This is a genomic window from Synechococcus sp. CS-1332, from assembly GCF_025127995.1.
Taxonomy (GTDB): domain Bacteria; phylum Cyanobacteriota; class Cyanobacteriia; order PCC-6307; family Cyanobiaceae; genus Cyanobium.
Genome location: NZ_JAHLYP010000040.1, coordinates 1 through 54,694 on the forward strand (window position 1 = coordinate 1; position 54,694 = coordinate 54,694).

Below are 54,694 nucleotides of genomic sequence, written 5' to 3' on the forward strand. Positions count from 1 at the left end.
CTGCTGGCCATCGGTGCCCGCCGCCTAGGCGACGCCGTGGCGGCCGCGCCGGGCGCCCTGCATCACGCCCGCCTGCTGCCCCATGGCGACGCCCTGGCCCTGGCCCTGGCCGCCGGACTGGCGCCGGGGCGACTGGCCCCGCTGCGGCCCACCAGCGACGGCCGCATCGAGCGGGCCCTGTGCCGCCACTGGGGCATCGAAGCGGTGCTCTGCCGCCGCTCCGGCGGCGCCAACGAAGCCCAGTGGCATGGGATCTGCGCCGAACTGGGTCTGCGCCTGCTGCTGCTGGAGCGCCCCCCGGAACCCGACCAGGCAGAAGCCCTGCCGCTGCAGGAGCTGCTGTTACGCCTGGGCCAGAGTGGCCCCCATGGCTGATTCCGACCCCGTCCCCCTGAGCCTGGTGCTCACCACCGAAGCCGACCGGGAGCGGGCCGAGGCCCTGGCGCTGGCGCTGCTGGAGCGGGGTCTGGTGGCCTGCGCCAGCCTGCATCCGCTGGTGTCGCTCTACCGCTGGCAGGGGCGGCTGGAGCGGAGCGAGGAGGTGCAGTTGCTGCTCAAGACGAGCCCTGAGCGGCTGGAGGCGCTGCGCCGCACCCTGGGGGAGCTGCACAGCTACGACACGCCCGAGTGGATCCACTGGCGGGCCAGCAGTGAGGGCCCCTATGGCCGGTGGTTGCTGGAGCAGCTGCCGCTCAGCCCAGGTGGCGAGCCACCAGCTCCGGCAGGGAAGCCTGGGGACGGGGACCCAGCTGGGTGACCACCTGGCCGGCGCAGAGGGAGCCGAGGCGGCCGCAGCGCTCCAGGCTTTCGCCCCTGGTGTGGCCGTAGAGGAAGCCGGAGGCATAGAGGTCGCCGGCGCCGGTGGTGTCCACCAGGGGACCGAGCTGGAACGGCTCAATCGCCACGGTGGTGTCACCGCTCAGCAGCAGGGAACCCCGCTCGCTGCGGGTGAGGGCCGCCAGCTTGCAACGGCCCCGCACCTGATCGGCGGCCGCCTCGAAGCTGTCCGTCTCGTAGAGGGAGGTGATCTCGGTCTCATTGGCGAACAGCACATCGACGTGCCCGTCGACCAGCTCCTGGAAGCTCTGGCGGTGACGCTCGACGCAGAAGGCGTCGGAGAGGGACAGGGCCACCTCGCCGCCACTGGCGCGCATCACCTCGGCGGCGGCGATGAAGGCGCGCTTGGCCTCCTCGCTGTCCCACAGGTAGCCCTCCAGATACAGCACCTTCGCCTGGCGGACCATCTCCAGGTCGAGGTCGGCGGGATCCAGGCCCACCGACGCCCCCAGGTAGGTGCACATGGTGCGCTGGGCATCGGGGGTGACCAGGATCAGGCAGCGGGCGGTGGAGGGTCCGCTGCTGGCCGGTGGCGTCTCGAAACAGGCCCCCACGGCCCGGATGTCGTGGGCGAAGATCGCCCCGAGCTGGTCGTCCCTGACCCGGCCGATGAAACCGGCCTGGCCGCCCAGCTGGGCGATGCCGGCCAGGGTGTTGGCCGCCGAACCGCCGGAGGTCTCGAGCCCGGCACCGACGCTGGCGTAGAGCGTCTCGGCCTGGGATTCATCCACCAGGGCCATGGTGCCCTTGGTGAGGCCGTGGGCCTCAAGAAAGGAGTCATCGGCCTGGATGAGCACATCGACGATGGCATTGCCGATGCCGACGACGTCGAAGCGCTTAGCGGGACTGGTCAAAGGGATCAGTGACGGAAGGAAGGGGAGGCGGAGGCTTGGGCTCAGACGCTGAGCAGGGCCCGCTTCGGGCCATGGATCGGATCCTCGACCACGATCGTCTGATCCCGCTTGGCACCGAGGGAGACGATGGCGATCGGAACCTCCATCAGCTCAGCCAGGAAGCGCAGGTAGGCCATGGCCGTGGGGGGCAGATCCTCCAGGGCACGGCACTCGGCCGTGGAGCACTGCCAGCCAGGCAGGCTCTTGAACACGGGACGGCAGCGGGCGAATTCGTCGGAGCTGCTGGGGAAGTAGTCGATGCGGCGGCCGTCGAGTTCGTAGGCGACACACACCTGGATCTCGTCCAGCTCATCGAGCACGTCGAGCTTGGTGATCGCCAGACAATCGAGGCCGTTCACCTGGACCGCATAGCGGCCGATGACCCCATCAAACCAGCCGCAACGCCGGCGACGGCCGGTGGTGGTGCCGAACTCCCCGCCCCGGTCGCAGAGGTGGTCGTTGAGGCTGCCCTCCAGCTCGGTGGGGAAGGGGCCTTCGCCGACCCGGGTGGTGTAGGCCTTGGCCACGCCGATCACCCGGTCGATCAGGGTGGGGCCCACGCCGGCGCCGATGCAGGCTCCCCCCGACACGGGGTTGGAGGAGGTGACGTAGGGGTAGGTGCCGTGGTCGAGGTCCAGCAGGGTGCCCTGGGCGCCCTCGAAAAGAATGTTCTTGCGCGCCCGGGCCGCCTCGTGGATGGTGCGGGTGCAATCCACCACGTGGGGGGCCAGCCGGCGGCCGTAGGCGGCGTATTCCTCGATCACCGCGTCCGCATCCAGGGCAGGGATGCCATAGACCTTTTCAAGCAGGTCGTTCTTCTCCGCCAGGGGGCCGAGCAGGCGATCGCGCAGACAGTCCGGATCGAGCAGGTCGATCACCCGGATGCCGTTGCGCTGGGATTTGTCGGCATAGGTGGGGCCGATGCCCCGACCGGTTGTGCCGATGCGACGGTCGCCCCGGCGCTGCTCCATCGCCAGATCCAGCAGCCGGTGGTACGGCATCGTCACGTGGGCCGTGGAGGCGAGCTTCAGGCCTGAGACATCGATCTCCAGCTCCAGCAGGGTGTCGATCTCACCCAGCATCACCTTGGGATCGACCACCGTGCCCGAACCGATCAAACAGATCGTGTCCGGATAGAGGATCCCAGAAGGGATCAGGTGCAGCTTGAGGACCCGGTCCTCGACAACGATGGTGTGCCCGGCGTTGACCCCGCCCTGATAGCGGACCACGACATCGGCGGAGCGACTCAGCAGATCGGTGATCTTGCCTTTCCCCTCGTCACCCCATTGCGCACCGATGACGACAACATTGGCCAAGGACACAGCGGCCCGTAGCCGCTTCAAAGCACAAGGGGAGAGCTTCTCAGATCGGGGTCCCCTTCGTCAAAGGTTCAGGCCCCACGCACCGCGGAGGCTTCGGCTTTCTTGAGCTCCTTCTCCAGCCGGCTGCGCAGCGCATCGGGCAATGGACGGTTGGCGTAGCCGGCGTAATGGGCCGCCAGGGAGTTCACCGCGGTCTGCATGGTGGTGAAGGAGGCCAGGCCGTGGATGTCCTGGCGGGGGCGGTAAAGGGCGGTGTAACCGATGATCAGCTGACGGGCCTGCAGCTCCGCCTCCTGGTGGGCGGGGTCGTCCTGGGGCAGGGCGATGGTGGTCAGCAGGGTCTGGGCGACGCTGACGGTGTCATCGACGTAGTTCCCGCTGAGACCGGCGCTGGCCTGGCTGCAACCGCTCAGTCCGAGACAGAGACACAGGCCGATGGCCAGCAGGGGACGGAGCAGGCTGCTGCGCAGAAAGGCGACCAAGGGAGGAACGGCGTCTGCCGAAATCCTACGGGGATGCACCCGGGAGCCCGAGCAGCTGCTCGACGGCGGCGTCGGCCGCCAGCTCCCGCTTGCCCGTGTCGCCGCTGCGGTCCACCAGCTCCACTTTCCGCTCCCCGGCGGCGCGGCCCACCACCAGCCGCCAGGGGATGCCGATCAGATCGGCGTCCTTGAACTTCACCCCGGCACGCTCGGGGCGGTCATCGAGCAGCACGTCGCACCCCCCCACCCGCAACCGTTCGTAGAGCTCCTCAGCCAGGGCCACCTGCACCGGATCCTGGCTGCTGGCGATCACGACGATCACCGTGTAGGGCGCGATCGCCACGGGCCAGCGGATGCCATCGGCGTCATGGTGCTGCTCCACGGCCGCCTGGGCCAGGCGGGACACACCGATGCCGTAGCAGCCCATCCAGAGGGGCTCCTCGCCGCCGGCCTCATTGGTGAAGCGGGCCTCCAGGGCCTCGGAGTACTTCCGGCCCAACTGGAAGATGTGGCCCACCTCGATGCCCCGGGCCGCCTCCAGTCGCTGGGACGGATCGTGCAGGCAGCGGTCTCCCGGCTGGGCCGCCCGCAGGTCCACCACCTCGGGCCGTGGGCAGAGCTCACCCCAGCGCGCCCCCACCAGGTGCTCATCGCTGCGGTTGGCCCCGCAGACGAAGGCCTCCAGATCGGCGGCGGAGGGATCCGCCAGGCGCAGCATCGGCGCCGCAGCAACGCGGGCCTCGCCCTGGCGCAGGGCCGGATCCTCCAGATGGGGGCCCAGGAAGCCGAAGGGCACGGGGTCGCAGAGGTGGTCGGCCAGCAACGGCACGATCTCCAGCAGGGCACCGGCGTCGGGACAGCGGGCGGTCACGGCGTTGGCCAGCTTGACGTCGTTGAGCTGCTGGTCGCCCCGCAGGCACACCAGCACCCCGCGGGGGGGCGCCGCGGCGAACCGGGCCAGCAGCAGCAGCACCTTGAGCGTCTGGGTGGGGTCGAAGCCATGGGCGGTGCAGAGCTCCTCGATGCTCTTCTGGGCGGGCGTGGCCAGGGGCTGGCAGGCGCTGACCTCCAGGGGAACCGGCGGGGCCGGCAAGGAGACGGCCCGCTCCTGGTTGGCGGCGTAGCGGCCGTCGGGACTGGCCAGGATCAGGTCCTCGCCGGCCTCGGCGGTGACCATGAACTCCTGGCTGGCGGAGCCGCCGATGGCGCCGCTGTCCGCCTCGACGGCCACGGCCCGCAGCCCGCAGCGCTCGAAGATGCGCCGGTAGGCCCCATCCATGGCCGCATAGGTGCGCCGCAGACAGGCCTCGTCGGCGTGGAAGGAATAGGCGTCTTTCATGATGAATTCGCGCCCCCGCATCAGGCCGAAACGGGGCCGGATCTCATCGCGGAACTTGGTCTGGATCTGATAGAGGCAGACCGGCAGCTGGCGGTAGGAACGCAGCAGGTCGGAGGCCAGCTCGGTGACCACCTCTTCATGGGTGGGACCGAGACCCAGGGAACGCTCCTGGCGATCGACCAGGTGGAACATGATTCCCTCCCCGGCGGTGTAGCCATCCCAGCGGCCGCTGCGGCGCCAGAGATCGGCGGGCTGCAGCTGGGGCAACAGGGTTTCGAGGGCGTCGACGGCGGCCATCTCTTCCCGAACGATGGCGGAGACCTTCTGGAGCACGCGCCAGAGCAGGGGCAGATAGGCGAAGATTCCCGGCGCCAGCCGCCGCATGTAGCCCGCCCGCAACAGCAGCTTGTGGGAGGTGATTTCGGCTTCGGCCGGGTCGTCCCGAAGCGTCACCAGCATGAGGCGGGAGACGCGCATGGAGAAAGTCCGGATCGGGGCTGGACGCTATCACCGCAGGCCCTTCGGGCTTGCGGTGGAGGGGCCGAGGAGTGAGTCGCCGCAACGGCCTTACCCCTGAGGCAGGGCCAGCCAGCGGAGAAAAACTCTGCTATGGTCAGCCGCTAATCCAGTGTGTCCAACGCCAGTCTCAATGCTTGTTCACCCTGCCCAGGCCGGCTCTCCAGTGGGCGGCCCCACGGCTTCAGCGGCTCTGACGGCTTCGGTGGCTCTGCCTGAGGCTCCCTCGCAGGCCTTGCCGCTGGCTCTGCAGGCTGAAGCCGGCGCCGAAACCTTGATCAGCATCGATGAGGTGCAGCGGACGCTGAACCGATCCCGCGCCTCGGTGTACCGCTACACCAACACCGATCCACGCAATCTCAATCCCCCCTTCAATCCCCGCAAACTCAACCCCGAGTACCGCAGCGACCAGAAGGAGCCCCTTGTGTTCCACCCCCACGAAGTGGCCCGCTTCGCCCGCGATGTGCTGCGGATCAAAGAGGTGACGGTGGAGGTGCTCAACTCCCCTTCCACCGCCACCCAGCAGTTGCTGGCTTCGATCCTGGAGGAGTTGCGGGCCATCCGTACCCAGCTCGACGGGGCCGAGGCCCCCCCCGCCGATCTGCACCTGCACCGCCAGCAGCACTCCCAGGCGCGCCCGGCGGCCTGAGTTCGCCAACCCTGTCCGACCCCTCCGGCAGGCAGCCGTTCGGGCCAATCGGTGTCAGAATCCCCCAAACCACTTCTTTTCTCCGTCCAGTGCACCGGGTTCCTCCGTTGCACGACCGCATGGATCACGTCCAACACGCCCGGCCTTTTCCCCGCTCCGCTTCCCAGCACGGAACGAGCCCAGCCCACGCCGTCCCTGGCGCCCTCAGCAGTACCGGTTCATCAGGGAGCGACGTCAACGGCTTTTCACTGGTCCCCGACACGGGCGACACCGAAGCCAGCGGAGAGCCAGACAGTCCGGGGCCCAGATCTCCGGCTTCTGGCCCTGTCCCGGCTGCCACGGCCGACTTCTTCTTCGACCAACCCTTGGGAGCCCTCGGCGGCTTTCTGCTCGGCGTGATGACGCTCCTGGTGCCTTTGGCCGGTGTCGTCATGGACCGACAGCTGCTGAGCGGCCCCGAGGAGTCCAGTGAGAGCAGCTTCAGGCCCGTCGCTGTAGCAGGAACCCCTGGAAATCGAGGGCCTGGAAGAACGGCGCCGGATCGCTGAGGCCCGCGGCCTCCACCAGGGCCGTCAGGCGGGCGATACCGATGGGATGGAAGCCCTGGATCTGGGCCGTGGGATCCACGGCTTCGCCGTCCACGCCACTGGCCCGCTGGAAGCAGCGCCAGGCCTCGGCCACCTGGGGCGACAGGGCTGAGCGCTCCGGACGCATCAGATCGACGAGCACCAGCTGCCCCTGGGGCTTGAGGCTGCGGGCCAGGGCGGACAGGAAGGCCAGCTTGGTGCCGTCGTCCGGAAGCGATTGCAACACCAGCACCGACAGGGCGCCATCGAAACGAGCCTCGGCTCCCAGCTGCTCCACCGTGGCGTGATGCCAGTCGATCCGGGCCCGGTTCTGCAGCCGCTGCCGCGCCACCGCCAGCATCTCCGCCGACGGATCGATGGCGGTGAGCTGCCAATCCGGCCGCTGGGCGTCGGCCTCGAGTAATTCGGCCCCCGTGCCACAGCCCGCCACCAGCACCGCCGACTCCTGCTGCGACGCCAGAGGAGAAGAGGCCAGCAGCGCCACCGACAGGCGAGCGAGGCTGGCGTAGCCGGGGATCAGCTGCTGCACTACCAGGTCGTAGGCGCCCTGCCGGGCCTGGGAGGGGTCGGAGGAGAGCAAGGGCTGCTGGCAACCGTCCCATCGTAGGGAGCCCCTCCCGGCGCTCTGAATCCTTTCCCAAGGCAACGAACGTGGGATCGCTGGGACGCGGTGTGACCTAAGTTGGGCGGCGCCCCTCGCCCCCGATCGACCGTGCCCACCATCCGTTTCGAAAAGGAAGGCCAGCAGGTTGGTTGCATCGAAGGGGCCAATCTGCGCAAGGCAGCCCTGGATGCCGGGGTGAATCCCTACACGGGTCTCAACAACCTCAACAACTGCGGTGGCCTCGGCCAGTGCGGCACCTGTGTGGTGGAAGTGGTGGAAGGGGCCCGCAACCTCTCCCCCCGCAGCGACGTCGAGGAGGTCTACCTGGCGGATCGGCCCTCCAGCTACCGCCTGAGCTGTCGCACCACCGTCAACGGGGATGTCACCATCCGCACCAAGCCTGACGCCGGGGTGGGCAAGGGCTCCAACAGCCTGGTCGGCGCCCTCAAGGCTCTGGTCGGCCGCAAGTGAGCCTCCATGGCTGATCAGGCGGTCCATCGCCTCTTTCATTACGCCGGCTGCAGCACCTGTCGCAAGGCGCTGGCCTGGATGCGGGAGCGGCAGATTCCCTTCGAAGCCATCGACATCACCAGCAGCCCGCCGTCCCTGGAGCTGCTCAGCGAGGCCCACGGACAGCTGGGTGGCGTCGGCCGGCTGTTCAACACCAGTGGCCAGAGCTACCGCGCCCTGGGCGCCGCCACGGTGAAGGCGATGGACGCGGCTACCGCCCTGGCGGCCCTTGCCGCCGACGGACGCCTGATCAAGCGTCCCTTCCTTGCGGCGGCCTCGGGACGGATCGTCACCGGGTTCCGACCCGAGGAATGGCAGGAGCTGCTCGGTGACTAGGTCGGGTCGTTGCCTTCGCCCGGCCCCTGGGCTCCCTTCACCATCAGCTGGTCGAGCTCCTCGATCAGCCCTTCGATGCCGGCCCGGCTGATCTGGCTCAGGTAAGTGCCCTTGAACTCCTCGAGGAAGGTGCAGAGCAGCTGCTGGGAGCGTTCCAGGGCCGGTCCGCTCTCCAGGGCATCGGCCAGCTCCTCCCAGAAGCGGTCGATGAAGCGCTGCAGCAGCTCCAATTGCTGGTCGTCGCGCCGGCTGAGGCGCTCACCGGTGCTGCGGGTGAGGTCGAGCAGGCTGTCCACCATGCCTCCGGCCAGCTGGCGGCTGAGCCCCTTCTCCATCTGCAGCAGGGGCTGGAGCTGGCGCAGGCCCGGCGGCACGATGGCGTTCTGGAGACTCTGCTGCAGGGCATGGCCGAGCACCCCCTGCAGTTCGGGGGCCAGGCGCGGTGCCACCCGCACCAGCAGCAGGGGGCCCCAGATCCGCACCAGTTCCACCAGTTCCCGCTCGTCGTTGCTCACCACCGTCTGATGGCTGCGCAGGGCCCGGATCCGCATCGGCCAGCGGCGCGAGCGGATCAGCTGCTGCAGGCCATCGATCAGCTGCAACGCCAGCACCTCAAACAGCTCGACCGCCAGCAGGGCCACCACCCCCCGGCTGATGACGGCCCGGATCGGCTCGATGGTGATCAGCCCGCTGGTGTGCAGCCGCTCCAGCACCGGCACCACCCGTAGCAGGCGCCAGAAGGGCAGCAGCAGGGGCAGATCGATCCAGCGCCGCAGCAGGGCCCGGTTCCAGCTCAGGCCCGGCAGGCGGCGGCGCAGGCGGTAGGCCCTTAGCAGGATGTCCAGGGCGAAGACGCTCTGGAACAGGATCAGGTCGTAGCGCCAGAAATGGTCGGTGGGCCGGCCGTTCTCATCGATCGATCGCCAGTACGTGGTCGCCACAAGGGGCAGCACCTGCTGACGCCAGAACAGCCGCTCCTGCTCCCAGGGATGGGAGCTGAGCCAGGCGGGGCTCAGCAGCACGGCCGCCGCCTGCTTGGCCGAGTCCTTGTCGGCACGCTGGCGCAGGCGATTCTTGATCTTCTCCAGGGTGCCGGAGGTGCCCGAGGCCAGCATCGGGTTGGAGTCGATCATCTCGGCGGTGAGCCGCACCTGGTCCGCCAGGAGCTTGTCCTGGGCAGGGCTGAGCTGTCCCGGGGGTCCCTGACGCAGGGCCGCATCCAGGCGATCGAACTGGGCCCGGTAGGCCTGGGTCTCGCGGTGGGGTTCGATCCCCTTGATCGGATCCACCCAGGGGGTGATGTCGGGGATGAAGGTGAGCGGCAGCACCAGGGGCACCGACGGCAGCGGATAGAGGTTGCGCTGCAGCCAGAAGGTACGCAGGGGGATGTAGGTGACGTCGAAGGCCACCCACACCAGATTCAGGGCGGCCCAGAGCGCCACGAAGCGATCCCAGCGGCGGCCCAGCCCGCTCGAGGGGAGGGGCAGGGTCTGGTGCCAGCGTGGGCGTGCCATCGGGGACGCGGCGGGCGGATGCGTGCCTAATCTGCCTCCCGACCACGGAACCTGCCGCACGAACCCCTTGAGCCCATCGGATCCACAGGCCGACGACGGCGCCCGCAACGAGCCGGGGTCTTCCCAGGAGATGCGGGAGGAGAGCCCATGGGCCTTCTGGCGCAGCGTCCTGATCACCCTGGCGGTGGCCCTGGGCATTCGCCAGTTCCTGCTGGAGGCCCGCTATATCCCCTCCGGCTCCATGCTCCCGGGCCTGCAGCTGCAGGACCGATTGCTGGTGGAGAAGCTCACCTTCCGCCAACGACCCCCCAAACGGGGCGAGGTGGTGGTGTTCCGCTCCCCCTACCACTTCGATCCGATCCTCACCGGACCGACCAAGCCGGGTGGGTTGCGCTGCCTGCTGGTCAACCTTCCCCTGATCGGTTCCTTGCCAGGCCTGCAGCAGCCGGCCTGCGACGCCTACATCAAACGGGTGATCGCGCTGCCCGGGGAACGGGTGGTGGCCGATCCCCGCGGCCGGGTCTCGATCAACGGCCGTCCCCTTGATGAGCCCTACGTCCGCAATTACTGCCCCGTCGACCGCCAGGGCGTCGGCCCCTGCCGCACCATTGATGTGGTGGTGCCCCCTGGCCATCTGGTGGTGATGGGCGACAACCGGGCCAACAGCTGGGATGCCCGCTTCTGGCCCGGCGGGCCGCTGCTGCCCGAAACCGAGCTGATCGGCCGGGCCTTCTGGCGTTTCTTCCCCTTCAACACGGCGGGCCCGCTGCCAGAACCCAGCCAGCCGGATCGGTAAGCCCGGTGGCGATCACCCGCCCCTGCAGCTGACGCTCCCGGCAGGGCCTGTTGGCCGCCAGGGAACCCGAAGCGGCATCGGCCCAGCTCCAGGCGTGGCCGGGATCGAACAACAGCCACTGGCGCGTGCCAGGGGCCAGCTTCGGCTGCGGCAATCCCAGGAACCGGGCGGGACCCCAGCAGAGCGCCTGCCAGAGCTGCTCCGCCCGCCAACCCTGGCGCACCACCAGCTCCTGCCAGAGCAGGGGCAGCACCAGGCCATGGCCCGCCACACCGGGGCGTCGCTGATCCAGGGGCAGCAGCTCCTCTTCGGCATCGAGGGCCATGTGGTGGACCGCAACGGCACCGATGACCCCATCGGCCAGGGCCTCGATCAGGGCCCGCCGGTCGGCCGGTCCCCCCAGGGCAGGCTCGAGCAGCCAGCCATCGTCGGCGGGATCCAGGACACCACTGTCCGCGACCAGGTGCCACCAGCTCACCGAGGCCATCGGCGGCAGCGTCTGGCGCCGCAGCCGCGCCACCGCTTCAGCGGTGGAGATGTTCATCAATCGCAGGTTGAGGGCGGGCAAGTCGCCGGCGAGGGCAAGGAGCGCCTCGAGGGGGAAGGTTTCGCTGCCGGGGGGATCGAGGGGCCATCCGGCCCGCAGGGCCTCCACCCGCTCCCGCACGAACCCACGCTGGGCCAGGGATCCATCCCGTGGCGGCAGCAGCACAGGCCGATCCCCCATCTCGGCGAGCCTCAGGCCCCGCTCCAGCAGATCGATCGGCGGCAGAGTCCTTCCGGCCGCCAGACCGCAGGCGCCGGCGGCCAGCTGCTCGGCATGGGGCGCCAGCTCCCGGTCGAGGCCATCGAGGCTGAAGCTGCCCCAGACCAGCAGCTGCTGGGGGGCGGGCCAGCTCCATCCCAAGCGCTCAGGCCGGTCCCGCCAGGTGGGGGACCAGGGCAGCAGGGCCACGGTTCCATAGCCACCGGCGGCGGCGACCTCCCCGAGGCTGGCCAGGGTTTCCGCCCTCCCCTGCAGGGGCTCCTCCAGCACACTGTGGGGATCCACCAGGGCAGGGCCGAGCCAGTACCCCCCGCCGTCGGCCGTAGCGCAGGGCAGGCCCGACACGGCGGCCGGATCGGGGTCGATCGCCGCCAGCACGCCCTCCTCCAGCAGCACGTCCGCCCGACGCGGCGGCTGGCCTGGGGCTTCCAGCAGAGTCACCCCGCGGATCAGCAGCTGACGGACCATGGCAGGGGCCTCGGGGGGGTGGGCCGGCTAGAGGGCGCCGGCGGCGGTGCGATCGATCACTCCCCCCAGATGGGCGGTGAAGTTAAGGGCGGTCACCACCGGCGTTGCCGCCGCCCCCCTGGGGTAGTCGATCACGGTGACACCGCCGTTCCCCTGCTTCACGGTCCAGATGTCGGCGGGGGAGAGACCGAGCAAGGCACAGAGGATGGTCTTGTTGACCGCATCATGGGCGACCACCAGGGCGGTCTCCTGCGGCCCCAGGCCCGCGGCGATGCGGTTCCAGGCGGCCAGCGACCGGTCCCAGACCTCGCCGATGGTCTCGCCCTCGGGCATCTGCACCGTTTCGGGGCTGCGTTTCCAGGCGGCCAGGAGATCGGGCCAGCCGGCGGCGATCTCGCTCTCCAGCCGGCCCTCCCAGAGACCATGGCCGATCTCCCGCAACCCCCGATGGGTGGTGAGGGGCACGCCGGGATGGGAGCTGAGGATCACCTCGGCGGTGCGCAGGGGGCGGGCCATGTCGCTGCTGTAGGCCCGCTGCAACGGGATCGGGGCCAGGAAGGCTCGCGCCGCCTCGGCCTGGGCCAGGCCATGGGGATTGAGCGGAATGTCGATCTGGCCCTGGAAGCGTCCCTCGCGGTTCCAGTCGGTCTCGCCATGGCGCACCAGCAGCAGCCGGCAGCCCGCACCGGAGGGCGGCAGCGGGGACCCCAGGTGGGAGGTGCCATTGAGGGACTCCAGCTGCACCGACGGGGGGGCCTCCGGTCCGCGGACCACGTTCAACACCGAGATGGAGGCGTTGTCGAGTCTCAGGCGCAGGAAACCACTGGCCGGCAGCCCGAGCAGATGCAGCACCAGACAGCGCAGGATGGCGTTGTGGGCCACCACGAGCACGGTGTCGTCGTCGCCGTGGTGCGCCAGCAGCCGATCGGCGAAGCGGCCCGCCTGCTCCAGCAGTTCGGGTACCGGCAGAAAACGGCTGCCGTCGGCGCGCTGCAGCTCCATGGTCTCGGGGGCTTGGCGCCAGCGGCGCTCCTGCTCCGGGTCCAGGGCGCGCACCTCGCTGCGCAGCAGGCCGCTCCAGGGGGCCAGGTCGATCTCCAGCAGATCGGTGTCGTAGAGGGGACTCAGCGGGGCGCCATGGCTGGCCAGCAGGGCCGCCGCCGTGGCGCTGGCCCGCTGCAGCGGCGAGCTGTAGACCGCCTGGAACGCCAGATCCGCCAGGGCCTCTCCCGTGCGCCGGGCCTGGAGCTGCCCCTCCTCGGTGAGGTTGGACAGGTCGTCACGGCCCTGGATGCGGTGCTCCAGGTTGAAGCTGCTCAGCCCATGGCGGACCAGCACGATGCGGAGCGGCACGGTGCTTGTGGCGCGGGCCCAGCCATCGTATGGGAGCGTCCAGACGCCAAGGGCAGGGGGCCAGGGGCAGGGGAGAATCAGCTGCCCTTGCCGCCGAGGTGGTCCGGTTGAACGGAACCCCTTCCCGATCCGGACCCCCCGCTGCTCCGCAGGGCTGGAAGAGCCTGCTCGCCCTGCTCAGCCTGGCCCTCTGCGCCCTGCTGTGGGTGGGGGGGCTGATCGACAGCCTGGAGCGGCCGTCGGTGGTGGATTCCCTCAGCCTGCGGCAGCTCGAACTGGGGGCCCTGGCGGCCGAGGCCGTTCCCCAGGACCTCCGGCCGCTCCTGACCGGGGAGGCCCCACGCCAGGACCTGAGGCAGGAACTGAGGCGGCAGATGGAGGCCTCCGAGGAGCCCCCCCTGGCCCTGCGGCGCCTTGAACTGGCCCTGCTGGAGCGCTCCGAGGCGGCTCCTGCAGCGTTGATCGATGACACGGAATTGGAGCAACTGGCGACCCAGGTGGACGCCGTGCGGCGACCCCTGATCCAAGCGCTTCTCGAGGGACGGCCCGTGGACGCCCAGCGGCGGCAGCAGTTGCTCGCCCCCTGGTCGGCGCCGCTGATGGTGCAGCAACTGGTCTGCGAACAGCTGCCGCCGGGCCAGGATGCCTGTCCGGCGGAGGAGCGGTCGTTGCGGCTGCTGCTGATGCTTCTGGCGGTGACCACGCTGCCGGCGCTCTTTCTGCTGGCGGGGGTCGGCCTGCTGCTGCGGCAGGGCTGGATGGCCTGGCGGCAACGGCTCCCCGCCGCACCACCGCTGCTGGGCCCGCCCCTCAGCCCGGTCGATGTGACCCTGCTGATCGCCGGCGGTTTCGTGGTGCTCGGCGAAGTCGTCGTCCCGATCGTGGTGCAGCCACCGCTCCAGATCGCCCTGCAACGCCTCTCCGCATCAAGGGCCCTCAGCCAGGGTCTTGAGGTGCTGGTGCTCTACGCGGCCCTGATGGCCGTGCCTCTGCTGCTGCTGGCCCTGATGCTGCCGCGCCGGACCCCGAGACCAGCGGGGGGCTGGCTGCAGTGGAAGTGGCGGCCGGCCCGTTCCGCTTTCAGCGGCGCCCTCGTCAGCCTGTTGATGGTGCTGCCGGTGGTGACCGCCTCCAGCTGGGTGATCGACCGGTTCTGGAGCGACCCCGGGGGAAGCAATCCACTGCTGGAGCTCGTGCTGACCAGCGCCGATCCCCTGGCGCTGGCCTGTTTTGCCGGCACCGCCCTGGTGGTGGCCCCCCTGTTCGAGGAGGTCCTCTTCCGGGGTGTGCTGCTGCCGGTGGCGGGCCAGAGGCTCGGTGGCGCCGGTGCGGTGATCCTGAGTGCGGCCGTGTTCGCGATCGCCCACCTGAGCCTGGCGGAGCTGGCGCCGTTGTTCGTGCTTGGCCTCGGCCTCGGCTGGCTGCGCTGGCGCAGCGGCCGCCTGGGCTCCGCCGTGCTGATGCATGCCCTCTGGAACGGGCTGACCTTCATGAATCTCCTCTTTCTCGCCGACTGACACCGCTTGCTGCCACCCCCCAGGGGTGGTTCACTTGCGCAGTGCCCCACAGGTCCATTGGCCGCCTCCCCCGCCCCACGCAGCCAGAATCCGCTGCCAAGACTGAGGCCCCTCCACCTGATCGAGGGGTCGCTTTCGGCGCGGAAGATCGAACGTCAGGCGCCCTGGCTGGCCGGCCTGCATCGGATCAGCAGCGGCGCCCTGGTGGGACTGGGCGTGACCATGCTTGGTCTGAGTGCCCTCACCCTCCACTGGCAGAACCAGTGGGCCCACAGCTTCGCCCAACTGCAGGCCTCCAAGACCCTGGAGCACCGGATGCAGGAGTCCTCCGCCCTGCTTGAGCAGCATCACCTCAGCCTGGTGCGGCGGCCTGGGCTGCTGGAGCCCACCAGCAGCGAAAAACTCATCCACCTGCCGGAGCCCCACAGCAACCGGCCCCGCGCCGCCCTGCCCCTGCTGGCCGGCTTCCAGTTGCGCGCCATTCCGGCTGGCTATTGATGCCTTCCCCGTTCCGTTCGAGGTCCGGCGACTCCGGCGGCCAGGCCCCCTCCGGCAACAGGAACGGACGCCGGGGCAAGGGGGCGGCGACACGAAGGGTGGTGGAGATCCAGCCGATCCCCACCGGTCGGATGCTGGCGGTCTACCTCCTGCTCTGCGCGGCCCTGGTCGGACTGGCGGGACGCCTGGCCTGGCTACAGGTGGTGCAGGCGCCGGCGCTCCAGGCCAGGGCCAGGGCCATCCAGACCCAGGCGATCACCCCCATCGGCAAAAGGCGCACCATCGTCGACCGGATGGGCCGACTGGTGGCCCTCGACGAGGAGCGCTTCACCCTCTGGGCCCATCCGCGTTACTTCAACCTGCCTGGCGACGAACCCCAGCAGATCCGCCCACCCGCTGACGTCGTCAGGGAGCTGTCGAAGGTGCTGGCCCGCCCACCTGGTGAGCTGCTGCAGACCCTCGGCAGCCGCCGCAGCGGCGTCAAGCTCGCCACAGGACTGGATCCGGAAACGGCCCATCGGGTGCGGGAGCTGGGCATCAGCGGCATCGATCTGGAGGCCTACCCGCAACGGGTTTACCCCCAGGGTCAGCTGTTCGCCAACGTCGTGGGCTTCCTCAACCTGGAGCGGGTCGCCCAGGCAGGTCTGGAGCAGAGCCGCGACCGGGATCTGCGTCGCCAGGAGGTGACGATGAGCATGCGCCGCGGCGCCGATGGCACCCCCCTGCCGGATGGTCTCCAGGCCGGATCCCTCTACGGCGACGACCTGCGGCTGCAACTCACCCTCGATGCCCGGCTGCAGCAGGTGGCCCAGCAGGCACTGGGCAAGCAGGTGAAGCAATGGAAGGCCAAGCAGGGCGCGGCCCTTGTGATGAATGCCCGCAATGGCGAAATCCTGGCCCTCGCCTCCACCCCCAGCTACGACCCCAACAAGTTCTGGAACTACAACCCCGGCCTGTTCCGTGAATGGTCGGTGCAGGATCTCTACGAGCCCGGCTCCACCTTCAAGCCGATCAATCTCGCCCTGGCCCTGCAGGAAAAGGCGATCCACCCCGGCGACAAGGTGAACGATGTGGGGCAGCTCAGCATCGGCGGCTGGCCGATTTTCAACCATGACCGTCGCGCCAACGGCCTGATCGATTTCCCCACCGTGCTGCAGGTCTCCAGCAACGTGGCCATGGTGAAGGCCATGTCCCACGTGAAGCGGGAGCGCTTCTGGCACTGGCTGCGGGCCTTCGGTATCGACGAAATGCCGGACACCGACCTGCCCGGGGCCGTGGCCGGCCAGCTCAAGAGCCGCAGCGAATTCACCTCGGCTCCGATCGAGCCAGCGGTCGCCGCTTTCGGCCAGGGTTTCTCCCTGACTCCCCTCAAGTTGCTGCAGCTGCACGGGATGCTCGCCAATGGCGGCCGCCTGGTGAGCCCCCACATCACCCGCGGTCTGCGTTCCGGTGATGCCCTGGCCAGTGCCACCGCTCCGACGGGCGTGCAGATGCTGGATCCGGCCGTCACCCGCACCGTCGTCAACTGGATGGAAACGGTGGTGGAGAACGGCAAAGGCATGAAGATCCCCGGCTATCGGATCGCCGGCAAGACAGGGACCGCCCAGAAAGCCCGCAACGGGGTGTACATCCCCGGGGCCAGGATCTGCAGCTTCGTGGCGATCCTGCCCGGGGATGATCCCAGCTATGTGGTGCTGGTCGTGGTCGACGAGCCCCAGGGCGGCAATGCCTACGGCTCCACGGTGGCCCTGCCGGTGGCCCGCCAGATTGCCGAAGCCCTGCTCGTGATCGAGAAGATTCCCCCCAGCCGGCCGGTCGTGAGAGGACCCAGGACAGCCACACCGTCCTGAGCGCCGGCCCTCATCCATCCCATGGGGGGCCTGTCCTCATTCCCACAACCCTGGTGCCTTCCCCAGGGGGGCCGTGGCTAGCGTCGGTTCCAGAAGACATCGCGCCCGACGCCGTTCCACGATGGCCAACCTTCTCGAACAACTGGCCGCCATGACCGTGGTCGTGGCCGACACCGGCGACATTGAGGCGATTCGCCAGTTCACCCCGCGGGATGCCACCACCAACCCGTCCCTGATCCTGGCGGCGGCCCAGATTCCGGCCTACCAGGAGCTGATCGACCGCTCCCTGCGCGAATCCCGTGAGGTGATCGGCGCGGCGGCCCCCGCCGAGGACGTGGTGCGCGAGGCCCTCGACGAGATCAGTGTCACCTTCGGCAAGGAGATTCTCAAGATCGTCCCGGGCCGGGTCTCCACGGAGGTGGATGCGCGCCTGAGCTACGACACCGAGGCCACGATCACCAAGGCCCACAAGCTGATCGGCCTCTATGCCCAGGCCGGCATCGGCACCGACCGCGTGTTGATCAAGATCGCCTCCACCTGGGAGGGCATCAAGGCGGCGGAAGCGCTTGAGCGCGAAGGGATCCACTGCAACCTCACCCTGCTGTTCGGCTTCTCCCAGGCCGTGGCCTGCGCCGAGGCGGGCATCACCCTGATCTCCCCCTTCGTGGGGCGCATCCTCGACTGGTACAAGAAGTCCACCGGTCGCGAGAGCTACCCCGGGGCGGAGGATCCCGGCGTGCTCTCGGTCACGCGGATCTTCAACTACTTCAAGACCCACGGCTACGGCACCGAGGTGATGGGGGCCAGCTTCCGCAATCTCGACGAGATCATCGAACTGGCGGGCTGCGACCTGCTGACGATTTCGCCGGCCCTGATGGACCAGCTGCGTCAGAGCGAGGACCATCTCGAACGGCGGCTCGATGCCGACCAACCCGGCGCGACCGAAGCCAAGATCCACGTCGACGAGGCCACCTTCCGGACGATGATGGCGTCCGATCCGATGGCCAGCGAGAAGCTGGACGAAGGCATCCGCGGCTTCTCCAAGGCCATCGAAACCCTGGAAGGCCAGCTGGCCCACAGGCTGGCGGTGCTCGAGGGCGGGGCCGCCTTCACCCACGCCGTGCATGAGATCTTCCTGCTCAACGACCTCGACGGTGACGGCTGCATCACCCGCGAGGAATGGCTCGGCAGCGATGCCGTCTTCGATGCCCTCGATACCGACAACGACGGCCGCCTGGCGCCGGAGGACGTGCGCGGCGGCCTGGGAGCTCCACTGGCGATCAGCCGCTGAACGTCCGCTCTGCGCCCCATTCCTTGATCGGATGTTCACCTTGATGGGCAAAGATGGGGCCCCTTCCCGCTGACGAATGGCCCACACCGTCCATGCCCTCGACACGATGCGCGCCCTTGCCGCCAAAGGTGAGGTGAGGGATGTCGAGGCCGGATTCATCATCTTCCAGGCCGGTGAAGCCGGCGACTCCATGTTCGGTCTGCTGGAGGGAACGGTGCGCCTGAGCTGGAACGCCGATGCGGGCCACGAGGACATTCAGGCCGGCGACGTCTTCGGAGCCGGGGCCCTTGTCACAGCGGAACACCGCCGCTACGGCCAAGCCACGGCGCTCACCGCCTGCAAGCTGCTGGTGATGAACCGTGAGAAATTTCTGTTCGCCGTCCAGGAGGCGCCGATGTTCGCCATTGAGCTGCTGGGCTCGATCGACCAGCGCCTGCGGGACCTCAAGGGTGTGACCCGCAACTGAGGCTTGGGCCGCCTGGGGGCTTGCCTCAGCCCCGCTGGAACAACAGCCGCCGGATCACCCGCTGGGCGATCTCCCCGTAGCCCATCTCGCCGGAGAGGATCTGGGCGATGCGCTGGGGGGCGGTGGGCCGCTTGATGCCCAGCTGGTAGCCCACCCGGGGCACCCGGTAGAACACCTGGGCGATGCGCTTGCCCCAGGCCATTGAGTCGCCCCAGGCCTCGCGCATGCGCAGGCTGTAGTGCTCCAGGGCCTGGCCATCGCCATCCAGCCAACGGTCGAGGGCCGCGGCCGCTTCGCAGCCACTCAGCAGGGACGGGCGCAGGCCCTCGGCCAGGAAGGGATCGCAGAGCGAGGCGGCATCGCCGACCGCCACCAGACCCGGCCCGTGCAGGGCATGGTGACCGTTCCAGAGACGCAGCTGGCCACGGCGCCGCTCCCCTGCAGCTTCGGGCAGCCCCAGGCTGGGCAGCAGGGCGGAGAGCACCGCCTCGCTGTCGGCCTCCTGCTGGCCGACGAAGGTGCCCACCCCGATGCTGTAGCCCCCCCGCCGGGGGAACACCCAGCAGAAGCCGTGGTGCACTAAGCCGAACTCAAAACGGGCCATGTCGGCAGGGTCGGGCTGTGCCGCCACCTCCACCGAAACAGTGGCCGCGAAGCGGGGACGGGGCGGGCCCAGACCGAGGGGCGCCGCGAAACGGGACGCGGAGCCATCGGCGATCACCACGGCCCTGGCCCGCAGTGGCCCCTCGCCTGGCACCGACACCTCCCAGAGGCCATCGGAGCGGCGCTCGATCCGCTCCGCCCTGCAGCCATGGCGCAGGTCGCAGCCCGCCTGGACGGCCTGTTCCGCCAGAAAGGTATCGAGCACGCTGCGGCGCACGATCCAGAACGGGGCCGCACCGGGCAGCTCCGCCGTCACCGGATCCTCCAGGCACCAGGTGAAGCGCACCCGGCGGATCACCTGATCCACCGTGGGCGCCAGATCGAAGGGAAACCAGCGTTGCACCGAGGCGGCCATGCCGCCCCCGCAGGGTTTGGAACGCCCTGGAGCCTGGGCCTCCAGCAGGATCACGCGGCGGCCACGGGCCGCCAGATGGAACGCCGCCGCGCCGCCAGCGGCCCCGGCGCCCACGACGATCACATCGGCATGGGCGGTCTGGCTCACACCTTGAGGATGTCGGCTTCCTTCTCCGCCAGCTTCTTCTCCAGCTCGGCGATGTAGCGATCGGTCAGCTTCTGGATCTTCTCCTGCTCGTCATGGCTCTGGTCCTCGGAGAGCTCACCATCTTTTTCCTGCTTCTTGATCCGGTCGACGCCCTCGCGGCGGAGGTTGCGCAGGCCCACCTTGCCCTCTTCGGCGTACTTGGCCGCGAGCTTGCAGAACTCCTTGCGGCGGTCCTCGGTGAGGGGCGGGATATTGATGCGGATCAGGCGACCATCGTTGTTGGGGGTCAGGCCCAGATCGCTCATGGCAATCGCTTTCTCGATCAGTGCCATGGAGCCCCGGTCGAAGGGCTGGATCTGGATGGTCTGGGCGTCGGGGGTGGAAATCGTCGCCAGTGACTTGAGCGGTGTATCGGCTCCGTAGTACTCGACACTCAGCTTGTCGAGCAGCGAGGGGTTGGCCCGGCCGGTGCGGATGGTGTTGAAGGTGCGCTGGGTGGCATCCACCGACTTGCGCATGCTGGCTTCGAGATCCATGGCAGGGGAAAGGCGGGGAGGGGGAGGGTCAGCGGGGGGGGGCCGGCACGATGCTGGTGCCGATCGGCTCACCGGCGACCGCCCGGGCGATGTTGCCCGAACCGAACAGGTCGAAGACCACGATCGGAATGGCGTTGTCCTTGCAGAGGGCGATGGCAGTGCTGTCCATCACCTCAAGCTCACCGCTGAGCACATCGAGGAAGGTGAGGGTCTCGTAGCGGACGGCGTCAGCATGTTTGGCGGGGTCCTTGTCGTAGACGCCATCCACCTTGGTGGCCTTGAAGATCACATCGGCATTGATCTCCGCGGCGCGCAGGGCGGCGGTGGTGTCCGTGGTGAAGAAGGGATTGCCGCAGCCGGCCCCGAAGATCACCACACGGCCCTTCTCCAGGTGACGAATGGCCCGGCGGCGGATGTACGGCTCGGCGACCTCCTGCATGGAGATGGCGCTCTGGACGCGGGTGGGCACACCGGCACGCTCAAGCCCGTCCTGCAGCGTGATGGCATTCATCACCGTGGCCAGCATGCCGACGTAGTCAGCCGTGGCTCGGTCCATCCCCGCCGCCGACCCCTTCAGGCCCCGGAAGATGTTGCCACCGCCGACGACGATCGCCAGCTGGGTACCCCCGGCCACCACCTCGACCACATCGGTGGCGATCGACTGGACGATGGCGGGATCGATTCCATAACCCTGGCCCCCCATCAGCGCTTCACCGCTGAGTTTGAGGAGAACGCGCCTGTAGGCCATCGACTCATGCGATCGGCCGAACAGTAGCAACCCTCCCCGCGGCAACACCAGTTGCCCGCAGCTCCGTCACCCGCTTCACTGCCCCAAAGGAGCACCGCCATGGCCTTCGAGCAGCCCGGACCCCGCAGCAGCGATGTGATGGCCCGGCTGACGCTCTCGGCCATGGATCGGGCCAGAGACAGCCCCGGGTTCTGGGGCGAGCCCGAGGTGCACCGGGCCCTGCTGGTCAGCGGGCTGTCGGTGCTGGTGTGCAGCCTGGCCCGGCTGCGGGCCGACCTGGGATGATCCCGCGCACCTGGGGTCAGTATTCGATGCCCGGCTGGGCCTTCACCCCCTGCTCCCGGAACGGGTGACGCACCGCCTTCATCTCCGTGACCAGATCGGCCCGCTCCAGCAGGGCCGGCGGGGCGCCGCGGCCCGTGAGGGCCACATGGGTGAGCGACGGGCGCAGGGAGAGACCTTCCACCACCTGGTTGGGGTCGAGATAGCCCAGCTTGAGGGCCACGTTGATCTCATCGAGCACCACCAGCTTGCGGTCGGCGTCAGCGAGGTAGGCACAGGAGCGCTCCCAGGCCGTCTGCACCAGCTGACGGTCCCGTTCCCGGTCCTGGGTCTCCCAGGTGAACCCCTCGCCCAGGGCATGCCAGTGGAGGGCGTCGCCGAAGCGCTCCAGGGCCCGGGCCTCCCCCGGTTGCCAGCCGCCCTTGATGAACTGCACGATCGCCACGTTCTCGCCATGGCCCAGGGTGCGCAGCACCAGGCCCAGGGCGGCCGTGGTCTTGCCCTTGCCCTCGCCGGTGAAGACGAGCACCAGACCTTTCTCCAGGTTCCGCTCCCCCACCCGCTGCTGCTGCACCTCCCGGCGGCGCTGCATGCGGCGCCGATAGGCCTCCTGGTCCACCTCGGGTGCCAGATCACCCCCCGGGCCCAGCTCCTCGGCCTGGCGATCCAGTGCCAGCGCCTCGTCTGGGGCGGATGGGGTCGTGGAGGCGATCGCCGTCATCGGAAGCGGTGCTGGTTCCGGCGCACTCTGGCGGAACCCCAGTCCCCCCGGGCGGCCCCGCTCCTCAGGAGGTCCGCAGGCGGGCCAGGGCGGTGTCGACCGCCTGCTGCTGGTCCCGCCGCGTGATCCAGTGGTGGTAGGTGCGGGTGTGGATCGCCACGGAGTGCCCCATCATCCGGGCCGCCACCGTGTCGGGCAGGCCGATGTGGATCGTGCGCACGGCCCAGGCGTGGCGCAGGTCGTAGGGGGTGATCGGCAGCCCGTAGCGGCGGAACTGTTCCGCCACCCGCCGGCCCACCTGCTGCAGGGTGGTGCGACGCAGGTCGGTGCAGACCTGGGGGAGCCCAACGCCACCGTCGGCCAGGCTCTCCAGGCCGAAGCCCTCCACCCAGTCGGGCTGGAACGGCCACACCTGGTGCTCGCCGGTCTTGCTGGTGGGCAGCACCCGCAGCACCCTGTCGCCCCCGGAAGCCAGGGCGGACAGATCACAGAAGAAGACCTCGTGGTTGCGCAGTCCGTAGGTGGCCATCAGGCCGTAGGCCAGGCGCCAGCGGGGATTGGGGATGGCCGCCGCCAATTCCAGGATGCGGGCATCGCTGGGCAGGCCCCGGAAGCGGGCCACGTGCAGGCCATAGCCACCACTGCGCTCGCTCCAGTCGGCCGGCAGGGGCAGCTGCAGGTGGCGGGCGAGGGCCCCCAGGGCGATGCCGCACTGCTGGCGGCTGCGACTGGCCAGGGGGTAGGTCTCCAGCACCCGCTCCAGCAGAGGAGCGTCCACAGCCGAAGCGCCATGGGACTCTGCAGCCGCCGCCTCGAGACGCCGCAGGTAGGGCCGGTAGGCGCCACTCCAGGTGCTGCGGCTGCCCGCGGGCCGGCGGCGGCGGCGGGGATCGGAAAAGAACGCGGCTTCGAACCCGGCCAGCAACGGACGCAATCCCACCGCCTCAGGAGGCGTCTCCCTTGGGGGCGGAGCCGGGGCCGCCGCCGCAAGCGGCCGTCGGCGCCAGGGCTCCCAGCTGAAGGTGCCCTGCTCCACCGCCTGCCGCACCCGGGCGAGCTGGTCGAGGGCGGCGGCGACACCAGCTCCGGTGGCGGGCAGCCCCAGGCTGATGCGCTGCACCGGCTGGGCCGCCGTGCCCTTCGGGCAAGGCAGGGGCCCGCGCAAACCCAGCCGCTGCTGGCGGATCTCCAGGCGCAGGCCGGTGCCCGAGGCCGCCAGACGCCGGTTTTCCTGCCGCACCAGAGCCGCCGGCTCGCCGTCGACCAGGGCGCCGGCCTCGGGATCAGCGGGCGATGGCAGGGCGGCCAGGACGATGGCGCGGCAGGCGGGGACCTGAGCCGGAACCTACCCGTGCCATCCCCGGGCCGCCAGGGGGCGGTTGGCTGGCCAGGCAGGCGCCCGCTGGCGGGGAGGCGGGGTTACGCTCAGCCTTTCTGATCGAAGGCATGGCCAGGGTCGGCGTGCTGCTGCTGAACCTCGGCGGTCCCGAAAGGATCGAGGATGTCGGGCCTTTCCTCTACAACCTGTTCTCCGATCCGGAGATCATCCGTCTGCCGACGCCGGCGCTGCAGAAGCCCCTGGCCTGGTTGATCAGCACCCTGCGCAGCGGCAAATCAAAGGAGGCCTACCGCTCCATCGGCGGCGGCTCCCCCCTGCGGCGCATCACCGAACAGCAGGCCAGGGAGCTGCAGAGCCGCCTGCGCCAGCAAGGCGTCGACGCCACCAGCTATGTGGCGATGCGCTACTGGCATCCCTTCACCGAATCGGCCGTGGGCGACATCAAGGCCGACGGTGTGGAGGAGGTGGTGGTACTCCCTCTGTACCCCCATTTCTCGATCAGCACCAGCGGCTCCAGCTTCCGCGAACTGCAGCGGCTGCGCCAGGCCGACCCAGCCTTCCGGCGGCTGCCGATCCGCTGCATCCGCAGTTGGTACGACCATCCGGGCTACATCAATGCCATGGCCGGGCTGATCGCCCGGGAGGTCCGCGCCTCCGACACGCCGGACGCGGCCCACATCTTCTTCAGTGCCCACGGGGTGCCAAAGAGCTACGTGGAGGAGGCCGGTGATCCCTACCAGCAGGAGATCCAGGCCTGCGCCGCCCTGGTCATGCAGCGTCTGGAGGAGTTACTGGGCCATGCCAACCCCTCCACCCTCGCCTACCAGAGCCGGGTGGGGCCGGTGGAATGGCTCAAGCCCTACACCGAGGATGCCCTGCGGGAACTGGGCGAGCAGGGTGTCAAGGAGCTGGTGGTGGTGCCGATCAGCTTCGTCAGCGAGCACATCGAGACCCTCGAGGAGATCGACATCGAATACCGGGAGATCGCCACGGAAGCCGGCATCACCCACTTCCGTCGGGTGCCAGCCCTCGACACCGATCCCACCTTCATCCAGGGCCTCGCCGACCTGGTCCACGAAGCCATGGCGGGCCCGGAGGTGAACCTCGACATGGCCGCCCAGCTGCCCAAGAAGATCAAGCTCTACCCCCAGGACAAATGGGCCTGGGGCTGGAACAACAGCTCCGAGGTGTGGAATGGTCGCCTGGCGATGGTCGGATTTTCCGCTTTTCTGCTGGAATTGCTCACCGGTCAAGGCCCGCTTCATGCCCTCGGACTGCTCTGATCGCCCCCGGCGTCACCGTCTTAGGCGCCGCTCGCTGGTGATGGCGGCGACCCTGGGCCTGAGCAGCCAGGCTCTGCCTGCCGAGGCCCGCAACGCCGGCCTCTGGGGCCGGGGCGCGTTCCCGGTGGCCAGCTTCGCGGGTTACACGAGCGGTTTCGGCATGCGCTCCCATCCCCTCAGCGGTGACGTCAGGCCCCACTACGGGATCGACATTGCCGCCCCCCTGGGGTCACCGATCCGCAGCTGGTGGACAGGAACCGTGAGCGAAGTGATCGTCGACGGCGGCTGCGGCAATGGACTGGTGATCCGCTCTGGCAGCTACGAGCACATCTATTGCCATCTCAGTGGCCAGGCCGGCAATGGCGTCTACCGCAGCGGCAACGTGCTGCTTCGGGTGGGCCAGCGGGTGGCCACCGGCCAGGTGATCGCCCACGTCGGCCTGACGGGCAGCACCACCGGCCCTCACCTGCACTGGGGCATGCGCTACCGGGGCGCCTGGATGGACCCGGCCCGCGTCTTGCGAGCCATGGCGGACAGCCGCCGCCAGCGCAACCCAATCACCCTGCAGAGACCTAACCTGGGTGTCTTCCGCTGACGGTCTCCAGACCGATTGCCCGGCTCCATTTTCCCTCCGCCCGTCCCTAGCCGCCGCCGTGACGCTCACGCCCCTTTCTCCCGCCACAACCGCCGCAGGGCACTCAGACGCCGCAGTGCACCCAGCCGCCGCAGAGGTGGGCGTTGAGGCGTCGGCGCCGATGCGGGTGAGCGGGGGCTATGCCCTGATGGATGCCCTGCACCGCCACGGGGTCAAGCACATCTTCGGCTATCCGGGCGGCGCGATCCTGCCCATCTATGACGAGCTCCACAAGGCCGAGTCCCGGGGCTGGCTGAAGCACATCCTGGTGCGCCATGAGCAGGGCGGCACCCACGCCGCCGATGCCTACGCCCGCGCCACCGGCAAGGTGGGGGTCTGCTTCGGCACCTCCGGCCCCGGCGCCACCAACCTGGTCACCGGCATCGCCACCGCCCAGATGGACTCGGTGCCGATGGTGGTGATCACCGGGCAGGTGCCGCGGGCCGCCATCGGCACCGATGCCTTCCAGGAAACTGACATCTTCGGCATCACCCTGCCGATCGTCAAACACTCCTGGGTGGTGCGCGACCCTGCCGACATCGGCCGCATCGTGGCGGAGGCCTTCCTGATCGCCGCCAGCGGCCGCCCCGGTCCGGTGCTGATCGACGTGCCCAAGGATGTGGGTGCCGAGGAGTTCGACTACACGCCGGTGGCCCCGGGATCGGCGATCCCCTCCGGCTTCAAGCGTCCGCCGGCCCCCAGGCCTGAAGCCATCGAGGCGGCCCTGGCCCTGATCCGCCAGGCCCGGCGGCCCCTCCTGTATGTGGGGGGCGGCGCCATCGCCTCCGACGCCCATGGCGAAGTGCATCAGCTGGCGGAGCGCTTCCGCCTGCCCGTCACCACCACCTTGATGGGCAAGGGGGCCTTCGACGAGAACCATCCCCTGGCGGTGGGCATGCTGGGCATGCACGGCACCGCCTACGCCAATTTCGCCGTCACCGAATGCGATCTGCTGATCGCCGTCGGAGCCCGCTTCGATGACCGCGTCACCGGCCGGCTGGACAGCTTCGCCCCCCGGGCCCAGGTGATCCACATCGACATCGATGCGGCCGAAGTGGGCAAGAACCGGGTGCCCGAGGTGCCGGTCGTCTCCGATGTCCGCCTGGCCCTCGAGGCCCTGCTGCAGGCCTCCGTCGGCGAAAGCTCCAACCGCCGCACCGATGCCTGGCTGGAGCGCATCGACACCTGGAAACACCATTACCCCCTGGTGATCCCCCAGCCCACCGGGGAGATCGCCCCCCAGGAAGTGGTCATCGCCCTGCGGGAACTGGCCCCCGAGGCGTTCTTCACCACCGATGTGGGCCAGCACCAGATGTGGGCGGCCCAGTTCCTGCGCAATGGACCCCGCCGCTGGATCAGCAGCGCCGGCCTGGGCACCATGGGCTTCGGCATGCCGGCCGCCATGGGCGTCCAGACCGCCTTCCCCGACGAGCGGGTGATCTGCGTGGCCGGGGACGCCAGCATTCTGATGAACATCCAGGAACTGGGCACCCTCAGCCAATACCAGCTGCCGGTGAAGGTGGTGGTGATCAACAACGGCTGGCAGGGCATGGTGCGCCAGTGGCAGGAAAGCTTCTATGAAGAGCGCTATTCCAGTTCCGAGATGACTGGCGGCATGCCGGACTTCCCCGCCCTGGCGGAGGCCTTCGGGGTCAAGGGCATCGGCATCACCGATCGGGCCAAGCTGCGCTCTGGCCTCGCCGAAGCCCTTGCCCATCCCGGTCCGGTGTTCGTGGATGTGCGCGTCCGGCGCAACGAGAACTGCTACCCGATGGTGCCCCCGGGAGCCAGCAACGCCCAGATGGTGGGCTTGCCCAGCCATCCCGAACTCGCCATCGATACCATTCGCCAATGCAACGCCTGCGGCAGCACCACAGCCAGCGCCCACCTCTTCTGTCCCAGTTGCGGCGCCAAGCTCTGAGCCTGCTCGGGGTCCTGCTGGCCCTGCTGATCGCCTGGCCCGGCGCGGCGGCGGCGGCGGAAGTGTTCCAGGTGCGCAGCGGCAGGTTGCTGCAGGTGGGCGATGGAAATCGCAGCTACGCCGTGGAGCTGGCCTGCATGGAGCTGGTGACAGACGAGGAACAGGAGGCGACCGCCTGGCTGCGCCAGGCCCTGCCTCGTCGCACGAAGGTGAATCTGCGCCCCATGGGCCAGCGGGACGGCACCCTTCTGGCCCAGGTGAGCCTGCTCTCCAGCGGCGCTGACATCGCCACCGGCCTGATCGAGGCCGGCCTGGCCCGGCCGGAGGCCTGCCCATGAGCCTCAACCGCACCGCCAAGGGCATCGTGCTGGTGCCCACCCTGATGCTGGGTGGCGCCTTTCTGGCCGCCGGCACCTGGATGGAGGGACCGGCCGCCGCCAACCGTGGCCTGGCCCTCACCCTGGGGGGGATCCTGATGGGAGCGGGTCTGCTGGCCCAGCTGCTGCCCGAACCGGGCCCGCCCCCCTCCGACCCCTGAGGCCGGGGAGTGGGTGGCGGCCCCCACCGGACCCATAGTTGGGGCAGTCAGGGCGAAGGGGATGCGCAACTCCGATCAGCTCGTGGTGCCCCTGGCACAGGTGGGCCTGGAATCCATCGCCGAAGTGGGCGGGAAGAACGCCTCCCTCGGCGAGATGATCCAGCAGTTGGGGCCTGCGGGCGTTCAGGTGCCGGGGGGCTTCGCCACCACGGCCGCCGCCTACCGCCAGTTCATTGCGGCCAACGGGCTCAGGCCCGCCCTTGCCGCCCTGCTCAACGGGCTCGACACCAATGACCTGGCGGCCCTGCAGGCGGCGGGCCAGGGGGCCCGCCAGCTGCTGGGTGGGGCGGACCTGCCGACGCCCCTGGCGGAGGCGATCGTGGCGGCCTACCGGGAGCTGGCCGACGAGATGGCGGCCAGCGGCGTCCCTGCCGCCGTGGCGGTGCGCTCCAGCGCCACGGCCGAGGACCTGCCGGAGGCCAGCTTTGCCGGGCAGCAGGAGACCTACCTGCACGTCGAGGGCGAAGCGGCCCTGCTGGCGGCCTGCCGGCGTTGCTACGCCTCCCTGTTCACCGATCGGGCCATCGCCTACCGGCAGCAGCACGGCTTCGATCACCTGGAGGTGGCCCTCTCGATCGGGGTGCAGCGCATGGTGCGCTCCGACCTGGCCAGCTCCGGGGTGATGTTCAGCATTGACACCGAAACCGGTTTCCGTGACGCCGTGCTGCTGACCGCCGCCTACGGCCTGGGGGAAAACGTGGTGCAGGGCGCCGTGAACCCGGATGAATGGCTGATCTTCAAGCCCACTCTGGAGCAGGGTTTCGCTCCGATCCTCAGCCGGCGGCTGGGCAGCAAGTCGCTGCGCATGGTCTATGCCGACCCCTCCGGCGGTGATGGCCAGGCGGTGCGCAACGAGGCGGTGTCCCCGGAGGACAGCCATCGCTTCGCCCTCAGCGATGGCGAGGCGCTCACCCTGGCGCGCTGGGCCTGCGTGATCGAGCGCCACTACGGCGAGCGCCGGGGGGTGCCCACGCCGATGGACATCGAATGGGCCAAGGACGGCCTCAGCGGCGCCCTGTTCATCCTCCAGGCTCGGCCCGAAACGGTGGAATCCCGACGGGGCGGGGCAGTGCTGCGCAGCTGGCACCTGGAGCCGCACCAGGCTGAGGAGATCACCAGTGGTCGGGCCATCGGTGCCTCGGTGAGCAGCGGCCGGGCCAGGGTGATCAGCGATCCCAGCGAGATCGCCCGGTTCAGCAGCGGCGACCTGCTGGTCACCCGTCGCACCGACCCCGACTGGGAACCGATCCTGAGGAAAGCCAGCGGTGTGGTCACCGACCAGGGGGGTCGCACCTGCCACGCGGCGATCATCGCCCGGGAGATGGGCCTGACGGCGATCGTCGGCACGGGCGACGGCACCGGCCGCATCGTGGATGGCGACACCATCACCCTCAGCTGCTGCGAGGGGGATGTGGGCCACGTGTATCGGGGGGCCCTGCCCTTCCGGGTGGAGGAGCAGGCCATCGGCGATCTGCCCGCCACCCGCACCCGGATCCTGATGAACGTGGGCAACCCCGAAGAGGCCTTCAACCTGGCCTCAATCCCCTGCGACGGGGTGGGGCTGGCCCGGTTGGAGTTCATCATCGCCAACCACATCCGGGTGCACCCGATGGCGTTGCTGCAGCCGGATCGGGTGACGGAGGCGGCCGATCGGGCCGCCATCGCCGAGCTGGTCGCGGGGTACGACACCCCGGCCGAGTACTACGTGGACCTGCTGAGCCAGGGGATGGCCCGAATCGCCGCCGCCTTCCATCCCCGGCCGGTGATCCTGCGGTTCTCCGACTTCAAGAGCAACGAGTACGCGCGTCTGCTGGGCGGATCGGCCTTCGAGCCGTCCGAGGAGAACCCGATGATCGGCTGGCGGGGGGCGTCCCGCTACTACGCGCCGGCCTTCCGCGCCGCCTTCGCGCTGGAATGCCAGGCCCTGCGCCGGGTGCGGGAGTCGATGGGCCTGCGCAACGTGATCCCGATGATCCCCTTCTGCCGGACCCCCGAAGAGGGGGACCGGGTGCTGGCCGTGATGGCCGGCGAAGGACTGGTGCGGGGCAAGGACGGTCTGGAGGTGTACGTGATGTGCGAGCTGCCCAGCAACGTCATCGGTGCTGAAGCCTTCGCCGAGCGTTTCGATGGCTTCTCGATCGGCTCCAACGACCTCACCCAGTTGACCCTGGGGCTCGACCGGGACTCCGCCCTGGTGGCGGACCTGTTCGACGAGCGGCATGCCACGGTCAAGGAGATGATCCGCCTGGCGATCCGCACGGCGCGGCGCTGCGGCCGCAAGATCGGCATCTGCGGCCAGGCCCCCAGCGACTACCCCGATTTCGCCCGATTCCTGGTGGAGGAAGGGATCGACTCGATCAGCCTTAACCCCGATGCGGTGGTGCCCACCCGCATCGCCATCGCCGCCATGGAGGCCGAACTGGACCAGGCCGCGATGGAACGGCAGGCCTGAGGGGGGAGCTCTCCCCCTCAGCAGGGGACTTCGCTGAGCGGCGCCACGGGGCGCGTCCAGGACTGGCCAGTGGAACCGGGCCAGAGGCGCCAGAGCAGCAGGGCGTGGGCGCTGCAGCGCACCACGCAGAGCGCCGCCAGACCCATGCAGAGGGGACAGTGAGCCAGACCCATCAGAACGTCGGCCCCAACCGCGATCAGCCTCCACCATGGCACCTTCCGCGGCGCCGTGCCCTAGAACGCCACCAGCCCCCTGCCTGCTCCGGCCGTGCTGCGCCTCAGCGAGCTGAAACTGCCGCTCGATCACAGCGCCGCCGATCTGGAGGCGGCCATCACCCAGCGGCTGCGGCTGGCGCCCGGTGAACTGCGCCGCCACCATCTGGTGAAGCGCAGCGTCGATGCCCGGCGGCGCGGGGCCATCGCCCTGGTGTATTGCCTCGACCTCGAGCTCGAGGGCGGCGCCAGGCGCCGCCTGCTGCGCCGCTTCGCCGGCGACCCCCACCTGCGTCCCACCCCGGACAGCCGCTACCGGCCCGTGACCCGGGCCGATGGGGCGAGCGAGGCGCTGCGGCCTGTGGTGGTGGGCGCCGGCCCTTGTGGCTACTTCGCCGCCCTGCTGCTGGCCCAGATGGGTTGGCGGCCCCTGCTGCTGGAGCGGGGCAAGGTCGTGAAGGAGCGCACGGCGGACACCTTCGGCTTCTGGCAGGGACGGCGCCGCTTCGATCCCGGCTCCAACGCCCAGTTCGGCGAGGGGGGTGCGGGCACCTTCTCCGACGGCAAGCTCTACAGCCAGGTGAGTGAAGAGCCCGCCTACATCCGCAAGGTGCTCGAAGAGCTGGTGGCCGCAGGGGCCGACCCCGACATCCTCACGCTGCACCACCCCCACATCGGCACCTTCAAGCTGGCCACGGTGGTGCGGGGGCTGCGGGCCCGGATCGAGGCCCTGGGCGGCGAGGTCCGCTTCGGCCAGCACGTGGTCGAGCTGCTCCTGGAGGACGGGGCCGACCGGCAGCTGGCCGGTGTGCGCCTGGCCGATGGCACGGCCATCGCCACCCGGCATCTGGTGCTGGCGCCGGGCCACAGCGCCCGCGACACCTTCCAGATGCTGCACGAGCTGGAGGTGGCCATGGAGCCGAAACCGTTTGCGGTCGGCGTGCGGATCGAGCATCCCCAGGCCCTGGTCGACCAGGCCCGCTGGGGGGAGGCCGCCGGCCATCCGCGCCTCGGGCCCGCCGAATACAAGCTGGTGCACCACTGCAAAGCGGACGCCACAGCCGGCCGCAGCGTCTACAGCTTCTGCATGTGTCCCGGCGGACTGGTGGTGGGCGCCACCTCGGAGGAAGGCTGTGTTGTCACCAACGGGATGAGCCAGCACTCCCGCCGGGAACGCAATGCCAACAGTGGCCTGGTGGTTCCCGTGAGCCAGGAGGATCTGGCGCCCTACGGGGAGCCGGGGGGGGAGGCCCTGGCCGGGATGGCCTTCCAGCGCCACTGGGAACAGCAGGCCTTCCGCGCCGGCGGCAGCGACTACCGGGCACCGGCCCAGTGGCTGGGGGATTTCCTGGAGCGTCGCCCCAGCCAGGAGGCGCCCCCGGGAGCGGTGGAGGGGTCGTACCAACCCGGACTCCGCTTCGGCAGCCTCGATGGCTGCCTGCCGGACTATGTGCTCGAGGCGATCCGGGAGGCCCTGCCGGTCTTCGCCCGCCGCATCCCTGGCTACGCGATGGAGGGCGCCCTGCTCACCGGGGTGGAGACGCGCACCTCCTCGCCGCTGCGGTTGCAGCGTCACCCAACGCGCCTCGAAAGCCTCAACACCCCGGGGCTGTTCCCGGCGGGGGAAGGGGGAGGCCATGCGGGCGGCATCCTCTCAGCAGCCATCGACGGCATCAAGGTCGCGGAGGCCGTGGCCCTCAGGCTTTGTCCGCCGCCGCTCCCTGGGAGACCACCCCACTCCACTGCACGGCCCTGACCCCATCACGGCGCCAGGAATGGAACAGCAGCGGTTCCGCCACTGTGCAAAGCGGGCAAAGGGCAATCTGCTCCTGCGCCACACCGTCTCGCTCCAGCTGCAGCGCCGTGGCCCGGCGGATGTCCAGCCGATCCCGGCCGGGGGCCGGATCCAGCAGCAGGGCACCGCAGCGTTCCAGATCCGCCAGGGCGCTATCGGGCACCGGGCCACTGGCGTCGGCCTCCATGGCGGCCGCCACCTGCAAGGTCACGGAGCGCTCCACCTGGTAGCGGAGGCCGTCCACGGCCGGCCCGAGCGCCACCCGCAGCTGCTCCCGGCACGCCCCGTCCGCCACCAGCGCCTCGATCGCCGCCGGCACGATCCGGGCCGCGACCCCACGCCAGCCGGCGTGGCAGGCCGCCACCCGGCCGCCGGCGGGGTCAACGATCAGCACAGGAGTGCAGTCGGCGCCGCACACCCAGAGGCTCTGCCCCCCGCCATCGCTGCGCAGTCCATCGGCCTCCGGCCAGGGGGCCCGCTCGGTGGCGGCGGCGGCCAGCACCGTGCCGCCATGCACCTGGCGGGTGCGATGCACGCTCACACCCGCACTGATCTCACCGGCCAGCTCCTCCGGCTCACGGCCCTGCCACTGGCGGGTGAAGAAGCCATGCTCGAAACCGGCCAGCAGGTCGCACTGGAGGTAATAGCCGCCGTAGGTGCCCACCCAGGTCCAGCCGGGCAGGTCATTGAAGCCCGCATCGGGCCGCTCGAAGGGGGGCTCGAGCGCCTCAGCCATCCGGCAGGTCCCGCAGCAGCCAGAACCCTTCGAGGGTCGGCGCCTCCTCGCTCGCCTGGATGGCGATGAACTGCAGACCGCCGGCCTGCTCCCGGGCTTCCGCCAGCGCCCCACTCGCCAGCCGGGCTTCCTCCTCCGGCAGACGAGCCAGGATCCAGCGGTCCTCCAGCCCGGCCTCCAGCACCAGCTGACCGGCGCAGACCTCCAGCCGCGTCGGCTCCAGGCCGGACAGCCAGCCGGCGATGGCCAGGGCCCGCCGGCGGCTGAACAGCCGGATCCCGGGAACGGGGGTGGCGGGATCCACGCCGTCAGGCAGGGCCACCAGGCCGGGGAAGGCGATCTCCCAGCCGCCGGCTTCGGCCAGGGTCGCGGCACTGAGGGTGGCCCAGCTCCAGCTGTCGCCGCGGGCCGCCTCCGGCAGGGGCAGGGCCACCGGCGGGATCGGTTGCGGGGGGGGGGCCAGGGGACCGGCCATGTAGCCCGGCTCCTGGGGGTAGACGGTGGCCTGTCGCTCCCTTAGCCACTCCACCAGGCCGTAGCAGCGCCGGCTCGGCACCAGCTCCAGGCCCAGCCCTTCGGCGGCCCGCTGCACCATGGCGCGCATCGAGCCGCGCCAGCAGCGCAGCCGCCGCGGCGGACCGAAGCCCTGCTCCGCGGCGTCCTTGATGGCCGCTTCGATCGCCCCTCGCAACCACTGGGAATTGACGCTGGCGGCCGGGCACGCCATGGACCAGCGAAAGGGGACCGGGGCCGGCTGCAGCCCCGCCGTGGTGCAGATCAGCAGCTCCCAGCGCTTCTTGCCATCGGCCTCCAGGATCGGCCTGGAGTAGTAGTCGAGTTCCCAGTCAGGGCCAGGCGTCTGCAACGCTCTGCTCATCCTGCGTCCTGTTCCTGCTGGCGCAGCAGCGAGCGGGCCCGGTGGGCCCGGTCCTCGGCCTCGGCCATCACGGTCTCTTTGGCGATCAGCAGTTCCCCTGCGGGACCTTCGAGCAAGGCGGTGTTCAGGGCGATGCGACCCCGGGCCGGGTCGATGGCCGTGACCAGGGCCTTGATGTGTTCCCCCTGCTGGAAGGCCTCCCGCAGGTCGCGCAGGACGCCGCCGGTGATGCAGGAGTGGTGCAGCAGGCCGCTGACGCCGCCCAGGTCGATGAAGTAGCCGTAGGGCTTGATGGAGGCCACATGCCCTTCCACCAGCTGGCCCACCTCCAGGGTGGCGAAGCGGGCGGCGCTGGCGGCCCGCTTTTCGGAGAGCACCAGCTTGCGGGTCTCGGCATTGACCTCCAGGAAGGCGACCCCCAGGGTCTGGCCGACGAGGGCTTCGTGGTTCTCGCCTTCGTTGAGCTGGGAGCGGGGGATGAACCCGCGCAGCCCCTCCAGATCGCAGGTGACGCCGCCGCGGTTGAAACCGCTCACCTTGACCTGCACCACCTTGCCCTCCTTCTCCAGCTGGCGCACCTTCTCCCAGCTGTGGCGCAGGGCGAGGGCTCGGGCGCTGATGGTCACCATGCCATCGGCGTTCTGCTCGCGGGTGACGAGCACCTCGATCGGCAAGCCCTTGGGGAAGCGCTCCTTGAGGTTCGTGATCACCCCGAGGCCGCACTCACTCTTGGGCATGAAGCCGGGGGCCTTGCCGCCGATGTCCACATAGACACCGTCGCTTTCCATGCCGATCACCACCCCCTTGACCACCTCACCGGTGGTGCCGACCGGAGCGTTCTCATCGAGGGCGGCGAGGAAGGCCTCCTCATCGAAATCGAAGTCATCCACGGTGCGGGCCTGGCGGGAGGCCGCACCAGGGGCAGCCTCAGCGGCGGCGGCGGCAGATCCGCGGGAGGTCGAACCGCCACGTCGATCGGTTGCCGGGCCGAGCAGATCGGCCATGGTGAGGCCTTCGAGGCCGTCCATGTCGAAGCGGGTCCCATCCGCCGGGGGGAACGACGGCGGCCGCACCGGGGCTGCTGCCGGGCTCGATGCCGCTGGGGTGGGGGGCGCTTCGGCCGCCACCTCCTCCTCCTTCTTGATCATCAACACCTGGGGGGGCTTGCGCAGCGGCACAGGGGCCGACCCGGAAGGCCTCGCCGGCGGCATGGGGCGCTGGGCGGGGTTCCGGGGCTGACGCGGCGCGGGGTTGCCGGTTCCTGCCATGGAGGTCCTCAGCGAAGCACGGGGCTCCACACTGTACGAACTGCCCGCTGAGGCCAGTCCTCCCGCCAACGATGTCCCCCAGCACCGAGCGACGTCTCGCCAATCTCAGCTGGACGACGGTGCGTGAACAGGCGGCCCGTCCGGGAAGCACGGTGGTCTGGCCGTTCGGTGCCATCGAGCAGCACGGCCCCCTGCTGCCCCTGGGCACCGATGCCCTGTTCGCCGAGCGGGTGGCCGAGACGGTGCTCGAGCGGCTCGACCCCGACCTGCCGATCTGGCGGCTGCCGCTGCAGAGCATCGGCTTCTCGCCGGAGCACCTGGGTTTCCCTGGGACCCTCAGCCTGCCGGCCGATCTGGTGATCGCGCTGGTGCGCTCCGTGGGCCAGGGGATTGCGGCGGCGGGCTTCCAGCGGTTGGTGCTGTTCAACGCCCATGGCGGCCAGATCGGTCTGCTGGAGGCGGCGGCACGGGAGCTGCGGGTGCTGGAACCCGGCCTGGCGGTCCTGCCCTGCTTCCTCTGGCGAGGCGCCGATGGCCTGGCGGAACTGATTCCCGAACCCGAACGCAGCTCCGGACTGCATGCCGGCCTGGCCGAGACCAGCCTGATGCTGTTTCTGGAGCCGGCCACCGTCGGCGCCCTGCCCGCCGCGGACGGGCTTGCCCCCAGTCCTCCACCCCCCACCGGCTGGAGCCTGGAGGGGGCCTGCCCCTGTGCCTGGCTCACGCAGGAACTGAGCGCCAGTGGCGTCATCGGTGATCCCAGCGGTGCCAGCGACGACCTCGGCCGCAAACTCTTTCTGCGCCTGGTGGGCAGCTGGGAGCGGCGCCTCGACGCCCTCGTGCGCAGCGAGTGGCCACCGACTTCCGGCAGACCATGACTAGAGTCGCCTGATTGCCTGAGCCTGTGGTTCCCATGCCCACCCTCGAAACCACCACGTCCGTTGATTCCGCGCTGGATCCCTCATCAGGCCCTTTCGAGGGGAGCGAACTTCCCGACTTCACCACCGCCACCTACAAGGACGCCTACAGCCGCATCAACGCGATCGTGATCGAGGGCGAGCAGGAAGCCCATGACAACTACATGTCCCTGGGGACGTTGCTACCCGACCAGGCCGAGGAGCTGGCCCGCCTGGCCCGCATGGAGCTGAAGCACATGAAGGGGTTCACAGCCTGTGCCAACAACCTGGGCGTCACCGCCGACATGCCCTTCGCCCAGGAGTTCTTCTCCCCCCTGCGCAACAACTTCCAGGCGGCCCTCAAGGACGGCAAGGTGGTCACCTGCCTGCTGATCCAGGCGCTTCTGATCGAAGCTTTCGCCATCTCGGCGTATCACATCTATATCCCTGTGGCTGATCCTTTCGCCCGCAAGATCACCGAGGGGGTCGTCAAGGATGAGTACACCCACCTCAACTACGGCCAGGAGTGGCTCAAGGCCCACCTTGAGGAGTCCCGCGCCGAGCTGGAGCAGGCCAACCGCGACAACCTGCCCCATGTGCGTCGCATGCTTGATCGGGTGGCCGCCGATGCCGCCGTCCTGCACATGGAGAAGGAAGACCTGATCGAGGATTTCCTGATTGCCTACCAGGACGCCCTCACGGACATCGGCTTCACCCCTCGGGAGATCGCCCGCATGGCTGCCGCGGCCTTGGTGGGCTGAGCCAACGGCTCAAGCTCACCGGGAGAGGATGTAGCGTCGGCGACATCCGGCCCCATGTCCGCCGCCGCTTTCCTGTCCCTGCATGTTCGGCCTCATCGGTCATTCCACCAGCTTCGAGTCGGCGCGCAACCTGGCGCGAAGCCTCGGTTTTGAGGAGTACGCCGATGGGGATCTGGACATGTGGTGCAGTGCTCCCCCCCAGCTGGTGGAGAGGATCAGCGTCACCAGCCCCACGGGCAAGCGCATTGAAGGGGCCTACATCGATTCGGTGTTTGTACCCGAGATGCTGAGCCGCTTCAAGACGGCGAAGCGCAAGGTGCTGAATGCCATGGAGCTGGCCCAGAAGAACGGCATCGACATCACCGCCCTGGGGGGCTTCACCTCGATCATTTTCGAGGATTTCAAGCTGCTCAGGGAGCAGCAGGTGCGTGCCACCACCCTGGACTGGCAGCGGTTCACCACCGGCAACACCCACACCGCCTGGGTGATCTGCCGCCAGGTGGAAGAGAACGCCCCACGGCTGGGCATCGACCTGCGGCGGGCGAAGGTGGCCGTGGTGGGAGCCACCGGTGACATCGGCAGTGCCGTCTGCCGTTGGCTCTCCCAGCGCACCGGCGTTCAGGAGCTGCTGCTGGTGGCCCGCCGTCCCCAGCCGCTGGCCGATCTGCAGCAGGAGCTGGGCGGTGGCCGCATCCTTTCGGTGGACGACGCCTTGGCGGAGGCGGACGTGGTGGTGTGGGTCGCCAGCCTGGCCCAGGCCAGCAGCCTCGATCCCAGCCGCCTGCGCCGTCCCTGCCTGATGATTGATGGTGGCTATCCCAAGAACCTGGACACAAGGGCCGCTGGCGATGGCATCCATGTGCTCAAGGGCGGCATCGTCGAATTCGGCTCCGACATCGGCTGGCAGATGATGGAAGCGGCGGAGATGGCCAACCCCCAGCGCCAGATGTTCGCCTGCTTCGCCGAAGCGATGCTTCTGGAGTTCGAAGGTCTGCACACCAACTTCAGCTGGGGCCGCAACAACATCACCCTCGAGAAGATGGATCTGATCGGCGGCGCCTCCATTCGCCACGGGTTCCAGGCCCTGAGCCTGGACATTCCAGCCCCAGTCCCCAGCCTCTCCTCCACCTGATCCCCCCCTCCTCGACCATGGCCCGCCGCGTCCTGCTGGACTTCGAGAAACCACTGGTGGAGCTGGAGGAGCAGATCGAGCAGATCCGCCAGCTGGCCCGCGATTCCGAAGTCGATGTGAGCCAGCAGCTGCTTCAGCTGGAAACCCTCGCCACCCGGCGCCGCGAGGAGATCTTCAGCTCCCTCAGCCCGGCCCAGAAGATCCAGGTGGCCCGCCACCCCCAGCGGCCCAGCACCCTCGATTACATCCAGGTCATCACCGACGAGTGGATCGAGCTGCACGGCGACCGCCGCGGCAACGACGACCGCGCCCTGGTGGGCGGAGTCGGCCGGATCGGTGACCAGGCCGTGGTGCTGCTCGGCCACCAGAAGGGCAGGGACATGAAGGAGAACGTGGCGCGCAACTTCGGCATGGCCTCACCCGGTGGCTACCGCAAGGCGATGCGGCTGATGGACCACGCCGACCGCTTCCGTCTGCCGATCCTGAGCTTCATCGACACCCCCGGGGCCTACGCCGGGGTCAAGGCCGAGGAGGAGGGCCAGGGCGAGGCGATCGCCGTCAACCTGCGTGAGATGTTCCGCCTGCGGGTGCCCATCATCGCCGTGGTGATCGGTGAGGGGGGCTCCGGCGGCGCCCTCGGCATCGGGGTGGCCGATCGGCTGCTGATGTTCGAGCACAGCGTCTACACCGTGGCCAGCCCCGAAGCCTGCGCTTCGATCCTCTGGCGCGATGCGGCCAAGGCGCCCGCCGCCGCCGAGGCCCTGCGCATCACCGCTGCCGACCTGCTGCAGCTGGGGCTGGTGGATGCCCTGCTGAAGGAACCCTCGGGGGGAAACCACTGGGCGCCGATGCAGGCCGCCGAGACTCTCCGTACGGCCCTGCTGGGCCAGCTCGCCGAGCTGCAGATCTGCAGCGAATCCGCCCTGCTGGAGGCCCGCTACGCCAAGTACCGGCGCATGGGCCAGGTTCTCGAGGGGGCGGCGACGGATCCCGCTTACGCGCCGTAGGGTTGAAGCGTTGCCTGGCTGCCCGTTGCCCGCCGCCCTGATCACCGGTGCCTCCCGCGGCATCGGCGCCGCCGCCGCCCGCCGCTTTGCCGACGAGGGCTACGACCTGCTGCTGGTGGCCCGAGGCCGTGACGACCTTGAGGGGCTGGCCGAGGACCTGCGGGGGATGGGTCGCCGCGTTGAAACCCTTGCTCTCGACCTGGCCCACTCGGAGGCCATCCCCGCGGCCATGGCAGAGCTGCTCGGCCGGGGGCTGGCGCCTTCGGTGGTGATCAACAACGCCGGTGCCGCCTGGACCGGTCCCCTGGCGGCCATGCCCATCGAGCGCTGGCAGTGGCTCCTGCAGCTCAACCTCACCAGTGTCTTCCAGGTCTGCATGGCGGCGCTGCCCGGCCTGCGCCAGGCCGGGGGCGGTCGGATCATCAACGTCAGCAGCCATGCCGCCCGGAATGCCTTCCCCGAATGGGGGGCCTACTGCGTCAGCAAGGCCGCCCTGGCCTCCTTCAGCCGCTGCCTCGAGGCGGAGGAACGCTCCGCCGGCATCATGGTGAGCACCCTCACCCTCGGGGCGGTGAATACACCTCTCTGGGACAGTGAAACCGTCCACAGTTCCTTCGACCGACGTGCCATGCTTTCAGCGGAGCAGGTGGCTGATTCCCTGCTCTACCTAGCGCGGCAACCCCATTGCCAGACGGTTGAGGACCTCACCCTGATGCCTGCCGCCGGAGCCTTCTAACCCCCCTCATGACATCCACCCTCCCCAACGGCCTCAGCGCCCGTCAGGCCGCTTCGGTCACGACCCCCATTCCCGTCAGTCTGCGAATTCGCGAGCGACTGCAGAAGGAAGGGGTGCCATTCCTGGCCAACGACAACATTTCAGAGCACTTGCGCGACGGTGAGCTCGACCAGTTGGAGATTGAAGTGGCCGGCAAGGTGCGCGAGTTGCTGCGCAGCCTGGTGATCGATATCGAGAACGACCACAACACCGAGGAAACGGCCGAACGGGTGGCCAAAATGTATCTCCACGAGGTGTTCAAAGGCCGCTACCACGAGCAGCCCAAGATTGCCAGCTTCCCGAATGTGAAGCACCTCGATGAGATCTACACCGTCGGTCCGATCTCCATCCGCTCCGCCTGTTCCCACCATTTAGTGCCGATCCTGGGCAACTGCTGGATCGGGATCAAGCCTGGCGAACGGGTGATTGGGCTGTCGAAGTTTTCCCGGGTGGCCGACTGGGTCTTCTCACGGCCCCACATCCAGGAAGAGGCCGTGATCATCCTCGCCGATGAGATCGAACGACTGTGTGAGCCCCTCGGCCTGGCGATCCTTGTGAAAGCCCAGCACTACTGCATGAAGTGGCGCGGCGTGAAGGAGCCCCAGACCAGCATGGTCAACTCCGTCGTGCGCGGTGATTTCCGCCACGACCCCAGCCTCAAGCAGGAGTTCTTCGAACTCGTGCGTCAGCAGGAGTCGATGCTCGGCAACTGAGCCGGCGGTTGCCCCTCACGACCCGGGTCGGGCCAAGACCGGCCCCACCACCTGGGAAACGCTGCGCTGGCTGCCGTTGGAGGTGGGCACCGCCACCACCACCATCACCTGGTAGGCCACATCTGCCGGCGTCAGGGCATAGGTGGGGCCGCTGGCCCCCTGGATGAGCTGCCAGTTGCGACGGCCGGGGGCCAGGCGGTACCAGTGGAAGGCACTGGGTGGCAGGGCAGCCAGAAGATCCGCCGTGGCCGTGGCCTGCAGCAGCGCCCCCTGGCGGGCCTCCCCCTGCAGCAGCAGCTGGTTGAGTCCGGTGATCCGCTGCTCCACCGCCCCTTCGATCTGCTGATCGCCGGCGATCTCCTGACGCAGCAGCTGGATCTGCCGCTGGGGGTCGGCCGTGATCCCCGGCACACACTGCAGCGTCCCCTGCACCAGCTGGCAGCCCACCAGGTCCTGGGCCTTGAGGCCGGCCCCTGGCCCGATCACGAGCAGCAGGCCCAGGGGGAGGGCGGCGGGGGCAGCGAGGGCGCGACGAAGGAAGGACAAAAGAGGCTCAGGGGTCGGACTGCTCCGATCCTGCACCCGGCAGCGCCAAACGCCAATCAACCGGTGGGGGACCCACGCACCGCTGCCAGCAGGGCCGCGACCCGGGCCAGGTTCTTGACGCCGGGGCGATCCTCCAGAGAACTGGAGGCATCGAGACCATCGGGGTGGAGCCTGGCCAGCAGTTCGGACACCGTTTCGGGGCCGACGCCGCCGGCCAGCCACCAGGGAACGTCTGACTGGAATCCCTCCAGCCAGTCGATGGGGATCCGGTGCCCGGTGCCCCCCAGCTGGCCGGGCTGCCAGGCATCGAGCAGCAGGGCCTCCACCACCTCGGCATAGCGGGCCGCCGTCTCCAGATCCTCGGGGGAACGCACCCGCAGGGCCTTCCAGAGGCGCACATCCAGCCGCTGGGCCAGCTCACGGCAGCGCTCCACGCTTTCGTCCCCATGCAACTGGAGCACCGCGTGGCCCCGGCCCACGGCCAGCTCCTCCAGCTGGTCATCGCAGGGATCGGCCACCACCAGAACACCGAAACAGCCGCCGCCGGCAGCCATGGCCGCGAACAGGTCGGGCCGCTGCGCCGGCGGCACGAAGCGCGGCGAGCTGGGCACGGCGATGACGCCGATCGCATCGACCCCCAACGCAGCGATGGCGGTCGCCTGGGCCGGCTTCATGAGCCCACAGATCTTCAGCAGCGGTGAGGAAACCAGAAGCGGGTCGGCCGGGCTGCCTTTCTAGGATGGGCGCGACAACCCGGCACTCGCCGGATCTCTGCCCGGACGGTGCCCGTGGGTGAAGGCTGGCAACTGCTGACGATCCGCGGCATTCCCCTGCGCATCCACCCGAGCTGGTTCGTGATCCTGCTCCTGGCCACCCTGGGGTTCCAGCAGCAATACGCCCTCAGCCTCCGCGGCCAGCTCACCCCGGCGGCGCTCTGGGCCGTGGCCCTGGTCACCTCCCTGGCCCTGTTCGTCTCCGTGCTGCTGCACGAGCTGGGCCATTCCCTGGTGGCCCTGCGGCAAGGCGTGAAGGTGAAATCCATCACCCTCTTCCTGCTGGGGGGTGTGGCAAGCGTGGAGCGGGAATGCTCCACCGCCCGCGGCGCCCTGATGGTGGCGGCGGCCGGTCCGGCAGTGAGCCTGGTGCTGGGCATCGGCCTGCTGGCCTCCACCCACGCCGCCAGCCACTTCACCCCCGTGCTGGGGCAGGTGGTGGAACGGCTTGGCGCCCTCAACCTGATCCTGGGGCTGTTCAACCTGCTGCCCGGACTGCCCCTGGATGGGGGGCTGATCGTCAAGGCCCTGGTCTGGGAGTTCTCCGGCAGCCAGCGGCGGGGCGTGGAGGTGGCCAATGCCTGCGGCCGGTTCCTGTCCCTGTTCGCCGTGGGGCTGGGGACGGTGCTGCTGCTGCGGGGTGGCGGCATCGGCGGGGCCTGGCTGATCCTGCTCGGTTGGTTCGGCCTGGGGGCCGCCCGCAACCAGAAGCAGATGCTGGTCGTCCAGCAGGCCCTCAAGGATCTCAAGGTCAAGGACGTGGCCCAGCGCCGCTTCCGGGTGCTGGAGGCCGACACCAGCCTGCGGGAGCTCAGCCGGATCCGCCTAGGCACCGCTCCGCCGATCGCGGAGGCCGGCGAAGGCACCCCCCCCGCCGACAAGGACACCAACGGCCCAGCCGACTGGCTGCTTGTCTGCGACAGGGGCCGCTGGCAGGGTGTCATTGATGACGCCCCTCTCCAGGCCCTGCCGGTGCAGTGCTGGGACAGGGAGCGGGTGGGGGACCACCTCCAGCCCCTCTCGAGCCTGCCCGCCATCCCGGAATCCGCCCCGCTGTGGCAGGCGGCCCTCCAGCTCGAGGACGGCAATCACCAACGGCTCCTGGTGCTGAGTCCCGCCGGATTGCCCTACGGCACCGTGGAGCGACCTGAGCTGGGAGAGGCGGTGCTGAAGAAACTTGGCCTGCGGCTGCCCGCCAATCTGCTCTCCGCCGCCCGGCGTGAGAACGGCTACCCGCTGGGTATGGCCCTGGGTCAGGTGGCCCGCGGCATGGTCAGCTCAGGGGAGGTGTCCCCGCTCACCGACAAGGTCACCCGATAACGCTCCAGGTGCGGGGCGATCGTGGCCAGGGCCGCGGGGCTGAGGGGCATTCGCTCACCGACGTTTCCCTCCAGCGGGGGCAGCCAGCGCCCCGCCGAGCGATAGAGATGCTGCTCCAGGTTCTCTGCGGCCAGCGGCAGGGGATCGAGGTCAGGGGGATTGTCGCCGAACACCTCCCTCCAGAGGACAGGACAGGGATCCAGCTGAATCGAGCCGTGCTGCAGCAGATGGCCGGCGCGCCACAACTGGGCACTGCCCACCCGCTTGGCGCCGTTGGCATGCACCAAATCGGCGGCGGTGCTGGTGGCAAAGCAGCTGCTGCGCTGCAGGCTGGCCGCCTGGCTGCCACCCAGAAGCGGCTGGCCCATGGCCGCAAACGCCTCAATGAGCCAGGCGAGGGCCTGGCCATAGACCTGGGCGCGGGTTCCCTGCGGCCGGGGCCACACCAGGGCGTAGGTGAGATCACCGCCGTGGAGCACGGCCCGGCCGCCACTGGGCCGGCGCACCAGATCAAGGCGCCCCTGCCGGGCCAGATCCCACCAGTGGGGCTCCAGGTGCCGTTGGTGCCAGCCCAGGGACAGCGTCGGCCGCAACCAGCGGTAGAGACGAAAGGCCGGCGCGGGAACCGCTGCGGCGGCGGAATCCACCGCCCCCTGGCCATCCAGCAGCCAGGCATCGATGGCCATCTGCCAGGCCCCATCAAGGCCGCACGGCTGTATCCAGCAAACCGGTGCTGCCGGCTGGACGGATGGAACGGCCTGCGCTGTCATGACGTTTGCCCGCCCAGCCGAAGGCAACGACCCTGATCTGGAGTCTGCTGCCCCTGCTGCCCCTTGGACTGGTGGCCGGCCTGCTCTCGGGGCTGCTGGGCATCGGCGGTGGGCTGATCTTCTCCCCCGTGCTGCTGCTGCTGGGCCTCACCCCCCACCAGGCCCTGGCCACCAGCACCCTGGCGATCGTGCCCACCACGCTCGGTGGCAGCATCGCCCACGTCCGCAGCGGCAGGCTCACCTGGTCGGGGACGGTGGCGATCGCGGCCGGTGCCGCCATCAGCGGAGGCCTGTTCAGCCACCTGGGTGGGGGCCTCGCTGGCTGGCAGCTGATGAGCCTGCAGGCGGGGCTGTACGTCCTGCTCACCGTCATGGTCAAGCCCCGCAGCCAGCTGGCCCTGGCGGCCCCGGAGCAGGAGCCCCAACCCCTCCCCCTCGCCCTGGTGGGGGCCCTGGCAGGGGTGGCGGCCGGCCTGCTGGGGGTGGGCGGCGGCCTGGTGATGGTGCCGGTGATGGTGGGGGGACTGGGGATGCCGGTCCATGGGGCGATTCGGTACAGCACGCTGGCGGTGCTGGCTTCCTCCAGCAGCGCCTCGGTGGCCTTTCTGGCCGACGGCAGGGCGAATCCGCTGATCGGACTGGTGCTGGGGGGCACCGCGGCCCTGGCGGCCCAGTGGTCCGCCAGCCGACTCGAGCGGGTCCCGGAGCAACGGCTGGTCTGGATGCTGCGGGCCATCACCCTGGTGCTGGCGCTGGACAGCGGCCGCCGCGCCGTGGGCCTGTGGTTCGAGGCTCAGGGGATCACGCTCCAGAAACCGGGGTCTAGCTCGTAGCCGAGGACGGCGGCCATCTGGCCCAGATTGGCGCGGCACTCGATCCCTCCCGCAGCGGCCCAGTGGTCGAGGAGAAACAGGCGTTGGGTGATCCAGAGCTCCAGGCTCTCAGGGCCGAAGCGAATCCCCTCGGTAGGGCTGAAGCCATGGGGGAGCAGCATCGCCACATGGCGGGTGAGCTGCCCCCCGCTGCGCTCCAGCACCAGGGGCAGCCAGGGATGCAGCGCATCGGCCCGCAGACTCCACAACCGCAGCTCGGCGATCTCCGAGAGTTCGCGTGGGTCTTCTGCGTCCCGGGGCCAGTCGAAGTCGATCTGCAGTCCGCTGGCGGCGGTGAGCAGCGCGGCCGGTGCCAGCGACGCCAGGCCCCCCAGGGGGGAGAGATCGAGCCCGCCCACCTGGTTGGCGGACACCTTCAGGGGCTCGGGGCAGGGTGAAAGCGCCATCAAGAGCTGTGACAGGGCAGGGCCGCAGGCTGGACCGTAGCTCGCGATGGCCGAAGAATGGGTCGGTCAAACTCCATCCACCGACAAGGACATGGTCACCCCGATCAACCAGGCCGAAGTGCTGATCGCCCTCGTCGTGGCAGCCCATGCCGGCGTGCTGGCCGTGCGTCTCTGCTTCAGCCTCTACAAAGCCTGAAGCAGCCGGGGCTGCTCCCTTGGCAAGGGGCGAGGAGGCTGCTACAAGCGGGGGGCTCGCAGCCTTCCCTCAGGTGCGCCAGACCCAGCCCCAGCCTTCACGGCGCCAGCCTTCCGCTGCACGCAGCTCCACGGGCCGTCCGCGGCGTTCCTCGGCCCTCCATGCGGCCCCCAGCCCCAAGGGCCGTCCGGATGGAGCCGGGCTCTCGATCGAGGCCCCCCGTTCCCTGGCCGAAGCCGGGGGTTGCGGCCTGGAGAGTCAGTTGCTTTCCCTCTCCGCCGAGCGACAGGAGCTGGTCTGCAGCCTCATCGGCCTGGCCGTGAAGCTGGGGCTCATCGGCCTCACGGGTGTGAGCCTGTTCCAACTTGCCGGCGCTTATCAGCAGCGCATGGAGAGCCAGGGGGAGATCTCGGCCGTTCTGGAGATCGAGAACGCCAAGTTGATCAAGGCCAGGGAGCGTTTCGACACCCTGTTCATGGTGGAAGGAGAGCAGCGCCTGATCCGGGAACAAAGCCAGTGGATCGCCCCGAATCGCCTACGGGTGATCTGGCAGTCGAACCGTCCGTTTCCAACTGTTGAATCCCCCGCGTCCGGTTCCGGAAACCAAGGCGCCCGTCCGTAGGTTGGGGCCCCCTCTCGCACCCGGACCATCCACGCCATGGTGACCCCTTCCGGTGACACCGCCCTGACTCCCTCCCGCAGCAGCGTTCCCGGAACCGCCCTGATCACCGGCGCCTCCTCCGGTGTCGGTCTGTTCGCCACCAAGGCCCTGGTGGATCGGGGCTGGCACGTGGTGATGGCCTGCAGGGACACGGACAAGGCCCGCCGGGCCCAGGCCGCCCTGGCCATTGCCGATGCCGCGGTCACGCACCTGAAAGTGGATCTGGCGGACCTCGATGGGGTGCGCGCCCTCGTCGATGCCTTCCATGCCACCGGTCGCCCCCTGGATGCCCTGGTCTGCAATGCGGCGGTCTACCTGCCGCGGCTGAAGCATCCGGAACGCTCTCCCCAGGGCTACGAAATCTCGATGGCCACGAATCACTTCGGCCATTTCCTGCTGATCCACCTGCTGCTGGACGACCTCAAGCGCTCCAGCCACCCCTCCCGCCGGCTGGTGATCCTGGGCACCGTCACCGCCAACTCCAAGGAGCTGGGGGGCAAGATCCCCATCCCCGCCCCCGCCGACCTGGGCGATCTCTCCGGCTTCGCCGCCGGATTCAAGGCCCCGATCGCCATGGCAAACGGCAAGAGCTTCAAGCCCGGCAAGGCCTACAAGGACAGCAAGCTCTGCAACATGATCACGACCCAGGAACTGCATCGGCGCCTGCATGACGCCACCGGCATCGTGTTCACCTCCCTCTATCCAGGCTGCGTGGCCGATACCCCCCTGTTCCGGCATACCCCGCGGGCCTTTCAGACGATCTTCCCCTGGTTCCAGAAGAACATCACCGGCGGCTACGTGAGCCAGGCCCTGGCGGGAGAGCGTGTGGCCCAGGTGACGGCGGATCCGGACTTCGCCAGCTCCGGCGTGCACTGGAGCTGGGGGAACCGCCAGACGAAGGGGGGCAAGCAGTTCAGTCAGGAGCTCTCGGAAAAGGCGAGCAACCCGCTCACTGCCCAGCGGATGTGGGACCTTTCCCTGCAACTGGTCGGACTTGCCTGAGGCGATCGCCAGCCCGGCGGCAATGCGTCGGAATCTGCCAATTCAGACGCAGTCAAGGCTGAAGCCGCTAGGACGACACTCAGTACCACCTCCGGAGTCGATGGCCCGCACGCTGCGCTGGGGAGTAGGGCTGCTGCTGGTCGTCAGCCTGACGATCGGTGCGTTCCTGCTTCTGCCCTTCCGCACCTGGTTACCTGGCGGCACGGTGGCGGATGTTCCCACCAGTCAGGTGGTGAATGGCACGGCGTTCAACCGCCTGTTTCCCGAGCCGGACGCCGGGGACCAACTGGTGTTCACCCAGGAAAAGCGTGGCTTCAGTGAGGCCAGGCTCAAGCACGGCGATCAGGTGAAAGCCCTGCTCGCCATCTCCGATGTCACCACCGCACCGGAGGCACGCCGCAAGTTCGAGATCAGCGATAGCCGGCTGCAGGGCTGGCCGCTGGTGGAGCAGGGCCAGCAGGCCACGGCCCTGCTGGTGGCCGACCGCTTCCAGGTCAAGGTGATCGGCCAGGGTGAGGGGCTGAACGCCGAGCAGCGTCAGGCCCTGATCGGCCGATTCAACATCAGGGGCCTGGCGGCCCTGGAGCCCGTCACATGAGCTCTGTTCTCGAGCGCCTCGACCGCCTGCCCCGCCGCAATCTGACGGTGCTCGCCATCAAGGGCATCAGCACCCTTGTCCCCGGTGGCTGGCACAACATCACCCGTGCCGAGGAGCTGATCAGCGACGTGCTGGGCAGCAGCGATCCAGAGCTGATCCGCCAGGTGCGAACCCGGGCCGACGCCTTGAGCCAGGCCCGCCACGAAGGCTATGGCCGTGCCCTGAGCCTGTACGACGCCGTCAACCGGTCGCAGAAGGCTGCCGGTGGGCTGCGTCTGCTGGCCAACGTCGGCGGCGCCCTGCCGTTGGTCAAACGCGTCGCCGACCTCACCCCCACCAGCGAAACCCTGCAGGCGGCGGATCTGAGTCTGAAAGTGGCCGCCGAAATGCTGGCCTTCACCCAGGTGAATGGCCTGCCGGGCGACAGCTTCGGAGATTTCGCCGCCTCCTTGGGCGAGTACGCCGGTGAGGCCAGGGTCCGGATGGCCGCGTTGATCTGTTTCGATGCCCTGTTGCCCCTGGGCGACCAGGCCTTGCAGCGCCTGGATGGTCTGCTGGGGGGGGTTGGCAAGCGGGAGCTGCGCCAGCTCCCTGCCTATGCCGGCCTGGCCTCGATGCTGCCGGGGCGCGGCGACGAGGCCCACCTGACCTTCCTGCGCCGGGGCGTGGACCAATGGCTGGGCTGGGCTGGAGGCTTCAGCAGCCAGCTGGGGCTCAGCGGCCAGAAAGCCGTGCAGGCCCTGGAGAGCACCCTGGGCCCCTGGCAGGGGGGCTTCAAGCAGATGGCCACCTTCCTCGATGCCTTCACTGACACTTACAAGCACACGGGGGTGCAGGCGGTGGCCCGCCGACTGGTGGAGCGGGCCGCCGCGGAAATCTGAGGATGGCTGGGGGTAGCGCTGTGCTGTGCGAAGACAGCCTCTAGATCGACAGCATCTTGATCCCCAGCGCAATCAGCACCAAACCGGCCAGCATTTCCACCTTGCTGCCCAGCCGTCCGGAGAGCCGGCGGGCCAGGAATAGGCCCAGGTAGGTGGAGACGAAAGCCCCCACACCGATGGCCATGGAGTAGATACCGATGGGCTTATTCACGATGCCGAGAGATACACCAACTCCCAGCGAATCAATGCTGGTGACGGCGGAGACAAACAGGATCCGCCAGGGTCCGTGCACTTTCAGCTCCTGTTCCTGACCACCTCCGTCGTGTTGATCCCTGTAGGCCGTCCAACACATGTGGCCCCCCACCGCCACCAGCAGCGCAAAGGCCACCCAGTGGTCGACATCCATGATCAGGTTGCGGGCGACGCGGCCGAGCAGAAACCCGATCGCCGTGGCCAGCCCTTCCGAGAGGCCGGAGCTGAGGGCAAAGAACAACGCCCGTCGCCAGGAGAAGTGCCGGAATCCCAGGGCGATGGCCGCCGAGAACGAATCCACACTCAGCACCGCCGTAAACAGCAGTAGCTCCAGGATCATTCCGCAGGTGCATCTCGCCTCAGCCTAGCGACAGCTCCTGGGAGGGGTTCCTGGCTGACTCAGAAAGGCAGCGCGTTCAGTCGAACCCGAGCAGGTCGAAGATCTCCCGATCCTTGAGGGATATGGCCTCCAGAGGCTCCACGTCGGTGAGCATCTTTTGGGCCAGGTTCAGGTATTCCTGCTGCACGGCCTCCACTTCCGGTGTGCTCTCCATCTCGAAGATGGTGCACTTCTTGAGCCGTGATTTGCGAATCGCATCGACGGTCTTGAAGTGGGCCATGGTGCGCAATCCGGTGCGCTCGTTGAACTTGTCGATTTCGTCGGTCTCCTCCGAGCGGTTGGCAATCACCCCGCCAAGGCGCACCTTGTAATTCTTGGCCTTGGCATTGATGGCCTGCATGATCCGATTCATGGCAAAAATCGAATCGAAATCGTTGGCGGTCACGATCAGGCAGTAGTCCGCATGCTGGAGCGGCGCGGCGAAGCCACCGCAGACCACGTCACCCAGCACGTCAAAGATCACCACATCGGTGTCTTCCAGCAGGTGGTGCTCCTTGAGCAGCTTGACCGTCTGGCCGGTCACGTAGCCACCGCAGCCGGTGCCGGCCGGGGGGCCACCGGACTCGACGCACATCACGCCGTTGTAGCCCTCGAAGACGAAGTCTTCGGGCCGCAGTTCCTCGGTGTGGAAGTCGACGGTCTCGAGGATGTCGATCACCGTCGGCACCATCTTCTTGGTGAGGGTGAAGGTGGAATCGTGCTTGGGGTCACAACCGATCTGCAACACCCGCTTGCCCAGCTTGGAGAAGGCGGCGGAGAGATTCGAGGAGGTGGTGGATTTGCCGATCCCGCCCTTGCCGTAGACGGCGATCACCAGCGCCCCCTCCTCGATGGCCATCGACGCGTCCTGATGCACCTGCAGGCTGCCCTCGCCATCGTCGCGGGGGTTCGCGGTGGTGCTCGAGGGAGCCGTGAGTGTGGTGGTCATAGGGAGAACAAGGGGAAGCCGGCGCACCGGCAGATCACTCGTAAGGAAACAGCCTGCTCAGATCGGATCCCGGCTGGCGGGGGATCACGCAAACCGAAACATCGCCAGAGAGGCCCTCAACGGCTGAAGTGGGCCTTGGCGTCGTAGAGGGCTTCGGCATCAATGCGCTCCAGGCCCCGTTCGCGGGCGAAGGCTTCGGTGTTCTTGCGCACCTTGCCCCGCACGAAGAAGGGAATCTTGGCGAGTTCCGCCTCCCCGTCGGCTGTCCAGAGGCTCTCGAGTGCCTCGCGCACGGCGGCGGCGGCCGTGATGGTACCGGGAGCGGGGGCCGGGGTGGCAGGAGCAGCCTCGGGTTCCCCTGTCCCCGCCGCCGTCGGGGCGCCGTCGCCCAGGTGGCTGCGATGGCCGTCGACGAATTCGAAGTCGTGGCGGAACATGCCGATCAGGTGCTCCTCCAGGCCCATCATCAGCGGGTGCACCCAGGAATCGAAGATCACATTGGCCCCCTCCCAGCCCATCTGGGGGGAGTAACGGGCAGGCACGTCCTGGACGTGCAGGGGGGCGCTGATCACCGCACAGGGAAGACCGAGCCGCTTGGCGCTGTGGCGTTCCATCTGGGTACCGAGCACCAGCTCTGCCGCCGCCTCGCCCATGGCCTTCTCCACCACCAGGTAGTCGTCGGTGATCAGGGCCTCAAGGCCCAGCTCGGCGGCGGCGGCCCGCACCTCCCTGGCCTGCTCCCGGCTGTAGCTGCCCAGGCCCACCACCTGGAAGCCCAGTTCCTTTGAGGCGATCCGGGCGGCGGCGATGGCGTGGGTCGCATCGGCGAAGATGAACACCCGCTTGCCGGTGAGGTAGGTGGAATCGACGGAGCGGGAATACCAGGGCAGCCGGGAACGGCGCTCGGCCTCGCTCGGTTGCCCCTCCACCTCCTGCAGGTCGGCCGGAAGCGCCAGGTCGAGCACGCCATGGAGCTCCCGCAGGAAGGCGGCGGTGGCGCCGATGCCGATCGGCACCGTGCGCACCACCGGCTGGCCGAAGCTGCGCTCCAGCCAGCTGCACACTGGGCCCGCCACCTCGGGGTAGAGGCAGACGTTGGCATCGGCCGTGGGGATGCGGATCAGATCGGCGGGCCGGGCCCCGAGCGGAGCCACCACCGCCACATCGATGCCGTGCTCGGCCAGCAGCCGGGTGATCTCCAGCACGTCGTCGCGGCAGCGGAAGCCCAGCAGGCTGGGGCCCAGCAGGTTGACCCGGGGACGGCGGCCCTCCTGGCGCCAGCGGGACGGGGAGGGCTTGGGGGTGCCCGGAGCCGGCATCTCGCCCTTGAGCAGGGTGCGGACCAGCTGGTAGAAGGTTTCGGCCGCTCCCCAGTTCTCCTTCTTGGAATAGGCGGGCAGCTCCAGGTTCACCAGCGGCACCCCCAGGTTCATCCCCCCGGCCAGGGCGCCGGGCTGGTCCTGGATCAGCTCGGCGGTGCAGCTTTCACCCACCAGCAGCGCCTCGGGCTGGAAACGCTCAACGGCCTGGCGGATCGAGCGCTGCACCAGTTCGGCGGTGTCACCGCCCAGATCCCTGGCCTGGAACGTGGTGTAGGTGACGGGGGGACGCAGGCCCCGCCGCTCGATCATCGTGAACAGCAGGTCGGCGTAGGTGTCGCCCTGGGGGGCATGGAGCACGTAGTGCACCCCCTCCATGGAGGTGGCGATGCGCATGGCACCCACGTGGGGGGGGCCTTCGTAGGTCCAGAGGGTCAGTTCCATGGGGGTTTCAGGAGAGCTGCAGCAGGGCCCGGCGCCGCAGGGGGCGGGCAAAGAGTTCGGCCAGTTCACCAGCCTGGTCGCAGCCGTGGATCGGGCTGAACACCAGTTCGATCGACCACTTGGTGGCGATGCCTTCGGCCTCGAGGGGATTGGCCAGGCCCAGGCCGCAGAGCACCAGGTCGGGGCGGGCGGCCCGCACCCGCTCCAGCTGCAGGTCCACGTCCTGGCCCTCGCTGAGCTGGGTCTCGGGGGGGAGCAGGGCCAGGTCGGCGGCCATCAACTGGCGATCGAGGTAGGGGGTGCCCACCTCCACCAGCTCCATGCCGCATTCACGGCTGAGGAACCGGGCCAGGGGAATCTCCATCTGGGAATCGGGGAGCAGGAACAGCCGCTTGCCGGCGAGCACTTCCCGATGGGGAGCCAGGGCCAGGCGACCCCGCTCCACGAGGGGGTCGAGCACCGCGTTGAAGTGGGCCGTGGGTACGCCGAAGGCGGTGGCGGCGGCGGCCATCCAGTCGCGGCTGCCCTCCACGCCGAAGGGATAGGGGGCGCTCAGCAGGGTGGCGCCCCGGTGCTGCAGGGCCCGGGCCGTTGCGCTCAGGAAGGGCTGGGCGAGCAGCACCCGCGTCCCCTTGCCGACGGGGGGCAGATCGGTGGAGCGGCGCGGCGGCAGGCTGCGGACCGTGCTGATGCCAAGCCGCTCGAAGATCAGCCGGAAACGATCCTCCACCGCATCGGCCAGGGTGCCCACGATCAGCAGCTGCTCCTCGTCGGAGCGGGGCAGCAGGGGGAGCATGGACAGCAGGGCGTTGTCCTCCCCCTGGGTGAAAGTGGTCTCGATGCCGCTGCCGGAGTAGTTCAGCACCCGCACCCGGCCCAGCAGCTGGGTGCTGAGCCGCTCCGCCGCCTTGGCCAGGTCGAGCTTGATCACCTCGCTGGGACAGGAGCCCACCAGGAAGAGGGTGCGGATCTCGGGTCGGCGCTCCAGCAGATCCTTCACCAGACGGTCGAGTTCCTCGTTGGCATCCGCCAGGCCCGCCAGATCCTTCTCGCCCAGGATGGCCGTGCCGAAGCGGGGCTCGGCGAAGATCATCACCCCGGCCGCCGACTGGATCAGGTGGGCGCAGGTGCGCGAGCCCACCACCAGGAAAAAAGCGTCGGGCATGCGGCGGTGCAGCCAGACGATGGACGTGAGGCCGCAGAACACTTCCCGCTGGCCGCTCTCCTTGAGGATGTCCGGGGGAGAAGGCTGAACCGGTGGAGCGGACACACCCATGGAGGGGATCGCCAGGTATGGAGCTTCCATGGGTTAGCGGGGCGGACGGGGTCGCTGCCCGACTGCGTTACATCTTTTCGGGATCGTGTCCGGATTCCAGCGCTCAGAGGCGGCGGCGGAAACCCTCGCTGAAACCGGCGCTGCGCTCGTCGCGATCCCCATCGGCGCTGCGGCTGAGCTTCCAGACGTTGCGTCCCAGGCGACGGGCCCTGAGTCCACCCCGCTCCACCACCGATGCCCCCGGCCGGGCCCCCATCAGCTGGGCCACTTCGGCGGTGCTCAGGGGCGCGCCGGTGCGGATGGCCAGGTCGGTGATCTCGAGCCGCTGCCGCAGGCCCGTCAGATCGACCGGGCTTTCGGTCTCACCTCCCTCGTGCCAGTCGCCGGGGATGTCGTCGCCGACAGTGCCAAGGCGCCGCATCAGGCCCAGACCGATGAAGGCGAGGGCCTGCTCCGGCCTCACCCCCTCATCCAGCGCCCTGGTGATCCATTCTGAGACGCTGTCCTGGTCCAGGGACGTCCGCAGGGGCTGGGTCTCGCTCGCGGCCCCCGGGGCCGGGGCCCTCTGCTCGGAGGATCCGGCGGGGGACGATCCGTTGGCGGAGGGAGCGGTTGCGTTGCGCCGGGAGGCCATGATCGCGCAGGCGGGGAGTGCCCTGGACGGTATCGGTTACCTTCCGCGTCGCAAGGGTCTCCATGGCATCACAGTGAAGAGGGAAGGAGGCATCTTTCCCACCCCCAGGCCGTTGCTGGATGCATCCATGGATCGCTCGCCTCTATCGGCTTCCGGACGTTCTGACCTTCTGTCCCCGTTCGCCAATGAGGCCGCGCAAGAGGAGCCCGTGGAGATCGCCCCCGGCGTCTGGTGGGTGGGGGTACGGCTGGCCCACGATCATTTTCAGTGCCACGCCTACTTCATCGCCAATGGATCCGAAGGGGTGCTGATCGACCCGGGTTCACCACTCACCATCGACGGCACCCTGGCCAAACTCAGGCGGATCACTGATCTCGACGCGATCCGCTGGATCGTCTGCCACCACCCCGACCCCGACATCTGCGCCGCCCTGCCCAGGCTGTCGGAGGAGCTGAAACGCCCCGACGTGCAGATGGTGAGCGAATGGCGCGGCAACGCTCTGATCCGCCACTACGGCCACCGCTTCCAGCCTTTTCTGGTGGAGGAGCACGGCTGGTGCCTGCCGCTGCAGGGCGATCGAAGGCTGGAATTCCAGCTGACGCCCTACCTGCACTTCCCGGGGGCCATGGTCTCTTACGACACCTTCAGTCGCACCCTGTTCTCCTCCGACCTGTTCGGAGGATTCGTGCCTGACAGCAACATCCTGGAGTCGGACGACGCCGCCTACATCATCGAGAACGCCAGGCCGTTCCACCAGCACTACATGCCCAGCCGGGAGCTGCTCAGTGCCGGTCTTGCCCGCATCCGCTCCCGCTGGCCTGAGATCAGCCGGATCGCTCCCCAACATGGCCACATCGTGGCCGCCTCGATCGTCGATGAGGTGTTCAAGGGGCTGGGTGCCATGGACTGCGGCGTCTACTGCCTGGCCGATGCGGACACGAACCTGAAGCGCCTGCTCCACATCGCCGAA

The 54,694-nt window shown here is 69.1% G+C and carries 60 protein-coding genes (1 of these 60 cut by a window edge); 34 read left to right on the forward strand and 26 right to left on the reverse strand.

Going from position 1 to position 54,694, the window contains the following annotated elements; all coding sequences use genetic code 11:
* The coding region (locus KQ305_RS08765) for a precorrin-6A/cobalt-precorrin-6A reductase (protein ID WP_259725035.1) at positions 1-375 on the forward strand (375 nt) is incomplete at its 5' end.
* On the forward strand, positions 368-757 hold the full coding sequence (cutA, locus tag KQ305_RS08770; protein ID WP_259725036.1) for a divalent-cation tolerance protein CutA: 390 nt from the start codon (positions 368-370) through the stop codon (positions 755-757). The genes KQ305_RS08765 and cutA, both read left to right, overlap by 8 nt.
* Here the strand turns inward: cutA and KQ305_RS08775 are convergent.
* The 4 genes from KQ305_RS08775 to KQ305_RS08790 all read right to left on the reverse strand — a co-directional run bounded on the left by KQ305_RS08775 (position 693) and on the right by KQ305_RS08790 (position 5,350).
* On the reverse strand, positions 693-1,691 hold the full coding sequence (locus KQ305_RS08775) for an adenosine kinase (RefSeq protein WP_259725037.1): 999 nt from the start codon (positions 1,689-1,691) through the stop codon (positions 693-695). The two genes, cutA and KQ305_RS08775, sit on opposite strands and share 65 nt — an antisense overlap.
* 41 nt (positions 1,692-1,732) lie before the next feature.
* Entirely contained in the window at positions 1,733-3,046 is a 1,314-nt protein-coding gene (locus KQ305_RS08780; protein WP_259725038.1) for an adenylosuccinate synthase, read from the reverse strand.
* Positions 3,047-3,120: 74 nt separating this feature from the next.
* Complete coding sequence (psb27, locus tag KQ305_RS08785) at positions 3,121-3,534, reverse strand: photosystem II protein Psb27 (protein WP_259725039.1); 414 nt, start codon at positions 3,532-3,534, stop codon at positions 3,121-3,123.
* 25 nt (positions 3,535-3,559) lie between these two features.
* Positions 3,560-5,350: a proline--tRNA ligase gene (locus tag KQ305_RS08790; protein ID WP_259725040.1), complete on the reverse strand. Its 1,791-nt coding sequence runs from the start codon at positions 5,348-5,350 to the stop codon at positions 3,560-3,562.
* Between the two features lie 250 nt (positions 5,351-5,600).
* Between KQ305_RS08790 and KQ305_RS08795 the strand changes: the two genes are divergently transcribed.
* Positions 5,601-6,038, forward strand: coding sequence for a resolvase (locus KQ305_RS08795; protein ID WP_259725101.1), 438 nt, complete (start codon positions 5,601-5,603; stop codon positions 6,036-6,038).
* A gap of 480 nt (positions 6,039-6,518) precedes the next feature.
* On the opposite strand, the gene KQ305_RS08800 is transcribed toward KQ305_RS08795, so the two are convergent.
* Complete coding sequence (locus tag KQ305_RS08800; RefSeq protein ID WP_259725041.1) at positions 6,519-7,205, reverse strand: class I SAM-dependent methyltransferase; 687 nt, start codon at positions 7,203-7,205, stop codon at positions 6,519-6,521.
* Between the two features lie 132 nt (positions 7,206-7,337).
* Here KQ305_RS08800 and KQ305_RS08805 point away from each other — a divergent pair, with 132 nt between their 5' ends.
* Positions 7,338-7,700, forward strand: coding sequence for a 2Fe-2S iron-sulfur cluster-binding protein (locus KQ305_RS08805; protein WP_216909644.1), 363 nt, complete (start codon positions 7,338-7,340; stop codon positions 7,698-7,700).
* Positions 7,701-7,706: 6 nt separating this feature from the next.
* Positions 7,707-8,075, forward strand: coding sequence for a Spx/MgsR family RNA polymerase-binding regulatory protein (locus KQ305_RS08810; RefSeq protein ID WP_259725042.1), 369 nt, complete (start codon positions 7,707-7,709; stop codon positions 8,073-8,075).
* Here the strand turns inward: KQ305_RS08810 and KQ305_RS08815 are convergent.
* A complete protein-coding gene (locus KQ305_RS08815) occupies positions 8,072-9,589 on the reverse strand; it encodes a hypothetical protein (protein WP_259725043.1) in 1,518 nt (505 codons plus the stop codon). The two genes, KQ305_RS08810 and KQ305_RS08815, sit on opposite strands and share 4 nt — an antisense overlap.
* Before the next feature lie 67 nt (positions 9,590-9,656).
* Between KQ305_RS08815 and lepB the strand changes: the two genes are divergently transcribed.
* Positions 9,657-10,385 carry a signal peptidase I gene (gene lepB, locus KQ305_RS08820; RefSeq protein WP_259725044.1) on the forward strand — a complete coding sequence of 243 codons (729 nt, stop codon included), beginning with the start codon at positions 9,657-9,659 and terminating at the stop codon, positions 10,383-10,385.
* On the opposite strand, the gene KQ305_RS08825 is transcribed toward lepB, so the two are convergent.
* Together KQ305_RS08825 and KQ305_RS08830 are read right to left on the reverse strand one after the other, a co-directional pair.
* A complete protein-coding gene (locus KQ305_RS08825) occupies positions 10,339-11,619 on the reverse strand; it encodes a dihydroorotase (RefSeq protein WP_259725045.1) in 1,281 nt (426 codons plus the stop codon). The two genes, lepB and KQ305_RS08825, sit on opposite strands and share 47 nt — an antisense overlap.
* 27 nt (positions 11,620-11,646) lie before the next feature.
* Positions 11,647-12,972 (reverse strand): histidine phosphatase family protein, encoded by a 1,326-nt coding sequence (locus KQ305_RS08830; RefSeq protein ID WP_259725046.1) that lies wholly within the window; start codon positions 12,970-12,972, stop codon positions 11,647-11,649.
* A 98-nt stretch (positions 12,973-13,070) separates the two neighbouring features.
* Here KQ305_RS08830 and KQ305_RS08835 point away from each other — a divergent pair, with 98 nt between their 5' ends.
* From KQ305_RS08835 to KQ305_RS08855, 5 genes are all read left to right on the forward strand, one after another.
* On the forward strand, positions 13,071-14,489 hold the full coding sequence (locus KQ305_RS08835; protein WP_259725047.1) for a CPBP family intramembrane glutamic endopeptidase: 1,419 nt from the start codon (positions 13,071-13,073) through the stop codon (positions 14,487-14,489).
* 57 nt (positions 14,490-14,546) lie between these two features.
* Positions 14,547-14,987, forward strand: a complete 441-nt coding sequence (locus tag KQ305_RS08840) for a hypothetical protein (RefSeq protein ID WP_259725048.1) — start codon at positions 14,547-14,549, stop codon at positions 14,985-14,987.
* Complete coding sequence (locus tag KQ305_RS08845) at positions 14,987-16,837, forward strand: peptidoglycan D,D-transpeptidase FtsI family protein (protein ID WP_399231101.1); 1,851 nt, start codon at positions 14,987-14,989, stop codon at positions 16,835-16,837. Before KQ305_RS08840 ends, KQ305_RS08845 begins: the two co-directional genes overlap by 1 nt.
* 121 nt (positions 16,838-16,958) lie before the next feature.
* On the forward strand, positions 16,959-18,128 hold the full coding sequence (locus KQ305_RS08850; RefSeq protein WP_259725049.1) for a transaldolase: 1,170 nt from the start codon (positions 16,959-16,961) through the stop codon (positions 18,126-18,128).
* Positions 18,129-18,204: 76 nt separating this feature from the next.
* The gene (locus tag KQ305_RS08855) at positions 18,205-18,594 is read left to right on the forward strand and encodes a Crp/Fnr family transcriptional regulator (protein WP_259725050.1); all 390 of its coding nucleotides are present in this window, start codon (positions 18,205-18,207) and stop codon (positions 18,592-18,594) included.
* Between the two features lie 25 nt (positions 18,595-18,619).
* Here the strand turns inward: KQ305_RS08855 and KQ305_RS08860 are convergent, their stop codons facing one another.
* From KQ305_RS08860 to pyrH, 3 genes are read right to left on the reverse strand one after another with little or no spacing between them, the layout of a single operon-like run.
* Entirely contained in the window at positions 18,620-19,759 is a 1,140-nt protein-coding gene (locus KQ305_RS08860; protein ID WP_259725051.1) for an NAD(P)/FAD-dependent oxidoreductase, read from the reverse strand.
* Complete coding sequence (gene frr / locus KQ305_RS08865) at positions 19,756-20,295, reverse strand: ribosome recycling factor (RefSeq protein WP_259725052.1); 540 nt, start codon at positions 20,293-20,295, stop codon at positions 19,756-19,758. Before frr ends, KQ305_RS08860 begins: the two co-directional genes overlap by 4 nt.
* Positions 20,296-20,323: 28 nt before the next feature.
* Positions 20,324-21,043 (reverse strand): UMP kinase, encoded by a 720-nt coding sequence (pyrH, locus tag KQ305_RS08870; protein ID WP_259725053.1) that lies wholly within the window; start codon positions 21,041-21,043, stop codon positions 20,324-20,326.
* A 99-nt stretch (positions 21,044-21,142) separates the two neighbouring features.
* Here pyrH and KQ305_RS08875 point away from each other — a divergent pair, with 99 nt between their 5' ends.
* The gene (locus KQ305_RS08875; RefSeq protein ID WP_259725054.1) at positions 21,143-21,328 is read left to right on the forward strand and encodes a hypothetical protein; all 186 of its coding nucleotides are present in this window, start codon (positions 21,143-21,145) and stop codon (positions 21,326-21,328) included.
* A 16-nt stretch (positions 21,329-21,344) separates the two neighbouring features.
* On the opposite strand, the gene cobO is transcribed toward KQ305_RS08875, so the two are convergent.
* Together cobO and KQ305_RS08885 are read right to left on the reverse strand one after the other, a co-directional pair.
* A complete protein-coding gene (cobO, locus tag KQ305_RS08880; protein ID WP_259725055.1) occupies positions 21,345-22,046 on the reverse strand; it encodes a cob(I)yrinic acid a,c-diamide adenosyltransferase in 702 nt (233 codons plus the stop codon).
* 64 nt (positions 22,047-22,110) lie between these two features.
* Positions 22,111-23,286: a site-specific integrase gene (locus KQ305_RS08885; protein ID WP_259725056.1), complete on the reverse strand. Its 1,176-nt coding sequence runs from the start codon at positions 23,284-23,286 to the stop codon at positions 22,111-22,113.
* A 206-nt stretch (positions 23,287-23,492) separates the two neighbouring features.
* Here KQ305_RS08885 and hemH point away from each other — a divergent pair, with 206 nt between their 5' ends.
* From hemH to ppsA, 6 genes are all read left to right on the forward strand, one after another.
* Positions 23,493-24,668 (forward strand): ferrochelatase, encoded by a 1,176-nt coding sequence (gene hemH, locus KQ305_RS08890; RefSeq protein WP_259725057.1) that lies wholly within the window; start codon positions 23,493-23,495, stop codon positions 24,666-24,668.
* A gap of 40 nt (positions 24,669-24,708) precedes the next feature.
* Positions 24,709-25,263, forward strand: a complete 555-nt coding sequence (locus KQ305_RS08895; protein ID WP_259725058.1) for a M23 family metallopeptidase — start codon at positions 24,709-24,711, stop codon at positions 25,261-25,263.
* Positions 25,264-25,450: 187 nt separating this feature from the next.
* A complete protein-coding gene (gene ilvB, locus KQ305_RS08900) occupies positions 25,451-27,223 on the forward strand; it encodes a biosynthetic-type acetolactate synthase large subunit (RefSeq protein ID WP_399231145.1) in 1,773 nt (590 codons plus the stop codon).
* Positions 27,205-27,561 carry a hypothetical protein gene (locus KQ305_RS08905; RefSeq protein WP_259725059.1) on the forward strand — a complete coding sequence of 119 codons (357 nt, stop codon included), beginning with the start codon at positions 27,205-27,207 and terminating at the stop codon, positions 27,559-27,561. Before ilvB ends, KQ305_RS08905 begins: the two co-directional genes overlap by 19 nt.
* Complete coding sequence (locus KQ305_RS08910) at positions 27,558-27,761, forward strand: GIVxVP protein (RefSeq protein WP_259725060.1); 204 nt, start codon at positions 27,558-27,560, stop codon at positions 27,759-27,761. The genes KQ305_RS08905 and KQ305_RS08910 overlap by 4 nt, the downstream gene beginning before the upstream one ends.
* A 61-nt stretch (positions 27,762-27,822) precedes the next feature.
* Complete coding sequence (ppsA, locus tag KQ305_RS08915; protein WP_259725061.1) at positions 27,823-30,273, forward strand: phosphoenolpyruvate synthase; 2,451 nt, start codon at positions 27,823-27,825, stop codon at positions 30,271-30,273.
* 17 nt (positions 30,274-30,290) lie between these two features.
* On the opposite strand, the gene KQ305_RS08920 is transcribed toward ppsA, so the two are convergent.
* A complete protein-coding gene (locus tag KQ305_RS08920) occupies positions 30,291-30,446 on the reverse strand; it encodes a hypothetical protein (RefSeq protein WP_259725062.1) in 156 nt (51 codons plus the stop codon).
* A 94-nt stretch (positions 30,447-30,540) separates the two neighbouring features.
* Between KQ305_RS08920 and KQ305_RS08925 the strand changes: the two genes are divergently transcribed.
* Positions 30,541-32,241, forward strand: coding sequence for an NAD(P)/FAD-dependent oxidoreductase (locus tag KQ305_RS08925; RefSeq protein ID WP_259725063.1), 1,701 nt, complete (start codon positions 30,541-30,543; stop codon positions 32,239-32,241).
* Here the strand turns inward: KQ305_RS08925 and KQ305_RS08930 are convergent.
* From KQ305_RS08930 to KQ305_RS08940, 3 genes are read right to left on the reverse strand one after another with little or no spacing between them, the layout of a single operon-like run.
* Complete coding sequence (locus KQ305_RS08930; RefSeq protein WP_259725064.1) at positions 32,183-33,016, reverse strand: polyphenol oxidase family protein; 834 nt, start codon at positions 33,014-33,016, stop codon at positions 32,183-32,185. The two genes, KQ305_RS08925 and KQ305_RS08930, sit on opposite strands and share 59 nt — an antisense overlap.
* Positions 33,009-33,893: a Tab2/Atab2 family RNA-binding protein gene (locus KQ305_RS08935; protein WP_259725065.1), complete on the reverse strand. Its 885-nt coding sequence runs from the start codon at positions 33,891-33,893 to the stop codon at positions 33,009-33,011. The genes KQ305_RS08930 and KQ305_RS08935 overlap by 8 nt, the downstream gene beginning before the upstream one ends.
* Positions 33,890-35,020: a S1 RNA-binding domain-containing protein gene (locus tag KQ305_RS08940; RefSeq protein WP_259725104.1), complete on the reverse strand. Its 1,131-nt coding sequence runs from the start codon at positions 35,018-35,020 to the stop codon at positions 33,890-33,892. The genes KQ305_RS08935 and KQ305_RS08940 overlap by 4 nt, the downstream gene beginning before the upstream one ends.
* Between KQ305_RS08940 and KQ305_RS08945 the strand changes: the two genes are divergently transcribed.
* The 7 genes from KQ305_RS08945 (at position 34,920) to folE (ending at position 40,445) form a co-directional block, all read left to right on the forward strand.
* Positions 34,920-35,132, forward strand: coding sequence for a hypothetical protein (locus KQ305_RS08945; RefSeq protein WP_259725111.1), 213 nt, complete (start codon positions 34,920-34,922; stop codon positions 35,130-35,132). The genes KQ305_RS08940 and KQ305_RS08945 overlap by 101 nt on opposite strands.
* A 100-nt stretch (positions 35,133-35,232) precedes the next feature.
* Positions 35,233-36,039, forward strand: a complete 807-nt coding sequence (locus tag KQ305_RS08950) for a creatininase family protein (RefSeq protein ID WP_259725066.1) — start codon at positions 35,233-35,235, stop codon at positions 36,037-36,039.
* A 35-nt stretch (positions 36,040-36,074) separates the two neighbouring features.
* Entirely contained in the window at positions 36,075-36,818 is a 744-nt protein-coding gene (locus KQ305_RS08955; protein WP_259725067.1) for an aldehyde oxygenase (deformylating), read from the forward strand.
* An 82-nt stretch (positions 36,819-36,900) separates the two neighbouring features.
* Positions 36,901-37,950 carry a long-chain acyl-[acyl-carrier-protein] reductase gene (locus KQ305_RS08960; protein ID WP_259725068.1) on the forward strand — a complete coding sequence of 350 codons (1,050 nt, stop codon included), beginning with the start codon at positions 36,901-36,903 and terminating at the stop codon, positions 37,948-37,950.
* A 17-nt stretch (positions 37,951-37,967) separates the two neighbouring features.
* The gene (locus KQ305_RS08965) at positions 37,968-38,957 is read left to right on the forward strand and encodes an acetyl-CoA carboxylase carboxyltransferase subunit alpha (protein ID WP_259725069.1); all 990 of its coding nucleotides are present in this window, start codon (positions 37,968-37,970) and stop codon (positions 38,955-38,957) included.
* A 25-nt stretch (positions 38,958-38,982) separates the two neighbouring features.
* Positions 38,983-39,693, forward strand: coding sequence for an SDR family oxidoreductase (locus KQ305_RS08970; RefSeq protein WP_259725070.1), 711 nt, complete (start codon positions 38,983-38,985; stop codon positions 39,691-39,693).
* An 8-nt stretch (positions 39,694-39,701) separates the two neighbouring features.
* Positions 39,702-40,445, forward strand: coding sequence for a GTP cyclohydrolase I (gene folE / locus KQ305_RS08975; RefSeq protein WP_259725071.1), 744 nt, complete (start codon positions 39,702-39,704; stop codon positions 40,443-40,445).
* 15 nt (positions 40,446-40,460) lie between these two features.
* Here folE and KQ305_RS08980 read toward each other — a convergent pair whose 3' ends face one another.
* Positions 40,461-40,991, reverse strand: a complete 531-nt coding sequence (locus KQ305_RS08980) for a hypothetical protein (RefSeq protein ID WP_259725072.1) — start codon at positions 40,989-40,991, stop codon at positions 40,461-40,463.
* 56 nt (positions 40,992-41,047) lie between these two features.
* On the reverse strand, positions 41,048-41,665 hold the full coding sequence (locus tag KQ305_RS08985) for a phosphoribosylanthranilate isomerase (RefSeq protein ID WP_399231120.1): 618 nt from the start codon (positions 41,663-41,665) through the stop codon (positions 41,048-41,050).
* Positions 41,666-41,779: 114 nt separating this feature from the next.
* Here KQ305_RS08985 and KQ305_RS08990 point away from each other — a divergent pair, with 114 nt between their 5' ends.
* Positions 41,780-43,084: a site-2 protease family protein gene (locus tag KQ305_RS08990; protein ID WP_259725073.1), complete on the forward strand. Its 1,305-nt coding sequence runs from the start codon at positions 41,780-41,782 to the stop codon at positions 43,082-43,084.
* Here the strand turns inward: KQ305_RS08990 and KQ305_RS08995 are convergent.
* Positions 43,018-43,770, reverse strand: coding sequence for a lipoyl protein ligase domain-containing protein (locus KQ305_RS08995; RefSeq protein ID WP_259725074.1), 753 nt, complete (start codon positions 43,768-43,770; stop codon positions 43,018-43,020). The genes KQ305_RS08990 and KQ305_RS08995 overlap by 67 nt on opposite strands.
* A gap of 89 nt (positions 43,771-43,859) precedes the next feature.
* On the opposite strand from KQ305_RS08995, the gene KQ305_RS09000 reads away from it, so the two are divergent.
* Positions 43,860-44,687: a sulfite exporter TauE/SafE family protein gene (locus KQ305_RS09000; protein ID WP_259725075.1), complete on the forward strand. Its 828-nt coding sequence runs from the start codon at positions 43,860-43,862 to the stop codon at positions 44,685-44,687.
* Here the strand turns inward: KQ305_RS09000 and KQ305_RS09005 are convergent.
* Entirely contained in the window at positions 44,648-45,133 is a 486-nt protein-coding gene (locus tag KQ305_RS09005; protein ID WP_259725076.1) for a CRR6 family NdhI maturation factor, read from the reverse strand. The genes KQ305_RS09000 and KQ305_RS09005 overlap by 40 nt on opposite strands.
* A 91-nt stretch (positions 45,134-45,224) precedes the next feature.
* Here KQ305_RS09005 and psaM point away from each other — a divergent pair, with 91 nt between their 5' ends.
* From psaM to KQ305_RS09030, 5 genes are all read left to right on the forward strand, one after another.
* Positions 45,225-45,329 carry a photosystem I reaction center subunit XII gene (psaM, locus tag KQ305_RS09010; protein WP_035828799.1) on the forward strand — a complete coding sequence of 35 codons (105 nt, stop codon included), beginning with the start codon at positions 45,225-45,227 and terminating at the stop codon, positions 45,327-45,329.
* A gap of 73 nt (positions 45,330-45,402) precedes the next feature.
* Positions 45,403-45,951, forward strand: coding sequence for a hypothetical protein (locus tag KQ305_RS09015; protein ID WP_259725077.1), 549 nt, complete (start codon positions 45,403-45,405; stop codon positions 45,949-45,951).
* A 36-nt stretch (positions 45,952-45,987) separates the two neighbouring features.
* The gene (locus KQ305_RS09020) at positions 45,988-46,992 is read left to right on the forward strand and encodes a protochlorophyllide reductase (protein ID WP_259725078.1); all 1,005 of its coding nucleotides are present in this window, start codon (positions 45,988-45,990) and stop codon (positions 46,990-46,992) included.
* Between the two features lie 100 nt (positions 46,993-47,092).
* Positions 47,093-47,590 (forward strand): hypothetical protein, encoded by a 498-nt coding sequence (locus tag KQ305_RS09025; RefSeq protein WP_259725079.1) that lies wholly within the window; start codon positions 47,093-47,095, stop codon positions 47,588-47,590.
* Positions 47,587-48,471, forward strand: coding sequence for a hypothetical protein (locus KQ305_RS09030; protein ID WP_259725080.1), 885 nt, complete (start codon positions 47,587-47,589; stop codon positions 48,469-48,471). Before KQ305_RS09025 ends, KQ305_RS09030 begins: the two co-directional genes overlap by 4 nt.
* 40 nt (positions 48,472-48,511) lie before the next feature.
* On the opposite strand, the gene KQ305_RS09035 is transcribed toward KQ305_RS09030, so the two are convergent.
* The 5 genes from KQ305_RS09035 to KQ305_RS15355 all read right to left on the reverse strand — a co-directional run bounded on the left by KQ305_RS09035 (position 48,512) and on the right by KQ305_RS15355 (position 53,724).
* Complete coding sequence (locus KQ305_RS09035; RefSeq protein WP_259725081.1) at positions 48,512-49,063, reverse strand: manganese efflux pump MntP family protein; 552 nt, start codon at positions 49,061-49,063, stop codon at positions 48,512-48,514.
* A 76-nt stretch (positions 49,064-49,139) separates the two neighbouring features.
* Positions 49,140-50,051, reverse strand: coding sequence for a ferredoxin:protochlorophyllide reductase (ATP-dependent) iron-sulfur ATP-binding protein (gene bchL, locus KQ305_RS09040; RefSeq protein ID WP_259725082.1), 912 nt, complete (start codon positions 50,049-50,051; stop codon positions 49,140-49,142).
* 116 nt (positions 50,052-50,167) lie between these two features.
* Entirely contained in the window at positions 50,168-51,814 is a 1,647-nt protein-coding gene (locus tag KQ305_RS09045) for a ferredoxin:protochlorophyllide reductase (ATP-dependent) subunit B (RefSeq protein ID WP_259725083.1), read from the reverse strand.
* A gap of 7 nt (positions 51,815-51,821) precedes the next feature.
* Complete coding sequence (locus KQ305_RS09050) at positions 51,822-53,090, reverse strand: ferredoxin:protochlorophyllide reductase (ATP-dependent) subunit N (protein ID WP_259725106.1); 1,269 nt, start codon at positions 53,088-53,090, stop codon at positions 51,822-51,824.
* Positions 53,091-53,193: 103 nt separating this feature from the next.
* A complete protein-coding gene (locus KQ305_RS15355) occupies positions 53,194-53,724 on the reverse strand; it encodes a hypothetical protein (protein WP_311134335.1) in 531 nt (176 codons plus the stop codon).
* 208 nt (positions 53,725-53,932) lie between these two features.
* Between KQ305_RS15355 and KQ305_RS09060 the strand changes: the two genes are divergently transcribed.
* On the forward strand, positions 53,933-54,694 hold the beginning of the coding sequence (locus tag KQ305_RS09060) for a diguanylate cyclase (protein ID WP_259725084.1). The gene runs 870 nt beyond the window's last position; only the first 762 of its 1,632 coding nucleotides appear in the window; its start codon is at positions 53,933-53,935; the stop codon falls past the right edge of the window.

What these genes read in the sequence shown, in the direction of transcription:
- KQ305_RS08855 (WP_259725050.1), top strand. Translation starts at nt 18,205, where the DNA reads ATGGCCCACACCGTCCATGCCCTCGACACGATGCGCGCCCTTGCCGCC.
- KQ305_RS09035 (WP_259725081.1), bottom strand. Translation starts at nt 49,063, where the DNA reads ATGATCCTGGAGCTACTGCTGTTTACGGCGGTGCTGAGTGTGGATTCG.
- KQ305_RS08950 (WP_259725066.1), top strand. Translation starts at nt 35,233, where the DNA reads ATGTCCCCCAGCACCGAGCGACGTCTCGCCAATCTCAGCTGGACGACG.
- bchL (WP_259725082.1), bottom strand. Translation starts at nt 50,051, where the DNA reads ATGACCACCACACTCACGGCTCCCTCGAGCACCACCGCGAACCCCCGC.
- KQ305_RS08945 (WP_259725111.1), top strand. Translation starts at nt 34,920, where the DNA reads ATGTCGAAGCGGGTCCCATCCGCCGGGGGGAACGACGGCGGCCGCACC.
- KQ305_RS08810 (WP_259725042.1), top strand. Translation starts at nt 7,707, where the DNA reads ATGGCTGATCAGGCGGTCCATCGCCTCTTTCATTACGCCGGCTGCAGC.
- pyrH (WP_259725053.1), bottom strand. Translation starts at nt 21,043, where the DNA reads ATGGCCTACAGGCGCGTTCTCCTCAAACTCAGCGGTGAAGCGCTGATG.
- KQ305_RS15355 (WP_311134335.1), bottom strand. Translation starts at nt 53,724, where the DNA reads ATGGCCTCCCGGCGCAACGCAACCGCTCCCTCCGCCAACGGATCGTCC.
- frr (WP_259725052.1), bottom strand. Translation starts at nt 20,295, where the DNA reads ATGGATCTCGAAGCCAGCATGCGCAAGTCGGTGGATGCCACCCAGCGC.
- KQ305_RS09045 (WP_259725083.1), bottom strand. Translation starts at nt 51,814, where the DNA reads ATGGAACTGACCCTCTGGACCTACGAAGGCCCCCCCCACGTGGGTGCC.
- KQ305_RS09025 (WP_259725079.1), top strand. Translation starts at nt 47,093, where the DNA reads ATGGCCCGCACGCTGCGCTGGGGAGTAGGGCTGCTGCTGGTCGTCAGC.
- KQ305_RS09050 (WP_259725106.1), bottom strand. Translation starts at nt 53,090, where the DNA reads ATGGGTGTGTCCGCTCCACCGGTTCAGCCTTCTCCCCCGGACATCCTC.
- KQ305_RS08985 (WP_399231120.1), bottom strand. Translation starts at nt 41,665, where the DNA reads ATGAAGCCGGCCCAGGCGACCGCCATCGCTGCGTTGGGGGTCGATGCG.
- KQ305_RS08815 (WP_259725043.1), bottom strand. Translation starts at nt 9,589, where the DNA reads ATGGCACGCCCACGCTGGCACCAGACCCTGCCCCTCCCCTCGAGCGGG.
- KQ305_RS08850 (WP_259725049.1), top strand. Translation starts at nt 16,959, where the DNA reads ATGGCCAACCTTCTCGAACAACTGGCCGCCATGACCGTGGTCGTGGCC.
- KQ305_RS08895 (WP_259725058.1), top strand. Translation starts at nt 24,709, where the DNA reads ATGGCGGCGACCCTGGGCCTGAGCAGCCAGGCTCTGCCTGCCGAGGCC.
- KQ305_RS08910 (WP_259725060.1), top strand. Translation starts at nt 27,558, where the DNA reads ATGAGCCTCAACCGCACCGCCAAGGGCATCGTGCTGGTGCCCACCCTG.
- psaM (WP_035828799.1), top strand. Translation starts at nt 45,225, where the DNA reads ATGGTCACCCCGATCAACCAGGCCGAAGTGCTGATCGCCCTCGTCGTG.
- KQ305_RS08790 (WP_259725040.1), bottom strand. Translation starts at nt 5,350, where the DNA reads ATGCGCGTCTCCCGCCTCATGCTGGTGACGCTTCGGGACGACCCGGCC.
- cutA (WP_259725036.1), top strand. Translation starts at nt 368, where the DNA reads ATGGCTGATTCCGACCCCGTCCCCCTGAGCCTGGTGCTCACCACCGAA.
- KQ305_RS08995 (WP_259725074.1), bottom strand. Translation starts at nt 43,770, where the DNA reads ATGGCCATCGATGCCTGGCTGCTGGATGGCCAGGGGGCGGTGGATTCC.
- KQ305_RS08955 (WP_259725067.1), top strand. Translation starts at nt 36,075, where the DNA reads ATGCCCACCCTCGAAACCACCACGTCCGTTGATTCCGCGCTGGATCCC.
- KQ305_RS09020 (WP_259725078.1), top strand. Translation starts at nt 45,988, where the DNA reads ATGGTGACCCCTTCCGGTGACACCGCCCTGACTCCCTCCCGCAGCAGC.
- KQ305_RS09005 (WP_259725076.1), bottom strand. Translation starts at nt 45,133, where the DNA reads ATGGCGCTTTCACCCTGCCCCGAGCCCCTGAAGGTGTCCGCCAACCAG.
- KQ305_RS08845 (WP_399231101.1), top strand. Translation starts at nt 14,987, where the DNA reads ATGCCTTCCCCGTTCCGTTCGAGGTCCGGCGACTCCGGCGGCCAGGCC.
- KQ305_RS08965 (WP_259725069.1), top strand. Translation starts at nt 37,968, where the DNA reads ATGGCCCGCCGCGTCCTGCTGGACTTCGAGAAACCACTGGTGGAGCTG.
- KQ305_RS08825 (WP_259725045.1), bottom strand. Translation starts at nt 11,619, where the DNA reads ATGGTCCGTCAGCTGCTGATCCGCGGGGTGACTCTGCTGGAAGCCCCA.
- KQ305_RS08930 (WP_259725064.1), bottom strand. Translation starts at nt 33,016, where the DNA reads ATGGCTGAGGCGCTCGAGCCCCCCTTCGAGCGGCCCGATGCGGGCTTC.
- KQ305_RS08920 (WP_259725062.1), bottom strand. Translation starts at nt 30,446, where the DNA reads ATGGGTCTGGCTCACTGTCCCCTCTGCATGGGTCTGGCGGCGCTCTGC.
- KQ305_RS08935 (WP_259725065.1), bottom strand. Translation starts at nt 33,893, where the DNA reads ATGAGCAGAGCGTTGCAGACGCCTGGCCCTGACTGGGAACTCGACTAC.
- KQ305_RS08960 (WP_259725068.1), top strand. Translation starts at nt 36,901, where the DNA reads ATGTTCGGCCTCATCGGTCATTCCACCAGCTTCGAGTCGGCGCGCAAC.
- ppsA (WP_259725061.1), top strand. Translation starts at nt 27,823, where the DNA reads ATGCGCAACTCCGATCAGCTCGTGGTGCCCCTGGCACAGGTGGGCCTG.
- KQ305_RS08875 (WP_259725054.1), top strand. Translation starts at nt 21,143, where the DNA reads ATGGCCTTCGAGCAGCCCGGACCCCGCAGCAGCGATGTGATGGCCCGG.
- ilvB (WP_399231145.1), top strand. Translation starts at nt 25,451, where the DNA reads ATGGATGCCCTGCACCGCCACGGGGTCAAGCACATCTTCGGCTATCCG.
- cobO (WP_259725055.1), bottom strand. Translation starts at nt 22,046, where the DNA reads ATGACGGCGATCGCCTCCACGACCCCATCCGCCCCAGACGAGGCGCTG.
- KQ305_RS09030 (WP_259725080.1), top strand. Translation starts at nt 47,587, where the DNA reads ATGAGCTCTGTTCTCGAGCGCCTCGACCGCCTGCCCCGCCGCAATCTG.
- hemH (WP_259725057.1), top strand. Translation starts at nt 23,493, where the DNA reads ATGGCCAGGGTCGGCGTGCTGCTGCTGAACCTCGGCGGTCCCGAAAGG.
- folE (WP_259725071.1), top strand. Translation starts at nt 39,702, where the DNA reads ATGACATCCACCCTCCCCAACGGCCTCAGCGCCCGTCAGGCCGCTTCG.